The organism is Arthrobacter sp. HLT1-20 (assembly GCF_054510895.1).
Map to the genome: position 1 here is coordinate 1 of NZ_JBTNDR010000035.1, position 41540 is coordinate 41540.

Here is a 41540-nt window from a genome sequence, read left to right on the forward strand (position 1 = left end):
GGGGGGGGAGGGGCGGGGGGGGGGGTGGGAAAAAGGGGGGGGGACCAAGGCGTTTTTTGGGCTCCCCCTTTGTTTGGCACGCCCTCGGCGCGTCGGGGCCGGGGCGCTACTGTCCGTAGACAGCCTTGCGCGCCGCAACGTACCGCCCGCGCACCACGGCGCCCCAGTCGCCGTCGGGCGTGAACGACTCCTCGATCCGGCGGCCCCACACCGGAAGCTCCCCGGTCGCAGCCCAGGCAGCCTGCCGCGCGGCGCCAAGCGCCACATATTCCTGCGGCTCGGGCACCTCAACGGGCACCCCAAACACCGCGGCGGCCGCCTCCCGCAGGGCGCGCGACTTCGCGCCGCCGCCAATGAGCAGCACCCGCTCCACCGGCACCCCAAAGGAAGCCATCGAATCCAACGCGTCGGCCAGGGAGTTCAGCACGGCGAGCACGCAGGCCCGCGCCATGTTGTCGGGCGTCATGTTGGCCCGCGTCATCCCCACCAGGGTGCCGGTGGCGTCAGGCAGGTTGGGTGTGCGCTCGCCGTCGAGGTAGGGCAGCAGCACCAGCCCGCCGGCGTCGGGCGCGGCGGCCTGTGCCAGCCGGTCAAACTCCGCCAGGTCCACGTCCAGCATGGCCGCCCCGGCCACCATCACCCGGGCCGCATTGATCGTGGCCAGCAGCGGCAGGTGCCGGCCCGTCGCGTCGGCAAAACCTGCCAGCTGCCCGGAGACGTCGCGCACGGGCGCCTCGGTCACGGCAAACACCGTCCCGGAGGTGCCGATCGAGACAACAATGTCCCCCGGCGCCAGTTCCAGTCCGAGCGCCGCCCCCGCGTTGTCCCCCATGCCGGCGCCGACGACGGCGGCACTTGCGCCCCAGCGCGGCAGCAGTTGTCCGGCACTTGCGTTGGGCGCAAGGACCTCCGGCAGGGCGGGCACGCTGCCAAAGAACTGCTCGAGCAGCTCCGGCCGGTACGCATCGGAGCGCGGATCAAAATACGCCGTGCCCGACGCGTCGCTGCGGTCCGTGCTCCAGGCGCCGCTGAGCTGGAGGTTCAGCCAGTCGTGCGGCAGCCCCACGGCCTTCAGCCGGGCAGCCGCGTCGGGCCGGTTCCGGGCCAGCCAGGCCAGCTTGGTCAGCGTGAAGGAAGCCACGGGGAGCACATTCACGGCGTCCACCCAGGCGTCGGCGCCGAGTTCGGCCACCATGGCCCCGGCCTCGCCTGCGCTGCGGACGTCGTTCCACAGCAGGGCGTCGTGGACTGGCTCATTGTTCGCGTCAACGGCCACCATGCCGTGCTGCTGGGCAGCAACGGCCACGGCGGCAACGCGGTCACCGAGTGCGTCTATCCCGGCCGCCCGCCAGGCGTCCTCCAACGCCGATGTCCAGCACCCGGGGTCGATCGACGTCCCGTCCGGGTGGGCTGCCGAGCCGGCAGACAGCTGCGCTCCCGTGGCCAGGTCAACGGCCACCACCTTGCATGACTGGGTGGAGGAATCGATGCCCACCACCACGTCGGCGCGAGCCAAGCCGCCGCTCATGCGCGCGTCTCCGTTCGGCCGGCGTGCGCCTGCAGTTCCACGGCCAGCTGTTCATCAGCCACCAGGGTGTGCACAATCCCGGCGGCAATGCAGGCCCTGACGGCGTCTGCGCGCACGGCGCCTTGCGCCACAGCCAACACTTTGGGGGTGCGCTGCAACTGGTCAACCGTGACGGAGAGGATTCTTGTGTCAAGTTCGGCCGGCACGGCTTTCCCGTGGGCGGAGATCAGCCGCCCGGAACATTCGGCAACAGCACCCTTGTCGATCCCGTCCTGGCGCACTGCGTTGTCCACCCGGTCCCAAACGGTGGACAGGTTGGGCGCCCAGGCGCCAATGGCCACAATGGCCAAGTCCAGTGAGTCCGCCATGCGCATGGCGTCGGCAATTTCCGGCTGGCGGCGCAGTCCCGAAGCCGTGGCGGCACTGTCCACCACCAACGGCGCCCACAGGGGCCACGTCCGGCCGCCACCCACGCGCCCCAGGCGCTGGATGAGGTCCAGGGGGTTGCCGCCGCCGGGCACGGGCAGGGCCCCGGCAAGCTGGACAATGTTGCACTTGGGCAGTCCGGTGACATGCCGGGCGGCGAGGTCCAGGGTTCGCGACCATGAGATGCCCACGGTCATCCCCGTTCGGGCTTCCCGCATGAGCTCGTTGGCGACCGCGTGGGCCTGCAGGTCGCGTTGCTCAAATTCGTCGTCAACAGTCTTGACCACCACAACCCGACGCAGCCCCAGGGCTGCTGCGAGCGCCTCGGCGTCGACTGCCACCTGGCCGCCGGGGCGGCGGATTTCGATGTGAACGATTCCTGCCGCCCGCGCTTCGTCAAGGAATCTGGCCACCTGAAACCGGGAAATGCCGTGTTCCGTGGCAATTTCAACCTTTGACTGATTGTCCAGGTAATAGGCCTGCCCAATGCGGGCAAGCAGCTCCTCATGCGAAATCTCCGGCACTGTGCGCCTTCCTAAACAGAAACATTTGAGCGTCAGCTCTTGCTCAAATGAGTATATATGACTAGAGTCACTTAACAAATGAGCAAGATCATTTTCTCAAACGAGCAACCAGATTGAGAGTGACCAATGAAGTTCCCCCCATTCCGTGCCTCGAAGGCACGCCGGAGCCGAGGCGCAACGCGCGGCGCCAGTTGGCTGGCTGTTGCCGCCACGGCCGCGCTTGCCCTTAGCGGTTGCGCACCCGCCGGCCCCGCCAAGGAAACCCTTGTGGTGGCCATCGTGGCCAACCCCCAGATGAAGGACGCAATCTCCCTTCAGGACGACTTCACCGCCAAACACCCCAACGTCAACGTCAAGTTCGTGACACTGCCCGAGAATGAGGCCCGCGCCAAGATCACGGCCTCGGTGGCCACCGGCGGCGGCGAGTTCGACGTCGTCATGATTTCCAACTACGAGACCGAAATGTGGGCCAAGAATGGTTGGATCGAGAATCTCCAGCCTCTCGCGGACGCCACGGCCGGCTACGACACCGACGATTTCATCCCCACCATCAAGGATGCCCTGAGCTACCAGGACAACATGTACTCGGTGCCCTTCTACGGTGAATCCTCCTTCCTGGTGTACCGCGAAGACTTGTTCAAACAGGCCGGGATCACCATGCCGGAGAACCCCACGTGGGAAGAAATCGGCGCCATCGCCCGCAAGCTCAATGACCCGGCCAAGGATTTTGCCGGCATCTGCCTGCGCGGGCTGGCCGGCTGGGGCGAGGTCATGGCCCCGCTCAGCACGGTCATCAACACCTACGGCGGCCAATGGTTCGACACGGACTGGAACGCCAAGCTGGACACCCCGGAGGTCAAGTCGGCGGTCACCGACTACGTTGACCTGCTCAACGACGCCGGCCAGCCGGGCGCCGCAACCAGCGGCTACGGCGACTGCATCACCCGCTACAGCCAGGGCCAGGCTGCCATGTGGTACGACGCCACAGCCATGGTTTCCAGCATTGAAGACCCCGCGTCCTCACTGGTTGCCGGCAAGTCCAAGTACGCCCCGGCACCCGTGAAGAACACGAAGTCGGCCGGCTGGCTGTACAGCTGGTCATTGGCCATCCCGACCACGAGCGAACACAAGGACGCCGCCTGGGACTTCGTTTCCTGGATGACCAACAAGGACTACATCAAGCTCGTCGGCGAGAAGATCGGCTGGGAACGGGTGCCGCCGGGCAGCCGCAAATCCACCTACGAAATCCCCGAATACGCCGCCGTCGCCAAGGCCTATGCCAAGCCAACCCTTGACGCCATGTACAGCGCCAAGCAGGAGACGTCCATGGTCAACCCGGTCCCCTACCCGGGACTGCAGTTTGTGGCCATCCCCGAATTCCAGGACCTGGGCACCCGGGTCAGCCAGCAGATCTCGGCAGCCATTGCCGGGCAAAAAACTGTTGACGAAGCTTTGAAGCAGTCCCAGCAGTACGCCGAACCCGTCGCAAAGTCATACCAAGAAGGAGGCAAATAGTGGCTACCACCATGGTTGACCGTCACAACCTCAAGCAGCACAAACGCAAGTCCACCCAGGACGGCCCGGGCATGTCCAAGGCCGAAGCCTGGCGCCGCCGCGGCCCGCTGCTGCCGGCCTTGATTTTCACCATTGTCATTACGCAGCTGCCGTTCCTTGTCACCATCTGGTACTCGCTGCGGAACTGGAACCTGCTCCGTCCCGACGGCAACCAGTTCAACGGCCTGCAAAACTATGTGGACATCTTCATGGACTCCACGTTCCGCAGTTCCGCCCTGAACAGCATTGTCATCACCCTGGGCTGCGTGTTCTTTGCCATGGTTTTGGGCATCATCTTTGCCCTGCTGCTGGACCGCAAGTTCCGCGGCCAGGGCGTTGTGCGCACCATGCTCATCACGCCGTTTTTGATCATGCCCGTTGCCGGCGCCACGCTGTGGAGCATCTCCATGCTGAACCCGAGCTTCGGCCTGGTGAACTGGGTCATCTCCCTGGTGGGCATCCCGCCCGTGGACTGGACGGCCCAGCACCCCATCGTCTCCATCCTCATGGCGCTGGTGTGGCAGTGGACCCCGTTCACCATGCTGCTGGTGCTGGCCGGGCTGCAGTCCCAACCCAAGGACGTGCTGGAGGCCGCGCAGATCGACGGCGCCGGCTGGACCAAGACGTTCTTCTGGGTCACGCTGCCCCAATTGCGCCGCTACATTGAGCTGGGCGTGCTGCTGGGCACCATTTATGTGGTCAACACCTTCGACCAGATCTACCTCATGACTGCCGGCGGGCCTGGCACCGCCAGCGCCAACCTGCCGTTTTACATCTACCAGCGGGCCTTCCTGGGCTTCGACATTGGCCAGGCGGCCGCGATGGGGGTTGTGGTTGTCATCGCCACCATTGTCATTGCCACCTTCGCCCTGCGCCTGATCTTCCGCAGCTTTGACGCAAAGGACTAAGCCGTGACCACAACCATCACTCCCCCCGCCCCCCTGTCCCCGGCCAAGAAATCCGCCGAGCGGAAATCCCGTGAAGCACGACGGCGTTTCTCCGGTTCCGCCCTCACCACAGTCACGTGGCTGCTCGCCTTTGTGTTCTTTGCACCGGTGATCTGGCTTGTCATGACGGCGTTCAAGCCCGAATCCGCCGCGGCGTCCAACCCGCCCGTGTTCTTCTTCACCCCCACGTTTGAACAGTTCGAGGCGGTGCTCAGCAACGGCGCCGGCGCCTACTTCCTCAATTCGCTCATCGCCACGGGCGTCTCCACCGTTCTTGTGGTGCTGCTGGCCGTGCCGGCGGCCTATGCCGTGAGCATCCGGCCGGTGAAGAAGACCCAGGACGTGCTGTTCTTCTTCATCTCCACCAAAATGCTTCCCGTGGTTGCCGTCATCATGCCCATCTATGTGATCGCCGGGCAGCTGAAGGTTCTTGACAACATTGGAACGCTGATTGTCCTGTACACGGCCATGAACCTGCCCATCGCGGTATGGATGATGCGCTCCTTCTTCCAGGAAGTCCCCGGCGAGGTCCTCGAGGCTGCCGCCATGGACGGTGCCGGGCTGATCAAGACCCTGCGCACCATCCTGATTCCCATGGTCACCCCCGGCCTGGCCGCAACGGCGCTGATCTGCGTGATCTTTGCCTGGAACGAGTTCTTCTTCGCCCTGAACCTCACGGCCGCCAACGCAGCCACCGTGCCTGTCTTCCTTGTCTCGCAGATGACCAGCGAGGGCCTGTTCCTGGCCAAGCTGTCGGCGGCCTCCGTGCTGGCTTCGCTGCCGGTTGTCATTGCCGGCTGGGTGGCACAGAAGCAGCTGGTTCGCGGACTTTCGATGGGTGCGGTGAAATAAACAATGGCTGGTCAACTTTCATCAGCAGACCGCTCCCTGCCTGATTCCATGAACGTTTCGGTGCTGGTCCGCCGGGGCGAGCTGCGCACCGAGCAACGGTCGGTTCCCGCCCCGGGCCCGGGCGAGGTCCTGGTGCGGATCACCTCGGTGGGGGTGTGCGGCTCGGACACCCACTACTTCAAGGAAGGCCGCATCGGCCCCTACGTGGTGGACGCGCCACTGGTTCTTGGCCACGAACCTGCCGGAGTCATTGTGGCCCTGGGCGCCGGTGTCACGGACCGCTCCGTGGGACAGCGTGTTTCACTGGAGCCGGGCATCCCCGATCCGCTGTCCACACAGGCATTGGCCGGCTGTTACAACCTGGATCCCGGGGTGAGGTTCTTTGCAACACCTCCCATTGACGGCGTGTTTTCCGAGTACGCGGTCCACCCCGGCGCGTTTTGCCATCCGGTCCCGGACTCCGTTTCCGACAACGCCGCTGCCCTGCTTGAACCGTTGAGCGTGGCGCTGGCGGCCCGTTCGGCCGGCAAGATCCAGCTTGGCGATGCCGTACTGGTTGCCGGTGCCGGCCCCATTGGCCTGCTCATCGCCAAGGTGGCGCAATTGGCCGGCGCCACGGTTACCTTGACGGATGTGCGGGCGGAGCGCCTGGCCCCGGCCAAAACATACGGCGCTGCGCATACTTTCACGGCTGGCGAGCAGCCGCCCGTGGAGCCCGTCTTTGACGTGTTCATTGACGCAACGGGCGCCGAACAGGCCATCCTGGGCGGCTTGGCCCGGCTGGCTCCGCGCGGGCGCTGCGTCCTGGTCGGCATGGGCGCCGACACCATCGCCCTGCCGGTGCCATTGGTGCAGGGCCGCGAGCTCGTCATCACGGGAACATTCCGTTATGCGAATACATGGCCCACGGCCATTGCCCTGGCCGCCTCCGGGCAGATCGACCTTGACGGCCTTGTCACCTCAACCCATGGCCTGCAGGACGTGGAATCCGCCCTGACGGCAGGGTCCAATCCAGGGGCACTGAAGGCAGTGGTCCACCCCTAACAACGCCGCTCAGCCGCCGGCCACCGACTGAATAACCATCAGTTCCTGGCCGGCGGCTGCCTGCGTTTGCAGCCCGGAAAGCCGCCGAATGTCCTCACCGTCCAGGTAAATGTTGACGTACCTGCGCTGCGCCCCCGTCTCGTCCCGCAGCCTCCTGGTGAACTTGGGAAATTGCGCGCCAATGACGTCCAGCAGCTGCGCCACGGTAGCGCCGTCGCCAACGTCCAGGCTCAGCGTCTCGTGTCCACCCACCATGGTTTGCAGCAGGCGTGGCACCAGCACCGTCACTTCACCGGCCATGATGGCGGCCCTAAAGTTCGACGGCGGCGGCACGGACACACAGGACGTCCGGCAGGTGCGTGAGGACTTCGGCAAAGTGTTCGCCCTCGTTGGCACTGGCGTATACCGAACCGCCGCGGGTGCCAAAGTACATGCCCGCCGGCTCCACATTGTCCACGGCAGCAGCATCCCTGAGCACCACGTTGTAGTCGGGCTCCGCAATGCCCTGCGCCAAACGCTGCCAGGACGCCCCGCCGTCGTCCGTCTTGTGGACGGCCAGCCGGCCACCCGGCGGAATCCGCTCCCCGTCCGCCATGATGGGCACAACCCAGGCAGTCCCGGAACGGCTGGGATGGGTCAGCATGGTGAAGCCAAAGTCCGTGGGCAGGCCCTCGGCAATGGAATTCCAGGTGTCCCCGGCGTCGTCGCTGCGGTAGACCCCGTGATGGTTTTGCGCGTACAAAGTGTCCGGAGTGTTGGGGTCGCGGGCAATCTTGTGCACGCACTGGCCGAATTCGGGCTGCGGATCGGGCATGAAGTACGCCGAAATTCCCTTGTTCCGCGCCACCCAGGTCTCCCCCGCGTCGGTGCTCCGGTAGACACCGCCGGTGCTCATGGCCACATGGATCGTGTTGGGATCGCCGGGGCTGGGCAGGACAGTATGCGCCGCGGCCCCGCCAAATCCGGCACCCCATTCGGTGCGGTGCGGATGGTCCCAGAGGCCCCGGTTGAGCTCAAAATGCTCCCCGCCGTCGGTGGATTTCCACACTGAAATGGGTTCACACCCGGCCCACACCACACCGGGCCTGTCCTCGCTGTCCGGCTGGATCTGCCAGACACGCTCCAACGCGGATTCGGTGTCAGCCGGGAAGGTGATGGCGCCGTGGTCCGGCTCCTGCCAGGTGGCGCCAAAATCGTCGGAATGAGCGACCGTTGGCCCCCAATGTTCACTGCGCAGGCCCACCATGATTCTGGTCTTGCCGCCACGGGTGTCAATTCCGATGCTGGGAATCTCCTGCATCAGAAAATGCGGACCGGTAAAGGTGAAGTTTGACCTGTCCGCACTGGTGCCCAGCCACAACCCTTTCTTGGTCCCCACGGCCAGCAACATGGTGATTGGCTGGTCCTGAGGTTGTGCATCCTGCGAATTCGACTGCGCTCCATTGCTCGTCATGGGTTAAATTCGACCACCCCTGCACCCGGGCAACAAGAGTTACTCATTAGTAACTTAGGATTCCGCACACCCAATCACGCATCCGCCCCGCCCCTGCCCGCAGCACCCTTGCCCCGAAAGAACCCGCAGCCGGGCGGTCCCAATACCCCCTGGGGGTACTTGACACATACCCTATGGGGGTATAAATTGAAGTCATGACAACCACCGAAACAGAACACGCCGGCCCGCACGGCTACAGCGAGGAAAAACAGGCCTATCTGCGCCGCCTCAAGCGCGCGGAGGGCCAGGTCCGTGGCATCGCGCGCATGGTTGAGGAGGACAAATACTGCATTGACATCCTCACCCAGATGGCCGCCGTCAACAAGGCACTGCACGCCGTGAGCATCGGCCTCCTCGAGGACCACATTGCCCATTGCGTGGTCAATGCCGCCAATGAATCCCAGGAATCGGGCAACCCGGAGATCGTCTCCGAAAAGGTTGCAGAGGCCACCGCCGCCATTTCACGCCTACTCAGGAGCTAACTGCCATGAACACCACAACCATCAACGTTTCAGGCATGACCTGCGGGCACTGCGTCAGCTCCGTCACGGAAGAACTCACCGAACTCAAGGGCGTGGAGACCGTGTCCGTGGACCTCAACGAAGGCGGCATCTCGGAAGTCACCATCACCTCCACCCTGACCCTTGACCCCGCAGAAATCAGTGAAGCAATTGCCGAGGCCGGCTACCTCATGGTCGCCAACAACGCCTAACCCACCACCAAGTTAAGGAGCGCCATGAGCGCCTCAGATCTTTTGTCCCAAACCGCCACACCCGGCCCCCGCATGGTCGAGCTCGACATCGAAGGCATGACCTGTGCCTCGTGCGTCAGCCGGGTTGAACGCAAGTTGGGCAAACTCGAAGGCGTCAGCGCTTCCGTGAACCTCCCGCTGGAAACAGCCCAGGTCACGGTCCCCGCCGGCATTTCCAACCAGCAAATCATCGACACCGTTAACGCCACCGGCTATAAAGCCCGGCTAAAGAATGTCCCCGTCACCCGGCACGACGCCGGGACTCACGGCACGCACGACCCCCACCAGGGTATGGATCACGGCACCGGGCACCAGGGCATGGATCACGGCACCGGGCATGACGGTGCGGCTCACGACCATATGGCGCACGGCGGCACCGCCGCAACGCTGCGTCCCCGCCTGATCCTGGCCGCCGTTCTCACCATCCCGGTGTTCCTGATCTCCATGTTCCCGGCCCTGCAATTCCCGCACTGGGGCTGGGTGGTGGGCGCCCTGACCCTGCCGGTGGTCACGTGGTCGGCCTGGCCCTTCCACCGTGCCGCGGTCATCAATGCCCGGCATTTTGCCTCCACCATGGACACCCTGGTCTCCATTGGCGTCAGCGCGGCGTTCCTGTTCTCCGCTGTCACCATGATCATGGATCCCCTGCTCACGGCACACGGCGCACACATGGCCGGGCACGCACCCCTGTACTTTGAGGTCTCGGCCGTGGTGGTGACGTTCCTGCTCTTGGGCCGCTACCTGGAAGCCAAGGCGAAGGCCAAGGCCGGCGATGCCCTCAAAGCGTTGCTGAGCTTGGGTGCCAAGGAAGCCACTGTCCTGCGCGACGGCGTCGAGGTCAAGATCCCCGCGGCAGACCTCGCTGTGGATGAGATCTTCGTAGTCCGCCCCGGCGAAAAGATCGCCACGGACGGCGTCATCACTGCTGGCAGCTCGGCCGTGGACACCTCGCTCATCACGGGCGAGTCGCTGCCCGTAGACGTCACAGTGGATGACGCCGTCACGGGCGCCACCATCAACACCTCCGGCCGGCTGTTGGTGCGGGCCACCCGCGTTGGCGCCGAGACAACGCTGGCCCAGATGGGCAAGCTGGTCAGCGCCGCACAGGCCGGGAAGGCTCCCATCGCCCGCTTGGCGGACAGGATCAGCGCCGTGTTCGTGCCGATCGTGCTGGTCATCGCAGTGCTCACCTTTGCCTTGTGGCTCATCCTCAGCGGTGACATCCAGGCCGCCTTCACCGCCGCCGTCGCTGTTTTGATCATCGCCTGCCCCTGCGCCCTGGGGCTGGCCACACCCGTTGGCTTGCTGACCGGAACCGGCCGGGCCGCCCAGCTGGGCATCCTCATCAAGGGCCCGCAGGTCCTGGAAGACACCCGCACGGTGGACACCATCTTGTTGGATAAGACCGGCACCGTCACCGAGGGCAAGTTGAGCGTGGTCGACGTCGTGCCCCTCACCCAGGTGCCGCCAGCCGACGTTCTCCGCCTGGCCGGGGCCGTGGAGTCGCACAGCGAACACCCCATTGCCCTCGCCATTGCCGAGCGTGCCCGCACCAAGGGCGGCTTGCCCGACGTGGAAGATTTCACCTCCGCCCCCGGCGGCGGCGTGCGTGCGGTAATCGAAGGCCGCACGGTGTTGGCCGGCAGGGCAGGATGGCTGGAGGAAAACGGCGTCGAACTATCCGAACCCGACAAGGCAGCCCTGGTGACGCAGCAACAGCGCGGCACCACCGCCATCTGGGTGGCCGTGGATGGTAAGGCCGCAGGCTTGATTGCCCTGCAGGACACCATCAAGGCCGGTTCGGCTGAGGCCATTGCCAGGCTCAAGGAACTGGGCTTGCGGCCCATCCTGCTCACCGGCGACAACGCCGCCGTTGCAGCCCAGGTGGCGGCAGCGGTGGGGATTGCGCCCGAGGATGTGTTTGCCGATGTCCTGCCCCAGGGCAAGGTGGATGCTGTCAAGAGGTTGCAGGCCGCCGGGGCCACGGTGGCCATGGCGGGCGACGGCGTCAATGACGCAGCTGCCCTGGCGCAGGCCGATCTTGGCATCGCGATGGGCTCGGGTACCGATGTTGCCATTGAGGCGGCGGACCTGACAGTCATGGGCAATGATCTGGGCCAGGTGGCCACGGCCATTGCCCTGTCACGGAAGACGCTCGGAACCATCAAGACGAACCTGTTCTGGGCATTCTTCTACAACGCGATTGGCATCCCCGTGGCAGCGCTGGGCTTGCTGAACCCCATGATCGCCGGCGCCGCCATGGCTGCCAGCTCGGTGCTGGTGGTGGCGAACTCACTGCGGTTGCGCCGCTTTGGCAAGTAGGCCGTACGCAGGTAGCTAGGCACAAAAGGAGGTCCGGCGGGCAACCCGCCGGACCTCCTTTTGTGCCAGGGGTCAGCTAGTCCCGCGTAGTCCCCGCTCCGGCATCCGCCGGTTCAAGGTCCACAGCGTAGCCGCCGCCGCGCTTGAACGGCCCGCGCAACTCGTCAAGGCGCACCATGACCACACCGAACATGATGAACAACCCGCCCATCAACTGGATCACCCGGGGCAGCTCGCCCAGCAGGATCCACGCCCAAATGACGGCAAAGAGCACCTCGAACAGTGCCACAAAGGAGGCTACCTTGGAGCCCAACCCGCGCGTGGCAATAATTCCCACCACATAGGCAAACACGGTTGTCACCAGCACCAGGCCCAGAACCGGCACAAACCAGGGCACCTGATTGCCCGCGAACACCACGTCACTGGTGGTGTAGGCCAGCGGCATCACACCCACCAACCCCATACCAATGATCGCTGCGGCACCCACGGCCATGCCGCCACCGGCCATCAGGATGGGGGGCACATTGTCATCGGCGCGGGCTGACATGACAAAGTAAAACGCCGAACATACGGCCGCGGCAAGGCCCCAGAGGATGCCTTCAACGCTGACCTGCTGACTGCCGGCAAGATCGAGCACCAAGACCAGGCCGCCCATGGCACTCGCGGCACCCACAATGGTGAGAATGCGTGGACGCTGGCGGGTCATGAGCCAAGCCCAGCCCACCAAGAGCACCGGAGAAAGGTATTCCAGCAGCAGGGCCACGCCCACGGAAAGGTGCGCCACGGCGTTGAAGAAGAACAGTTGGCACAAGGCTATGGGGACTATGCCGTAGATGGCTATGCGCAGCAGCGATCCTTTCACCGCATGCCAGTGCCGCACCAGGGTGATGATGACGGGAATGAGCAGGACAGCGGCGGCCCCGCCAATCCGGATGGCTACGGCCGCGCCCGGGGACCAGCCGGCGTCGAACAGGGACTTGGCAAAGGAGCCGGACAGGGCAAACGCCGCGGCCGACACAAAGGCCAGCGCCAGCGCCGGTGAGGCCACGTGCGTTCTGGCTGCGGTGGCGGGCAGAACGGCTGTGTTCTTGGAAGTAGGCATGGGAGCATCCGTATGTCAGGAGTGTAAGGCGTTAGACTAATGACATTACGCCCACCAATTGTCAGGAGTCAACATGGTCTTTACTAATGACACGGAAGTGGCTTTGCAGTCGGCCGCCAATCTGATCAACACGGCACCCGCAACGGTCGGCTCCGACGGCATCGTCACGGGGGACGACACCCTCGTGAGCGTGGATGATTTGGACGCCTTTGTTGCGGCGGAGCAATTTACGGGTTCGCGCGAGCATTCGGCCGCCGAGGTCACGGCGGTGCGTGCCATGCGCAGCGAACTGCGGGTCATCTTTACCGCAGATGAGGACACGGCCGTGGCCATGGCCAACGCACTCCTGGCCCGCGCCCAGGCACTGCCGCAACTGGTCAAGCACGACCAATGGGATTGGCACCTACACGCAACAGCACCGGCGGCTCCCCTAGCCCAACGCATGGGGGTTGAAGCGGCCATGGCCCTAGTGGATGTAATCCGCGCCAAGGAGTTGGGCCGGCTGAAAGTCTGCGCCGCCCCGGACTGCCAGGCCGTGCTAATCGACCTGTCAAAGAACAGGTCCCGGCGATATTGCGATACCGGCAACTGCGGCAACCGCGCCCACGTGGCCGCCTACCGGCGTCGCAAATCAGCTCAAAAATAGAGCGAACGTACAGTTGATGCCGATGTTCCTGGGGAACATCGGCATCAACTGTACGTTCGAGCTGCGGGGCGGGGCAGCTTACTTCATGGTTCCTGCAGACACCGAGCCCTGGAGCTGGCGCTGGAAGAGGATGTACATGATCAAAACGGGAACAACCACAATGATGGCTGCTGCGAACAGTGAACCAAAGTCCACCGCGTAACCCTGCTGGCCGGCGAAGGCCGCAATACCCTGGGACAGAACGTAGTTCTTTGGATTGGTATTGATGGCCACGGGGATCAGGTACTGGTTCCACAAACCCAGGAAGTTGAAGATGGCGACCGACGCCATGCCCGGCTTGGCCATAGGCAACATGATCTGGAAGAACGTGCGCCATTCGCCGGCACCGTCGATCTGTGCAGCTTCGGCAATTTCGCTCGGCAGAGCCTTGAAGAAGGAGAACAGGAAGAACACGGTGAACGGAAGTGCGAACGCAACGTAGACAATGATCAAACCCGGCAAGGTGTTCAGCAGGCCCAGGTTCTTCAAGATGAAGAACAAGGGCACAATCGCCAGGAAGATCGGGAACGTCAGGCCTGCGAGCATCAGGTAGTAGATGGCACGCGAACCCGGGAACACAAAACGGGCCAAAACATAGGCGCACATGGCACCCAGCACCATCACAATGACGAGCGCAGCGCCCACCACAATCACAGTGTTGAAGAAGTACGATCCGATTCCGGCAGTGTTCCATGCGTTGACGTAGTTCTGGAACTGCCAGTCCGCGGGCAGGGAGAACGGTGAGGCAAAGATCTCCGACGTTGTCTTGAACGAGGAAAGCAGGGTCCAACCCAGGGGCACCAGCACCAGCAGGGACCACAGGGCCAGCATGGTGTGCGAAACACCCGCTACAACCTTGTCGCCCTTGGTCTCCTGGGACTTGCGCTCAACATGCCCGTGGGCTGTCCGCTTGTTCTTAGCAATATTCAAAGCCATTATTCAGACACATCCTTGCTGCCACCGGTCCAACGGTTCACCAGGAATACCAGTGCCGAGAAGATCAAAGTAATTACTGCCAAAACAACACCCATGGCACAGGCCAGGCCAAACTGGCCCTTGGAGAATGCCGTGGTGAACAGCTTCTGGGACATGACCAAGGTGGAATTCTCAGGCCCACCAGTGGAGTTCAAGATGGACATGTACACAAATGCGTCCAACGCCAGGATGCCCATGTAAACGTAGGCCGTCTGGATGTTGTCACGGATCAGTGGGATGGTGATGTTCATGGCTGTGCGGAAGCGGCCGGCGCCGTCGATGCGGGCGGCTTCAAAGGTTTCGGCAGGAATGCCCTTGATGGCTGCGATGAACAAGATCATGTAGAAGCCAACAAAGCCCCACACAATCACAACCATGGAGGCGATCATGGCCGTCCGGGAGTCGCCAAGCCAGGGGTAGTCTTTAAAACCATCCAGGCCAATACCCGTCAGGATGCCGTTCAACAAACCGTTATCCGGGTTGAAGATCTGCGACCAGATAATGCCAATGACGACGGCGGGGATCACGTAGGGGAAGAAGGAGACAATGCGGTAGAAACCGGCACCCTTCAGGCCCTTGATCTGTCCGCGACTGCTGCCGCCAATGGTGACCAACGTTGCCAGCACCAAGGCCAGGATCACTGTGATGACGGGCAGGAAGATGGACAGGACAATGCTGTTTCGCACAGACAACATGAAGATGTCGTCATTGAAAAGCTTGACATAGTTGCCTAGTCCTACGAACGGCATGTTGTTGTCGAAGCCGCTCCAGCTGGTCATCGAGTAGTACACCGCCTGGACAAACGGCGAGATCACGAAGACCAGATAGATCACCAGCGGCAGTCCCAAAAAGACTGCCATGAAGCTGACCTTATCGAATGTCAATTTTTTCCGGCGCCGCCGGGCGGTGGCGACAACGCCACCGCCTGACTGCACGTCGTTTGTTACTTGTGTCACTTCACTTCAATCTTCTTGACCGAATCGTCCTTGGCAACCTTGTCGGTGATGGACTGCAGTGCCTTGGTGAGGCCGGCAACATCAAGTTTACCGTCCAGGAAGGAGTTCCACGGGACCAGCATGTCGGCGTTCATGCCGTACAGGTCGATGAAGTTCCAGGTGAAGATGTCCTTGCCAGCAGCATCCAGCAACGTGGTCTGGGAGACCAGCGCGGTGGAGCCGAAGCCGTCGGCGGGAACGGTGCCCTTGACAACTGTCGGAGCCAACTTGGTCTTGGCGAAGTTGGTTGCAGCTTCCTTGGAGAGCATGGTGCGCAGCAATTCCTTGCCTGCGGCAGCATTGGCACCCTTGGTGGGAACAATGAAGGGCTCGCCGGCTGCGGAGTGCAGACCCGTCTGAGCAATCTTCGGGCTGGCGGAAACAACAGGAACAGCGGCACCTGTCATCTTGAAGTCAGCCTTGGTCTGGTCCTTCATTTCGTTCTCGATCCAAGAACCTGAAGGGTAGAGCAGCGCATCCTGGTTGTTGCTCCACTGTGCCTGGGCGGCGGTGAAGACGGTGCCGGAGCCGCCGGGCTTGATGTAGCCAGCCTTGACAACCTTCTCCATTGCGGTGAAAACGGCCTGAACTGCGGGCTGTGACCAGGCGTCGGGCTTCAGGTTTTCAAGGTTCAAGCGAACTTCATCGCCGCCTTCCTTGATGGCTGATGCGATAGCCATTTCCTGGTAGTACGTGGCAGCTTCCTTGCCCCATACAAACAGGTACTTGCCCTTTTCCTTGGCCTTTGCGCCGAGCTCAAGAGCCTCGTCCCACGTGGTGGGAACCTTCCAGCTGTTGGCGTCGAACAGTGACTTGGAGTACCACATTGCGTAAACGGTGAGTACGTAGTTGATGGCGGCAACCTTGCCATCGAACGTACCCGGAGCCAAAACGCCGTCGTACAGGGTGTCAGCAATCTTGGTGCCCTCGAGGTTGTTCGACTCGGTGACGCTCTTGAGGTCTTCGAGCTGATCCAAGATGGTGCTAAAGCCGATGGCCTTGGCGCCGGAGTTGTCAATCAAGTCCGGAGGCGTGCCACCGACGAAGCGGGGCTGCAGTTCCTGGGCGATGTCAGTGGACGGGCTGATCTTGACTTCCATGTTCGGGAAGTTCTTCTTGACGATCGCGCCAGCGAACTCGACGTAGTCGATGCCGTAGCCACCCTTGAAGATGACGGCGTCAAGAATGCCCTTGTCGGCAACGCCGAACGGGTTCTTGGCGTCGACGGTGCCGCCGGGGGCGGCGGACGTTGCGGCCGGGGTGCCGCCACCTGCACAGGAAGCCAAGGCTCCGCCCAAGGGCAAGAGCACGGCGGTGGCCAGGGCGCCGCGGAGGAATCCACGACGCTGCAGCGGCTTATTCTGAATACTCATTCTATGTACTGCCTTCCATTGATGGTACGAACGCTAAATCGGTACTGCTTTGTACTTTTTTAGTACTGGCACTGCATTTCAAACGGCTGACTTCACGCGCTGTAGCGATCTTCTTCTACGTAGCTATTGGAATCACGCCTCACGCCTGAGCCGGCCAACGTACTGGCCCACCAGTGCGGTATTGTGCTCGTCCCCGCCCGGGATATTTGCCGAAACATAGATGGGCGGTTTCTTCCCCGCACGGACCAGGCATTGCACCGTCTCGATGGTCAGCAGCTGCGCAATATATGCAGCCGTGATCGATGAGACGGCACCAACACCTCCTCCGCCGGAAACTTCTAGGGTTGTATCGCCGTACGGCGCCCTGTTATCGATAACAATATCTGCAATCTCACTGAGACGCATCCCACTTGGGTGTTTTGTGTCGACGGCATTTGTGTGTTCCAGGCTCGTGACGGCAATCACCTTGTGGCCCCGCGCCTTGGCAGCCAAGGCCAAGCCCACAATGGAGCCGTTCACGCCGGAGTTGGATGCAATGATGAATATGTCACGGGGGTCAACCAGTGAAAGGTTGAACAGCTCCTCCGCAACGCCCGTGTCACGTTCCAGCACCGAACCTTCCAGCGAGTCCAACACGGCAACGTCACGGTCACCATGGAGCACCAGGTCGCGCAGAGCAATCTTGCTTGTGGGGATCAGACCACCGGCGCGGCCGGCAATTTCCATGGCGAACGCCTCGGAGTGCCCCGTGCCAAAGGCCTGGATCACCCCACCATTGGCCAGCGTGCTGGCCAATGCCTGGGCAGCTTCGCTAACACCGCCAGCAAGCGCCCATGCCGTAATGACCTCAAGCCGCGAAGAAACTTCCAAGCTAAAACTTGTAATGGGATCAGTAATGATCCTCACCCCTTCCGGTGTTGCGCTGGCTCCTGTGCGTGCCCAGTTCAAGTCGCGCAGCCCTGGTGGGGCGGCGGTGCGGGGACACGGCCATGGCGGAGGCCGCCAGCTTCGAGGTGGTCTGGGCAAAATTCACCTGGGCCACCAGTAAGTAGATCAAATCAAGGACCAGCAGCTGCACGTGCTTGGCGGAGAGGTCATCCGGCTGCAGGAATTGCTCGTGCACCGAGGTGATAATGGAGGCATCTGCACTCTCAGCCAGGGGAGACCCGGGGTTGTTGCTCAATGCCACCGTCAGCGCACCAGCTTCACCAGCTTCACGCAGCATTTGCAGCGTCTCTTCGGTGCGACCGGTGTTGGAAATGCCAATGGCCACGGAGTTGGTGTCCTGGATGGCTGCGCTGGTCAGACCGGCATGAACCTCTGACCAGTGATGGGCGTTAATCCCAATCCGGTACAGGCGCGACTGCAACTCCTTGGCCATGACAGCGCTGCCGCCAATGCCGTAAATGTCCACATGGTTACTCATCGCAATGCGCCGGGCAATCTTGTTCATCAACGCCAAATCCATGACGGCCGCGGTCTCCTCGAGCGAACGCGTATGGGCGTTCACCAGGGTACTGAGGACATCACGCGGAGAATCATCGGGGCCAAAGGCCCGGCCAATATCCGCTTTCCAGGATTCCCTCGCGTCGCTGCGGCCCAAATCCGAGGCAATGCTGACCCGGAACGGGACGTAGCCGGCGTAGCCAAGCAAGCGGCAAAACCGCGTCACGGTGGCCGGGGACGTTTTTGTTTGCTCCGCAAGTTCCATGATGGACAGTTCCAACGGCGCCTGCGGGTGCTCCAAAAGATACGTTCCGATTTTTGCCATGGCGGCCGGCATGTCAGGTAGTTTTGCCTGAATGCGGTTCACGACGCCGGCAGCTGTTACTGCTGCGGGAGTTGGCGTGAAGGCTGACATGTGAAAATCCGTTTCTTTTAGGTGATTACATAATGAAAACTATTATCACCGTGGATGTAAGTCAAGTCACACCTAGACACAGAATGGTAACGATGCATAATTTCCTCGCAATTGACGCCGGCGGAACCTCCACGAGGGCCGTCTTTCTTGACGCCACAGGGCGGTGCCTGGGGTACGGCACGGCGGGGGGAGGAAACCCGGTATCACGCGGATTTGAGCCTGCTTTGGACGCACTCACCGGCGCCTCCGAGAAGGCGCTTGGCGGTGACCCTTCACCCCTTGCCAAGGCACTGGTGGCAATGGCTGGCGCATCCCTTGAACTACCGACACATTTGTTCCGGGAACGGTTTATTACGCTAGGACTGGCCGGAGAGGTAGTGATTGAATCTGATCTATTAGCGGCGTTTTACTCTGGAAGCTATCAGGACAATGGCTGCGCTTTGATAGCTGGTACCGGAGCCGTGGCCGCCCGCATCGCGGACTCCCGCCTTGCCGCGGTGGCCGACGGCACTGGCTGGCTATTGGGTGATGAGGGGTCCGGTTTTTGGCTGGGGCGCCAGGTGGCGCGGGCAGTGGCGGCAGCCCTTGACGGTCGAGGTGCGCCCACAGCCCTGACGGAACTGGTTTTAGCGGACCTGGGCATCACCCTTGATCCCAGCCAGCGCACCCAGGGCCGGCTACGCGCCCAGCAACAACTGATTTTCAAGGTCTACGAGAGCAGTGCGATCGAGCTTTCCCGGTTTGCCCCGCTGGTATTTGCCGTGGGGGCGGACCCCGTGGCCACTGACATCATAGAGCGGGCGGCCGACGCCTTGGCCCGGACCCTTTTGGCGGTTGCCCCGGGCGCGGCCGAACCCCTGGTTTTTGGCGGCAGCGTGCTGACCAAGGGTGGCACCGTGGCTGCAGCCGTGGCCGCTCGATTGGTGCAGCCAAAACCACCAATTTTGGTCCAGGACGGCGTGGTGGGGGCCGCAGTCCTAGTACTCAAGCGCCATGGCGTTGTGGTTGATGCGGCAGTGTTCGCGCGCATTCAGGAAAGCCTGGCTGCCCTGCGGAGCTAGCGACGCCGGAGCTAGCGGGGCGCCGGAGCTAGCGGGGCGCCGGAGGGGCTAGTGTGCTGTGGTGTCGCCGTCGTCGGTGGAATCGGTGGGCCCGCCAGCGTCGGTGTCGCGCGCCTCGGCGGCACGGGCTGCGGTTTCGGCACGCGCCTGCTTGAGCCTGTCGGAGGACTTGCGGTTCACACCCAGGCCTTCGCTGAGGTAGTCGTCATTTTCCTTGTGACCCATGACCAGCAGGGAGGCGATCAGCAGTGTTGCAATGAACGCGATGCCAAAGGCAATGCCGCCCAGATCCCAACGGAGGCCGTTCTTTGTGCCGCCAGCCGAAACCACCAGTGTCACGATTCCCGCCACAGCCCCCATCGCGAAGGAGAAGCTGAGGGGAAACTTGATGGAGTTGCCCGAGTTTGGGTTCGCCGGCTCTGAACTGCCCACAATTGATCCTTTGGCTTGGTTGGTGTTGCGCGCACCACGCGTTTCTACGCAAAGTAGAACATTTGACTTCTAGTTTACTGGCCTTTTGCCGTATGGCCGTCATGGCGCAAAGTGAGGGCCGACAAGGCCCACAGGGCACCCGTCATCAGGGCACCGCCACCGGCAACACCCAACAGCGCATGGGGCCCCGCCACGGCAAAGAACGGAAGCAGGATTCCGGTGCCCAGGCCCAAGGCTCCGGAAATGAGCCAGTCGTTGCCCAGGGCCGGTTTGACTCGAGCCGGTCCGGCCGGCCGGAAGAGGGCAGCGAAAAGTTCGGCACCACCCATGACCGCGAGCGCAGCACCGCCCAGTACGGCCGCCACTAGGGCGCTGGCCGAGATGGCCACCACCACGCCGCTGACTGCCAGCAGACCCGCAGCACCAAGGAGCACAAGCCTGCGGGCGTCATTGCGGGGCAAGGAAAGAGTGCGCACGCTCAAGTACTGAGCGGCGGCTGCGGCGAGGAAATAGGCGCCCAGGGCCAGGCACAGGCCCAAGGTGCCCGGTGCGCCCCAAAACACTGTTGTGAGGCCAAAGGCCAGGGTGACAAGGGCGCGCAGTAGTACCGCTCGCCAGAGGAGGGGCGCGTTGGCCACGCCTATGTTGGCGCTGGCAGATTGGGGAAGGGCAGTTTCACTCACCCACCAATTCTAGCCGCGGCGAGCGGGCACACCGACCTGCATCCAACGTCCGGTCCTGGCGCGCAAGCCAAGGGTCAGGCCCCGGGCCCCCATGTAGCCAAGACTAAATGCCATCCATACCCAGAGCAGCCCCGGAACTGTGTCTCCTTGGCCCAGTTGGGCCACCCAGGACAACAAGGGAAGGTAGACCACCAGATTCGCCATGCCTGCCAGTGCTAGGTAGCGGGCATCGCCAGCCCCAATGAGAACACCGTCAAGCACAAACACATAGCCTGCCAGGGGCTGCCCCACGGCCATGACCAGAAGTGCGGCGGCCAGGGCAGCATGGACGTTGGTGTCAGTGGTGAATATCCATCCCACAAATCCGGAGACCGCCCACAGTGCCAAGCCTGTAAGCACCCCGAATCCCACACCCCACCGGGTCATGGTCCGCGTCAAGACGCGCACCTGCGCAATGTTGCCGGCGCCAAGTTCCTTGCCGATGAGCGCCTGGGCAGCAATGGCCAGTGCATCCAGGGCAAAGGCGAGAAAAGCGAAAATAGTCATGGCCAGCTGAAGCGCGGCCAGGTTGTTGGGCCCCTGCGCCGTCACCACCACCACTGTGGCCAGAATGGCCACCCGCAGTGACACGGTGCGCAGCATGAGCCAACTGCCCACCCGGGAGACGGCTTTCACCCCAGCCCAGTCGGGGCGCAGCCCCACATGGTGGCGGCGTGCGGCCCGGACCACAATGACCAGATACACCGCTGCCATGCCCCACTGTGCAATGACAGTGCCGGCGGCGGCTCCGCCCACTGACAATTCGAACCCGTAGACCAAAACAAAGTTCATGACGATGTTGACGGCGAAGCCGGCCGTGGCCACCAGCAAGGGGGTCTTGGTGTCCTGCAGCCCTCTCAGGACACCCATCGCCGCCATGACCAGAAGCATGGCGGGGATCCCGGCCAGGCTGACCATGAGGTATTGCTGTGCGTACACAAACACCTCCCCGCGGGCTCCCATGGCGTCCAGCAGTCCGCCGCCGGCGAATATGCCAACCGCGGCAAGAACCACCCCCAGAATGGCGGCCAGCCACAGTCCGTCCCGGCCCACCGCGAGGGCTTGGGCGTGCTTTCCGGCCCCCAGAAGGCGAGCCACGGCAGGGGTGGTGGAGTATGCCAGGAACACCATAAGTCCCACGGCAGTCTGCAGAACTGTGGCAGCCAACCCCACACCGGCCAATTGCGCAACACCCAGATGCCCCACAATGGCTGAATCGGCCAAAAGGAACAGTGGCTCGGCAATGAGCGCACCGAAGGCCGGAATGGCCAGCCCTCGAATGGCCCTTGCGGTGGAACGGCGGTTCGCTGTGGGATCCACCGGCGGGGTCACGGTATTAGGCATCCTTCAACAGTATCGGCCCGGCGGGTCCTTGCAGTTCCGCCATGAGGACCTGCAAGGTCGTGATGACCTGCGCAACACCCGCCCGCTCCATGGCCTCGGGCCTAGTCAAAATGTCTATCCGCCGTCCCAGCCGCGGCTCACGCAGTGGAACCACCACAAGGTGGGGAAAATGTTTGCGTTTGATGGTGTATCGGGGCATCAGGCTCACGCAATCGCCGCGTTCCACCAGGGAGGCCGCCACAAAGAATTCATTGATGCGGTGGGCCACAACTGCCTCCTCCCCCGCCAGGGTGCCTATCATTTCGATGGCTCCTGCCAGGGGGAACCCCTTGTGAACTGATACCCACCGTTCCCCGCGCAGGTCTGTGGGCTGCACCTCCGTCAGCGAGGCCAGCCTGTGACCGGCACTGACGGCTATGTCTAATGGTTCATAGGCCAAGGGCGTCACCTGGACCCACCCGGGCCATGGCTCACTATTAGGCATCCTGTGGGCGATCACCACGTCATGCTCAGCCGTCAAGGCGGCAAAATCCTGCTGGGCCACGTCCGCATCAAAAAGGTGCAGCTGTGGCCCACCGTTGGCCAGCAGGGTCTGTTCCAGGTCGCCAAAGAAGGCCAGCCCCGCGCTATGGAACGCTGCAACGGTGAGCGATTCCGCCGTATTCTCCCTAAAGACGTCCACGGCGGCATCGGCCCTAGCCAGGGCAATTTCCACGTCAACGCCGGCCCTGCACAGGGCCAGGCCGGCCGGGGTGAGGGCGGTGCGCCTGCCCGCCTTGTAGGTCAGTGCCGTGCCCGCCGCTCGTTGCAGCGCGCTGAGCTGCTGGGACACGGACGACGCCGTGACGTGCAGTGCCAGCGCAGCGGCGGCAATGCTTCCCCTCGCCTGAACTTCACGCAGAGCCCGCAGCTGTCCCAATTCCATAAGTTCAAACTAATGCATTGGGGGCCAAAATTCCTCTTGCTGTTATGGTTTCCGGCTTTGAGTATTGAATATGTGGAAATAATCTGGAACCGCCTGCGCGTGGACGTGTCACTGCTCGCCGTCGCCATGGTGTGGGGCAGCAGCTATCTGGTGACTAAGGATCTCAGCAGCACAGCAAGCGTCCCTGCACTGTTGGGTTGGCGTTTCCTGGTGGCAGCGGCGGCCCTGGGCCTGCTGTGGCTGTGGCGTGTGCGGCGCATTCCCGGCCGTGCCGAGGCCGGGACGGGTGTGCTGCTCGGGTTCACCCAGGCGGCTGTGCTGTTCCTGGAAACTTTTGGTGTGGCCCGGACGCAGGCCAGCACGGCCGGGTTGATCATTTCCCTGACGGTGATTTTCACGCCGTTGCTTGATGCCGCGGCGGCGCGGCGATGGCTGCCGCCGCGGTACTTTGCAGCCGCCGCTGTCTCCATCGTGGGTGTTGCCCTGCTGACAACAGATGCCGGCTTTCGCAGCCCCCAACTGGGTGATCTGCTGATGCTGGCCGCCGCCTTGGTCCGCGCAATCCATGTGAGCCTGCTGGGAACATTGACGGCTAACAAGCCATACAGTTCCATCACGGTGACCCTCATCCAGTCAGCGGTGTGCGCCCTCCTCGGCATTGCGCTGGATCCGGGCGGAATGGTCACCTCAGCTATTAACTTCTCCCCCACCGCCTGGCTGAGCGTCTTCTACCTGGGGCTGGCGTGCAGCGTCTTTGCGTTCCTCATACAGCTCTGGGCCGTGCGGCACACCTCAGCGTCCCGCGCGAGCCTGCTGATGGGCACCGAACCGCTCTGGGCCCTCTTGCTGGGAGTAGTGGTCGCAGGGGAGTCGCTCGGCTGGCTGGGCGCTTGCGGATGCGTGCTGATCGTCGGGGCATGCTATGCCGGACAAAGGATCGAGGCCCGCTTCCGTGCGGCTGTTGTTGTGGAACCCGGAACCGCCGGGCATCCACAACAACAGCTCAAAACTCCCTGTGGCTAGTAGCCCCCGCCGTTGTCACTGGCCATGTTGGCAAATCGCGAATAATGACCTTGGAAACCCACCACAATGGTTTTGGTGGGTCCGTTACGGTGCTTGGCCACGATCACATCGGCTTCACCGGCGCGGGCAGATTCCTTGTCGTAAATGTCTTCACGGTGCAGCAGAATAACCATGTCCGCATCCTGCTCGATCGAGCCCGATTCACGAAGATCCGAAACCATGGGCTTCTTGTCCGTGCGTTGTTCGGAACCACGGTTTAGCTGCGAGAGGGCCACCACGGGAACTTGGAGTTCCTTGGCCAGCAGCTTCAAGGCACGGGAGAACTCGGAAACTTCCTGCTGGCGGGATTCCACGCGCTTGCCCGAGGACATGAGCTGCAGGTAGTCCAAAATGACCAGCTTCAAGTCATGCTGCTGCTTGAGTCGGCGGCACTTGGCCCGGATCTCCATGAGGGACATGTTGGGTGAATCGTCAATGAAGAGCGGCGCCTCATTCATCTTGCCCATGGTGGTGGCAATCTTGGACCACTGATCGTCCTTGACGGTCCCCTTGCGCAGATCCTGCAGGCTGATGGTGGCCTCGGCGGAGAGCAGGCGCATGGCAATTTCGTTGCGACCCATTTCCAGGGAGAACACCACGGTGGCCATATTGTGGTCAATGGCTGCCGAACGCGCCCAGTCAAGTGCGAACGTAGATTTACCAACGGCCGGCCTCGCGGCAATAACAATCATCTGACCCGGGTGAAGGCCGTTGGTCAGTTCATCAAATTCGTAGAAGCCTGTGGGCACACCCGTCATACCCTCACCCTTGTGCCCGGACGCCTCAATCTCATCCACAGTGGATTCCATGACGTCCTTGAGCAGCACGTAGTCCTCCGTGCTGCGGCGTTCGGCCACAGCAAAGATCTCCGCCTGAGCGGCGTTGACGACGTCCTCAACCTCACCGTCCTGGGCGTAACCCATCTGGACGATCTTGGTGCCCGCCGTGACCAGCCGGCGCAGCACAGCGCGTTCGGCAACAATCTCGGCGTAGAAGCCTGCGTTGGCGGCCGTGGGAACCGACTGGATGAGCTGGTGAAGATAGGCGGCGCCGCCAACTTTGGTAATCTCGGTGCGCTTGGTCAGCTCATCCGAGACGGTGACGGCGTCGGCGGGTTCGCCGCGACCGTAGAGGTCAAGGATGGCCTCATAAATGCTCTCGTGGGCCGGGCGGTAAAAGTCGTTGCCCCGCAATACTTCAACCACGTCGGCAATGGCGTCCTTGGAGAGCATCATGCCACCCAAAACGCTTTGTTCGGCCACCAGATCCTGCGGCGGTGTCCTGGCGAAGTCCGGTTCGCGCGAGGAAGTCTCTGCTTCTCGACTTGCAGCTGACATAACTTGGTGCCCACTTTCTGCCCTGCTGGCCGGGCCTTTCCACCGCGAATTGGCGATGCATTCTTTGGTACTACTCCTCCTTACCAGCTGATACCGACAAAGTTGTCGTTGCAGAGGGGTCATGGGCAACGTTAGACGCAAGAACAGCAACTACCAACCCCGTTGTCCACTGCCCCTGTGGATAACTGGTGCATTAAGTGCCTCTGCTTGTGCACAGGATGGGGACAAGCATGTGGACAAGTATGGGTTCAGCACTAAAACACGGTCCTGACCTGCACAAACGTTCCCCACGGCCTGTGGATGAATAGTTTTTTGCCACAATTTTCTTGGCGGCGCCGGCTCCTGGTACAAAGCGAAAGCACAAATGCCGCGGGGGATATCCACAGACATATGTCAGTCTGTGGATATCCCCCGCGGCATTGCTACGACGCGCCAGTTTTCTCTATGCGCGCTTGGGCATGTGCTTCCTTCTGGACCTTGCAACGAGGACCACACCGGCGGCAACAACCAACAACCCGAACGCCATCACCAGGGCCAGTCCGCTGGCTCCGGTGTTGGGCAGTTCGTTCTGTCCGGGCACCGCCACCGCCGTCGCCATTGCAGCAATGGTCACAGGGACCACCACCGAACGCTTGGAGGTCTGGCCCGTCAAGGTCACTGTGTGCTCGCCCAGGGCGAAGTCAACGGGGACCTTCCAGCTGACACTGACATTGCCCTTCGCGTCGGCGGTGAAGGTTCCCATCTCCACGGGCGTGGAGCGGATGACAGCGGATACCGGCTCGTTGGGAGTGAATCCGCTTCCCTTGACCAGCAGCGAGCCACCTTGGGCGGCGGTCACCGTGACACCAGCTGTTCTCGACGACGTCGGCACGGCAGTTCCTGTGGCACTTGCCGTGGCAGTGGGAGAGACTGACGGAGTCACGGAGGCTGACGCGCTCGGTGAGACAGACGCAGTTGCCGAGGGAGACGCGCTCGGTGACGCTGACGGTGTTGCCGAGGGTGTTGCCGACGCACTCGGTGTTGCCGTGGGCGTGGGATCGGCAATACGCTCGCTGGCCACGAACTCGCCACAAGCAATCCACTTTTGTTCAAAGGAGCTTACGCCCGTCATACGAACATAGCGTGCCGGCGAACCATTCAAGGTGACGCTTTGAATGGCTGTGGAGTTGGCCCAGGTGGCAGCTACGGGAGCGGCCCATGTGGTTCCGTCAAGGCTGGTCTCGACGGTGACATCCTTGATGCGACCATTGGCCGCAGCGCGTCCCTGGCACCCGGCGGCAACCAGGTTGCGCGCCTTGCCCAGATCGATGATGACCCAGTGCGGGGGCGGTGTGGATGCGGCGCTCCACGCCGTGCTCCAGCCCGGCTCCTGGTTGCAGTCAACCACGTTGCTGGCGGGACGCTGTTCAGCAGCGGTTTCTTGGCTGCTGAATCCGGTGACAGTCATTTCCGAGCAGAGCACGGGGGAAATGGTTCCGCTGGCAGGGCCCGTGGGCGTGGTTGTCGCCGTGGGCGTGGCCGAAGGAGTTGGGGTCGGCGTGGTGCCGCCGTCAACAGCCTTCTTGGCGTTGAATTCTCCACAGGTGACCCACTTGTTGGCGTTGGCGCCGTCGCCGAGGGTTTCCATGCCTGTGAACTTCACGTAGCGGGCCTGAACCCCATTGAGCTGGATCCACTTGGCGTCGGTGTTGTTGGCCCACGTGGCCACCGTGGGCGCACTCCAGGTGACACCGTCAAGGCTTGTTGCCATGCTGGCCTTGGTGATGCGGCCGTTCAAGGCCGGGCGCGGGCTGCAGCCTGCCGCCGTGAGCTTCACGGTTGAACCCAAATCAATGACAGCCCAGTGTGGCGGCGGCGTGGAATTTGCGCTCCATGCCGTGTGCCACATGGTGGTGGTGTCGCAGTCGGTCATGTTGGTGCCGCGGCCGTTCTCGCCCCCGGTTTCCTCACTGCTGACGCTTGTCACTGTCATGGCGGTGCAGGGCACCACTGTGGGGTCGGTGACAACAATGGCGTGATCGGTGGTCAGGGTGCTGCCGCCGCTGGTCAGCGTGGCCACCACCTTGGCCGAGCCCAGGGGAGCAAGGGAGGGCTTGATCTTGAACTTTGTCTGGGCGCTGGTGCCCTGAGCAACGGCGGGGGTGGACGCCGTCGCCGGTTCCACGGTCCAGCCGGCCGGGGCGGCGATTGTCAGCGAACCGGCAGCCAAGGCTGTACCCGGTGCGTTGAGGTTCACGGTGAGGTCAAACTCCGTACCGCCGGCAATGGTGGCCGGTGCGTCAATGGTGACATTGGCGGTGGATGTGATGACGTACTTCGCACCGGCAACGCCGTCGAACTTCACAATGCCATCGGCACCCTTGACGGCCGCAATGGTGGCGCCAGTGGTTTCATTCTTGACACTGAACTTGCCGTCAAACATGGCCGAACGGACAGCGAGCGGGCCTGACTTGCCCGGCTGAAGCACCGCACCGGTGGGTGCGCCGTTGGCCCAGGACATGCCAACTTCAACGTTGCCGCGGGCCTTCAAGCCGGAGACAGCGCCCGTGGCCCAGTTGGCCGGCAACGCTGGCAGCAGGTCAATGGCGTTGGACTGGGACTGCAGCAGCATTTCAGCAACGCCTGAGGTGGCGCCAAAGTTGCCGTCAATCTGGAACGGCGGGTGGGCGTCCCAGAGGTTCTCGTAGACGTTGTTCTTGAGCAGCGCTGAGAGCATCTTCTGTGAACCGTCGCCGTCCAGCAGGCGGGCCAAGAAGTTGATCTTCCAGGCCTTGGACCAGCCGGTGGCGCCGTCACCGCGGGCGTCGAGTGACTTGCGGGCAGCAGCCGCAAGCACCGGATCGTTGCGCACGTCAATGGCATCGCCCGGGTAGAGGGCAAAGAGGTTTGAGGCGTGGCGGTGTTGGTTGGTGGGTGTGTCGATCGAGGTGTTCTCGATCTTCCACTCCTTGATCTGGCCCCAGGAACCAACGGCCAGTCCCGGATCCAACTTGTTCAAGGTGGCCGTCAACGACGCCTGGAAAGCTGCATCCGTGTTCAAAACCTTGGCAGCTTCCAGGGTGTCCTTGAGCAGGTTGACAACAATCTGCTGGGACATGGCGGCACCCGCAGTGAACGGGCCCTGCTCCGGCGAGTAGCTCGGGGTGACAACAAGTCTGTTGTTATCCCGCGGGTCCGGCTGCAGGTTATGAATCCAGAACTCGGCAGCACCCTTCATCATGGGGTACGCCTTGGTCTGCAGGTAGGCAACATCGCCGGTGAAGGCGTAGTGCTCGTAAACGGGCTGCATCATCCAGGCTGCCGCTTCAGGCATCCAGAAGGACTCGGCCCAGTCATGAACACCCGTGAAGCCAAAGACGTTGGTGTTCTGATTGACAATCCAACCGGGTGAATCCGCACCAAAGATGGACTTGGAAGTGACCTTGCCGGGCTCAACCAACGCTTCCATGAAGTCGTTGAGCGGCTCGGCCGTTTCGGAAAGGTTTGTCACCTCGGAGAGCCAGTAGTTCATCTGCAAGTTGATGTTGGTGTGGTAGTCCGCCTGCCACGGCGGGGTGTTCCTGTCATTCCACAGACCCTGCAAGTTCGCCGGCAGGGTGCCCGGGCGCGAGCTGGCAATCATCATGTAGCGGCCGTAGTTGAAGAACAGCGTCTCCAGGGCCTTGTCCCCTTCGGAACCATTGCCCTTGTACGCGGAACGCAGGGTGTTCGTGGGAACATTAGCGGGCAGGTGGCCGCCAATGTTCAGGCTCATGTTGTCGTAGAGGCCCTTGTAGTCGGCAATGTGCGCCGCCTTGACGGCGTCATGACCCTTGGCAACGGCACCGTCGACGGCGGCCGTCACGGCCGCGTGCGGGTCAACGCCACGGTAGGTGGGGTAGTTGTCCTTGTAGTCGGTGCCCATGGACATGAACATGGTGGCGCTCGTGGCGCCCGTAACCTTCAGGTTGTTGCCCTCAACCGTGACGGTTCCGCCATCTGTGACTACGTGGGCGGCCATCTCGTACTTCAAACCATTGTCGGCAACAACGCCCTTGACCGTGATGCGGTTGCCGGCAGCCGTCTGCACGGCACCGTTGGGGGAGGTGAAACGCGTGGTGAAGTTGATTTCACCGGCACGGTCGGCGGCGAAGCGAGAAACCAAAACGTTGTCCGGGTAAGAGGAGAAGTAGGAGCGCTGCACCTTGGCGCCATTGCTCTTGGTGTAGCTGACCCCGGCCACGGCGTTGCCCAGGTTCAGGTCGCGGCGGTAGTTGGTGGTTCCGGCAGCGTCCGGGACGTCAAAGTAGAACTGGCCAAAATTGAGGTAGGAGCCAAAGCCCGGGATAACCCCGCCCGGCAGGCTGTAGGAGGGGATGCCCAGCTTGCTGGCAACGGCGCCAGGGGACATGGAGCCGTTGGCTGTGATCTCATCGCGCACCTCCTTAAGTTTTCCGTTCTTGGAACCGTCCGAGGGCCAGTTGCCGCCCGTCCAGCCTTCCTTGGACCCGGGGCCGCCGGACCAGAGGGAGTCAACGTTGAGGCTCAGCCGTTCGCTGGCCAGGCCGCCGAAGACGTTGGCGCCCTGGTGTCCGCCACCGATGGGCAGCGACTGGGTTTCCCAGTTGGTGGCCGGGGACGTGTACCAGAGCATCTGGTCCGTCTCGGGAATCTGTGATCCCGCGAGGATGCTGGCCGAGGTAATCGGGGCAACGGGAGTTTCAGCTGCGTTGGCACCAGCAATCGTGGTGAAGCCCAGACCGGCTACCACAGCCAAGGCGCACACGGCGGCTATTGGCTTGGTAAATGATTTTCGTATGTTTGGCAGAACCATAATCCCTCAGCAAAGAAGCAGGCGGACCCATGGACTAGCAAACCCTGGACGCGCAGCATGGTATGGATAACAAAGTGACAGGTCCCACAGTAATACATCCGATGTATCGCGGTCTATACGTGAAGCAATATGGACTCGAGCGGGCCCCTGCGCCATGGCCCGGTGTGAACAAAAGCGCCCGGCGCTAAACTACTAGCAACCAAAGGAGCGCGATCATGGGTGCCAACGATGTTTCAGCCAAGACCAGCAACGGGACCAACAAAACTCATCCCACAGCCGTGGATCCACTGGAGTTCATTGCCACCGTGGACACCACGGAAACACGCCGCAAGGACGCCGTCGTCCTGCTGGACATGATGGCGGAGATTACGGGGCAGCCGCCGCGCATGTGGGGGCCAAGCATCATTGGCTTTGGCGAGTACCACTACAAGTACGCCTCGGGGCGCGAGGGTGACGCCGCCGCCGCAGGATTCTCACCCAGGAAAGCGAATCTGGTGATCTATGGGCTCCAAGACTCGCCAGAGGCCGGACCTTTGCTGGAAAAGTTGGGCAAGTTCAAGTCCAGCGTGGCGTGCGTCTACATCAACAAGCTCGCCGACATTGACCTGGACGTGCTCCGTGAACTCATTGGCATGAGCTACCGGCACATCACCACCACGGACATGCAATCTCTGCAGTCGCAAAAGAAGTAGTTAAAGCAAGAGGCCCGGCTCCCGAAAACGGGGGCCGGGCCTCTCTTGAAGCTATAAGCGGGCTATTAGCCTGCTACAACGTTCAATACAATAACAGCTGAAACGTCGTCGTGAAGACGAAGTGTTGCAGTGTGCTTGCCGGTGTTCTTGATGTGCGCAGGCAGTTCAACCTTGCGCTTGTCAATGGTTCCCAGACCTGCAGCGGCAACAGCCTTTGCAACGTCTTCAGCCTTGACGGTACCGAACAAGCGGCCTGAGGCGCCTGCCTTAACCTTCAAAACAACAGCGTTGGCCTGCAGAGCGGAGGCCTGCTCCTGAGCAGCTTCGATGGAAGCGTGCACGTGGGCCAAGCGAGCAGCCTTGATGGTTTCCACCTGCTTCTCGCCACCCTTGGACCAGGTGAGGGCGAAGCCGCGGGGCAGAAGGAAGTTACGTGCGTAACCGTTCTTTACCTCAACGATGTCGCCAGCGGCACCGAGGCCGCTTACTTCATGAGTCAAAATGAGCTTTGCCATGTTTATTTATCTCCCTTAACCGCGGCCAGCGCCGGAGTAGGGCAGCAATGCAACTTCGCGGGCATTCTTGATTGCCTGGGCGATTTTGCGCTGCTCCTGAACGGTAACACCCGTGACACGACGTGCACGGATCTTTCCACGGTCAGAGATGAATTTGCGCAGCAATGCTACGTCCTTGTAGTCGATGACAGTGATGTCAGCGGCCTTCAAGGGGTTGGACTTTGGTTTGGGCTTACGGAGTTCAGCCTTAGCCATCGTGGAGCTCCTTAGTATTCGTGGAGCCCGTGGATATTAATCCGCGGGATGGAGTGCGTACGGCGGTTGCCGCACTATTTGTAAAACGTGTAAGTGTGGTGCACTAGGGTCCGAAGCGTGGCGGCGGAGCCGACACGAAAGGGTGTGCACCGCATGTTAGAAGGGAGGCTCGGAGTTATCCGGGCCAGCGCCCCAGCCACCGGAGGAACCGCCACCGGGCGTGGCCCAGGGATCGGCTGCCGGTGCGGGCTGCTGCTGCGCGCCGCCGCCACCCCAGGGAGCGTTGCCGCCACCGGGATTGGCGCCGAAGCCACCTTGGCCTCCGCCAGCGTTGCCGCCGCCGAAGTTGCCGCCTTGGCCACCGTTGCCGCCACCGAAGTTGCCCCCACCCTGACCGCCGGAGCGCTGGGTACGGTTGACCTTGGCATTGGCGTAACGCAGCGAGGGGCCGATCTCGTCGACCTCAAGCTCCATGACGGTGCGCTTTTCGCCTTCTTTTGTGTCGTAGGTCCGCGACTTCAGCCGGCCTGAAACAATCACGCGGGTACCCTTTGTCAGGGACTCGGCAACGTTTTCGGCCGCTTCGCGCCAGATCGACGCGCGGAGGAACAGCGTTTCGCCGTCCTTCCACTCGTTGGACTGGCGGTCAAAGGTCCGCGGAGTCGACGCAATGGTGAAGTTCGCTACTGCTGAACCGCTCGGGGTAAACCGAAGTTCGGGGTCACCGGTGAGATTACCAATGACCGTGATAGTGGTTTCGCCTGCCATCTGCTCCTGCTTCCTGCTTGTGTTTTCCTACGGAGAAAGAATTTAAAGAAAGTAAACCGAAATTACTCGGCTACTACTTTCTGCTCTTCCGGACGGGTGATCTTGGTGCGCAGGATGGTCTCGTTGAGGCCAAGAACGCGGTCAAGTTCCTGAGCGGTAGCAGGCTCAGCGGTGAAGTTCACCACTGCGTAGATACCTTCAGACTTCTTCTGGATGTCGTAAGCCAGGCGACGACGGCCCCAGATGTCAACCTTTTCGATGGTTCCACCATCGTTGGTGATGACATTCAGGAACTTCTGAAGCGACGGCTCAACGGTACGCTCATCAACATCGGGGTCGATGATTACCATCAGTTCGTAAGGACGCATATGTGAACCCACCTCCTTTGGGCTAGGCGGTTACGGCATTTCCGTAACAGGAGGTTCATTTGCGGTGTCCGGCGGCCCCCAAGCACACAGATTGAGTGGCCTTGGCGCCAGCACAGACTTATCCATCCTACCGTAATTACGACGCCGGACACCCCCGTCCGCGCGTAACTCTCGCCACACACCAGGTCCCGCCGTCTTTCTCGGCACCGGCATGGCTTAAAATGAAGTGACCCCTCCCCTGCCAGAAGGCCAACGCCATGCGCACCACTGATAACGCCGTTGCACAGTGGCACGCGCAAAAACAATTGCGCCAAAGCCCTGCCTGGAAATTGCTGCAGGGGGCGCCGTGGGCGGCGGCGTTTCTGCGCGCCGAGTTCACCGCCACCACGCAACGTGTTCCGTTGGAGGAGTTCCACGCCGATCTGGCTGACTTCATGAAGGAACTGCGCCAGGACAACCTCAGCCTCAACGAGGCCTGGCAGGCGTCGCACTACGCCGATTCTTGGGTGCGCAGCCAGTTTCTGGCCCGCCCCATGGCGGACGGCAAGTTCTTCTACGAACCCACAGCAAGCACTGCCCGTGTGCTGGCCTTCATGGACACCCTGACGGGCCAGCGGACCAATCTCAACAGTTCCCGGTTGAGCACCCTGCTCACCAGCATTGAAACGCTGTCCTTTCAAAGCGACCCCAACCCGGACTCCCGGATCGCAGCCCTCGAGGCGGAAATCGCCGAGCGCCACAAGGAAATTGTGGCGCTGCGCAACGGTGAGAGCCCCGCGGTTCTGTCGCCCGACTCCGCCGTGGCTGCCACCCGCAGCGTGCTGGACCTGGCCGCCAGCTTGCCGGCGGATTTCAAGCGCATGCGCGACGGCGTGGACCTCATGTTGCACACCATCCGCCAGGAGATCATGGAATCCTCCGTGACGAAGGGTGTTGCCGTGGGCCAGGTGCTGGCCGGTGACAAGGCATTGCGCGGCACCGCCGAGGGCGAGACCTTTCAGGGTTTCACCGAATTCCTCAACGACCCCATCCAACAGGCCCGCTTCAGGCAGTCGATCAACGAGGTCCTTGAACGGGACTTCACTGACCAACTCAGTTCCGAGGAACGGGCAAACCTGGCCTCACTGCTGCGCGAAATGCGCCGCGAGGCGGCCGCTGTGCACGCTATTTATGGGCGCCTTTCAGAGAGCCTGCACGCCTACGTGCAGTCGGCGGAATTCAGGGAATCCGTGCTGCTGCGCCGGTCCATTCATGCCGCCGAGCAGGCAGTGGCCAAGGCTGCGCTGGGATCGCGCACAGCAGTGGTCCAGCCCCTGCTCCACTCCCCCACGTTTGAAACACTGGCCGGCCTGGGCATCTTCAACCCCGAGGACCATGTTCCCCCGCCAAAGCTTGCGGCACCCCCGCGGCTCAGCGATGCTGACATCCACAGGACCCCCGTCACGCCGGCGCCGGACATGCCAACCCTGCACGCCGCCGTCGAACACGCCAGGATGACACGCAATGGCAGCGCAACGTTGGCTGATGTTTATGCCAGCCTGCCGCCGGAGTTGCACCACATCAACACCATCCGGGGCTTGATTCTGGCTGCCAGGAGCTCGGCCAACTCCATGGATTCCACCGGCACACAAATTTTGACGTTCACTCAGATCGACGGCACCGCACGAACTGCCCGCATCCCGTTGTTCACCTTCACGAAGGACTCCGCGCCATGAGCATCAGTTCCCACTCCACACCGCAGGGGCACAGCGATTCCGCCGCCAACACGGAGCGGGCATTGTTTCCCGGCGACACAGGCTCGTTCCCGCTGGACCTGCGGCAGGCACTGGTGCGCCTGCTGCGAGGGCCGTACATTGACGGCACGGCCGATCCGGCCCTGTGGACAACCATCCTGCGTCACGCCGTGTCCCTGCAGCAGTACTTGAGCGAGATTTTCCTGCTGCTGAGCATTGATGCGGACCGCAAGATTGCGTTGCTGACGCCCGTCCCCATGGAGGCCGTGCACACGCAGCCCATTGTTGCGCGCAAGCCGCTGCGCCGCGAGGAAACCCTCCTGGCGCTCCGCTTGCGCGTGCTGCTGGACCGGCATGCGGGCAGCGGCACGGATGTGAGCGTCTCGCGCAGCAGCGCCCGAGAAATTTTGGCCGAACACCGCCAGCCCGGCACTGTTGACGACAAACGCCTCGATGAACAAACTGACGCCGCACTGGCCCGGCTCATGGGTTTGAAACTGATTCTGCCCACAGAGTTGGAGGGCGAATACCGGGTGAGCAACGCCTTGGCACTTGCACTGCCGTTTGATTCGATCGAGCAAATTCCGGCCTATCTGGCAGCCCTGGACAAGAGCGCGCCCAACGATTCCTTTGATCTCGACTCCCCCGACGACGCAACGCAGGAGACCCTCTAAATGAGCATTGCCACCACACTGCCCATTGGCGAAGACATCAACCCCGGCCAGTTCAGGCTCAGCCAAATCCAGATCATCAACTGGGGCACCTTTCACGGCCGCCACTCCATGTATGTTGACCGGGCCGGAACGTTGTTGACGGGCCATCCCGGCGTGGGCAAATCCACCCTCTTTGACGGCATCCAGCACATCTTCTATGCCGCACCCCGCCTGAATGAATCCGCCCATGAGGCATCCAACAGGAAGGACCGGCGCACCACGTTCAGCTACATGCGCGGCCGCAAAATCAAGACGGCCAGCGGCATTGAATACCAACGCCCCAGCGCCACCTGGTCCGCCGCAGCCCTGGTGTTTGAGGACGGCCTGGGCCGGGCAGTCACCATTGCCGCGCTCTTTGACCTGCCAGCCAATGGTCTGGAAGGGCAGGTGGGCAAGCACTATGTGATCCACGACGCCGCACTGGACACCCAGGCGTTGGAGAACCACGGCAGCCGGCGTTTTTCACCGTCATCCCTGCACGCTGCACTCCCCGGGGCTGAAACCTTTGACGTCCACAAGACATTTGCCGAGCGGTTCCGCCGCAAGCTGGGCATCCACAATGACAAGGCGTTCAGCCTGCTGCGCACCCTGCAAAACGGCAAAGGCCTGGACAAGGGCGTCAACCGCTTCTTCCGCTACGAGGTGCTGGACAAGCCGGCGACCCTGGCCGCCGCGGCCGCAGCCGTGGAGGACTTCAGCCACCTGGCCGGGATCTACCGCCAACTGGAGGACGCCCGCGGGCAGCGTGATGTGCTGGCGCCCGTGCCGGAGTTGCACCAAAAACTGCAGGAATTCAATCAAAATCATTCCCGCACAGTTGAGCTAAAAAACGCCCAGCTTCCCCTGCTGCGCCAGCAGTTCCAGGCGGAACTACTCACCGCCAAGGCGGTTGCCCTGACCGAGGCGCAGGCGGACAAGCGGCAACAGATTGAGGCCGCCACGCTGGCCAAGGACGCCCTCTCTGAATCGGTGTCCGCCTTGGCCCAGCAGCATGCCAACCACGGTGGACGGGCCATCGAAGGCCTGGAAAAGGACATCCGCACCGGCAAGCGGGAACTGGCGGAACGGTTGCGTTTGGAGGCAGACGTTCGCGAGGACCTGGATGCCGCCGGGCTGGCGCATGACTGGACCCCGGCCGGCCTGGACGCCGCACGCGCCCTGGCAGCCGCCGGCGTCCAGGCGCAACAAAGCGAGACCGAGTCAGCGCGCAACCGCGAATACCAGGCCGTGGCGGCCAGCGTGAACCTCAAGGACCAAGCGAAGGCGCTGCGGGCTGAGATTGAGTCCTACGAGCGCCGGGGCAGCAACATCGACCCCCGGAGTGCTGCAGCCCGGCGGGCCATTTGCACCGCCACGGGTCTTGCACCGGAGGACATGCCCTTCGCGGGTGAACTCGTGGACATGGGCGCAGGCCACAGCGTGTGGCGACCCGCCGCGGAGAAGGTCCTGCGGTCCCTGGCCACCACCTTGCTCATCAGGGGCCAGGACATAGAGGCTGTCACTGCAGCCATCAACACCTTGGACGGGCACGGCAAGCTGCGCTGGATCGACATCAGCCTCCCCACCCGGACAGGGACTGTTGCCGGCACGGACGAGTTGGTGACCAAGCTGGACTTCCACGCCTCCGACGCCGGCGACTGGGTCCGGGCGAAAATCACCGGCGACTTTGCCTTCATCTGCGTTGAGCACGATGCGGCGTTGCACCAGCACACCAGGGCCATTTCACAAGCCGGCACCGTGAAACTGAACTCGGCAGTTTTCGAGCGCGACACCCGCTCCATCAATCCCGGCGACTACCTGCTCGGCTTCAACAATGTGGCCAAGATCGCCCAGCTCGAGGAGCAGGCGCAGGCCCTGGCGGCAGAACATGAGGCCTCCGCCGCCGCAGCCACCCGGAGCAGCCTGGCCAAGGAGGAATCGACGCAGCGGCTGGCTTCACTGCAGCGCATTTCCGGCGACCAGCGGACCTTTGCGCAGCTGGATTCCGCCGCACTTGCCGCGCAGCTGGAGGCCTTGCATGCCACGCTGGAGGCAACCATTGCCGGCAGCGCCACCCTGGCCCAGCTGCGTGAATCGCTGGCCTCCGCCAATGCAGAACTGGAGGCCGCCGTGGGCAGGGTCGCCGTGCTGCACCACGATTTGGCCGCGATTGGCAAGGACCTTGCCAGCGTACAGTCAGCCCTGCACGCCGCCAGCGGGCTCAAGGAAGCCGCCCCGGACTGGGCTGTGGCTGCCTTTGCGCCGTATCTGAGCGATGGTGAGCCCACCTCGCTGGATGAACTCGAGGTGCTGCTGGCCCGTGTTGCCGTGGACCTGGGCGAACGTGCCGCAGCCTTAAAGGAACGCCAGTTCCGCACGGAAGGGGCCCTGAGCGAAATCTTCAAGGCCTTTGCCCGCCAGTTCGGCCCCACCATGAGTGCCAGCTACGGCACGGGTGCCGATGCCACCGTGCACTATGAAGAGCTGTATGAGCGCATCATTTCCGACGGCCTGCCGCAGCGGCAGGACGAGTTCCGGGAGTACTTCAACAACCGCTCCTACGAGCGTTTCTCCGATCTTTTGCAATTGTTGGAAGAGGAGCGGCGCACCATTGAGGAACGCATTTTGCCCCTCAACCAAATCTTGGCAGATGTCCCCTTCGAAAAGGGCAGCCGGCTGCGGCTGGAAGTGAAAACCACTATCCCCGATGAAGCTAGGGCTTTCCGCAATGACCTCAAGGAAGCCTTGGGGAACGCCTATACCCAGGCCACTGAGGAGAAAATGGCATCCAGCTACCAGCAGCTCGAACGGCTGGTCAAGGCCCTTGCCGATCCGGCCATGGCCCACTGGGCGGATACGGTTCTGGACGTGCGCCAGCATGTGACTATCAGCTGCAACGAGCACCGCCCCCATGGGGAGGTGGAAATGGGCCTGGAGCCCGGCACCCTGTCAGGTGGTGAGGGCCAGCGGTTCACCTCATTCATCATGGGCGCCGCCCTGGCCTACCAGCTGGGGATCGATGTTCAGGGCTACAGCACCTACGGCACTGTGATGATTGACGAGGCCTTCATCCAGGCGAACTCCGAGTACGCCGGAGCCGGCATCAACGCCCTGCAGGAATTTGGCTTCCAGCTTCTGCTGGCCGCTCCAGAGGACAAGGTGGACCTGTCCAAGCACCTCGGCTCGGTCACGGACATCATCAAGCACCCGCAGGCCAACGTCTCTGGTTTTGTCTCCACCGGCCAGTCCCCCGCCACGGCCACCGACATCATTCTGCGTTAGGCTGCGGCGGGCGCCCCAGCGACCCTAGCCCAGTTGCAGTGCGGCAATCCCAGCGACGGCCGCCACGGTCAAGCCCAGCCTGGTCTTGGAGAATTTTTCACCAAAGAACACGACGCCAATGAGCCCTGCCAGCAGCACCGAAGACTCCCGCAGGGCCGAGACCAGCGCGAGCGGAGCCACGCTCTGGGCCACAACCACCATGCCGTAGGCCATCATGGACAGCACGCCGCCCAGTGAACCGATCCGCCAATGCGTACCAACCGCCCTCAGGTACGCTCGGCGCTCGGTGGCCACGAGCCAGCAGACGACTGGCAGAATCACGCCCTGAAGCAGAAACAGCCACGAGATGTACCCCAACGGGTTGCCCGATTCGCGCACGCCCAAGCCGTCCACCAGCGTGTAGGCGGAAATGCACACACCTGTCAGCAGGGCGAAGATGACACCCTTTCTGTTGCCAGCCTTGCCCACAAGGGCCAGTCCCAGCAAGGCTCCTCCGACGACGGCGACCCCCAGTAGTTGCAGTGCGCTCAAGTGCTCGGCCAGGAAGGTCACGGAAACGGCGGCCACGAGCAAAACCGCCAGGCCACGTGCCAGCGGGTAGATCTGGCTGAAATCGCCGTGCTTGTAGGAGGTGGTCAACAGGATCAGGTAGGCCGTCTGCAAACATCCCGAGGCAAGGATGAAGGGCCACGCAGCGGGGTCTGGCGGGCCGAAGAGGAGGGCGCCTACCGCACCTGCCAGCAGGTAGACCAAGGCAATCAGTGTCGCAGAGGCAAGCCGGTGCGGGATGGACTTGGCAATGGCGTTCCAGCTGCTGTGAAACAACGCGGCCAGGAGTACCAGCAGCGTGACGCCTAAGGTCATTTAGCGTTGTCCGAACGGCACGCCGCTCAGGGCGTCTGCTGAAACGCCAAACGTGCCAAGGACTTGAACGGCGATGTCCGCATGATCCAAGGCAGTGATCCCGCCGGGGATGCCCTCGCCTGAGGCCAGCATCCAGGCCGTGCGTTCCTCGTCCGAATCGCCGCCGTGGCCACCCTCGTCCAGGTGGCCGTGATCGGTGACCACAATGATGCTCCAGTCCTCTTCTTCACGCGTGGTCCTGTCCGCAATGGCTTGGAGCAGCAGGCCAAGCCGTGCGTCACAGCGTTCAATGCAGGCCGTATAGTCGGGCCCCGTGCCGTGGTTGTGCGCGTTGACATCGCCCTCGCCGAAGTACACAAAGCTGACCGCCAGGTCCTCGGTGCGCAGGCGCGCCGACGCATACTGGGCGATCTCGTCGTCGGCCTTCAACCAACTGTCATTGTTGTTTTGGTCCTCGGGATCAACGGGGTTGACCCATCCGCCGGACGAAAAGAGTGGGCCGCAGGCCGTGGCCATGGACATCGGGAACCAGCTCGTGGCAATCATGGTCGCCAGTTCGGGACGTTGCCGCCGGACAAGGGCGGTGAAGTCCTCGAAGGCAGCCAGCTGCGGCGGGTGAACCTCATTGTCCTCAACCCCGTGTTGATCCATGTAGACGCCGGTGGCCACTGTGGCCCAGACGGGCCCTGAGATGGTCAGGTTCTTCTCGTGGACACGGACGGGCAGCAATACTCCTGCCGCGGCCAGGCCATCAATGACCGGAGTATGTGCCGCCAGAAGGGAATCGTGGCGAATGCCATCAATTCCCACAACCAATACATGAGGGGTGCGCAATGTTGAAGTCTTCACGTGTACAACGCTATCGATGTTCTGACAGTATCGAGGGGATCCTCCATTTTTTCCTATGTTGATAATAGGTAGTCTCTATGAACTTCAATCACTTGCGCGCCTTCCATCTAGTGGCCACCCACGGGAGCTACACAGCGGCAGCCGCAGCTGCCGGCCTCAGCCAACCAACGTTGTCTGAACAGGTACGGCTTCTGCAGGAATCCTATGGCGTGAGCCTGCTTCGCAGAACAGCTGCCGGCATGGAAGCCACCAGCAAGGGTGAGGAGCTGATGGAGCTCGCTGAGAGCATTTTCACCACGGCGCGCCAGGCGGAACAGCTGCTCTCCGGCAACCGGGCCTCGACGCAGGGCCGCCTCCGCTTTGGTGCGGACGCGCCCATCCATGCCGTTCCCACCCTCACCAAGGTGCACGCTGAGCATCCAGGGCTCCGGATTACTTTGAGCAGTGGAAACTCTGCCATCATCAAGAACCAAGTTGCCAACGGTTTAGTGGACGTGGGCATTGTTGCCGACCCCATGCCCCACCCGCTGCTGACCATCGCCCTACTGTCCACCCAGGACCTTGTGGCCGTGGTCCTGCGGGGCTCAGAGCTTGCCGCCAAGAACCTCAGCATTGCCCGCCTGCAGGGCCGGCCACTGGTCATCCGCGAAAGGGGTTCCGTTACCCGCAGTGCCAGCGAGGCGGCCATGGCGGCATGGCAGGTGACGCCCTCTCAACTGATCGAAGCAGACAGCAGGGAGGCCGTGGAGGCTGCGGTCCTTGCCGGCCTGGGGGTGGGCCTGATGGGAGAAGGGGAGTTTAGCCATGATCCCCGCTTGACGCTGGTGGACTTTGCGGAGCCACTCGAGCCACTGAGTGAATTCATCATCCACCGCACCGACAGGCGGGACGATCCCGTGGTGGCTGCTGCGGTGGCAGCAGCCCTGCGTTAGCCACCTTAAGCAACTAACCCGCAGTAAACGGCGAAAAGCACGTCAAAAGCATGAATTTTCGTTGTTTTCTGCGGGTTAGTTTGGTTGTTAAATGAGGGAGGCCCCACATGTTGTGTGGGGCCTCTACCTTTTTTACGTGTTGTCCGGCGGTGTCCTACTCTCCCACATCCTCACGAATGCAGTACCATCGGCGCTGTGGGTCTTAGCTTCCGGGTTCGGAATGGGACCGGGCGTTTCCCCCACGCTATGACCACCGTAACTCGTTCCCCAAACCATGGCTTGCGCTGTGGTTGGGTGGCTTGTTGGGTGCTCTTGGAGCAACAGTATTTTATTATACAGGGTCCTGGTGGTCGCCCTTCACCACTGGTGTGGTGGGGGTTCTCACAGGGGTAACCTGTTTTTTTGGTTTCAACTAACAAAGCTGGGTTTGTTGGTTGGGAACCACATAGTGAACGCGAGCAAT

The 41540-nt window shown here is 62.4% G+C and carries 37 protein-coding genes and 1 rRNA gene; 15 read left to right on the forward strand and 23 right to left on the reverse strand.

The features are described from left to right. Window positions 1-106: 106 nt before the first annotated feature. Both xylB and ACX80Q_RS15355 read right to left on the reverse strand, forming a co-directional pair. Window positions 107-1528, reverse strand: a complete 1422-nt coding sequence (gene xylB, locus ACX80Q_RS15350; protein WP_459331402.1) for a xylulokinase — start codon at window positions 1526-1528, stop codon at window positions 107-109. After that, on the reverse strand, window positions 1525-2478 hold the full coding sequence (locus ACX80Q_RS15355; protein ID WP_459331403.1) for a sugar-binding transcriptional regulator: 954 nt from the start codon (window positions 2476-2478) through the stop codon (window positions 1525-1527). Before ACX80Q_RS15355 ends, xylB begins: the two co-directional genes overlap by 4 nt. Window positions 2479-2604: 126 nt before the next feature. On the opposite strand from ACX80Q_RS15355, the gene ACX80Q_RS15360 reads away from it, so the two are divergent. The 4 genes from ACX80Q_RS15360 to ACX80Q_RS15375 all read left to right on the forward strand — a co-directional run bounded on the left by ACX80Q_RS15360 (window position 2605) and on the right by ACX80Q_RS15375 (window position 6875). Next, window positions 2605-3993 carry an ABC transporter substrate-binding protein gene (locus ACX80Q_RS15360; protein WP_459331404.1) on the forward strand — a complete coding sequence of 463 codons (1389 nt, stop codon included), beginning with the start codon at window positions 2605-2607 and terminating at the stop codon, window positions 3991-3993. Window positions 3994-4064: 71 nt separating this feature from the next. Next, window positions 4065-4940, forward strand: coding sequence for a carbohydrate ABC transporter permease (locus ACX80Q_RS15365; RefSeq protein WP_459331433.1), 876 nt, complete (start codon window positions 4065-4067; stop codon window positions 4938-4940). A 33-nt stretch (window positions 4941-4973) separates the two neighbouring features. Next, entirely contained in the window at window positions 4974-5831 is an 858-nt protein-coding gene (locus ACX80Q_RS15370; protein WP_459331434.1) for a carbohydrate ABC transporter permease, read from the forward strand. 3 nt (window positions 5832-5834) lie between these two features. Beyond that, window positions 5835-6875 (forward strand): NAD(P)-dependent alcohol dehydrogenase, encoded by a 1041-nt coding sequence (locus tag ACX80Q_RS15375; RefSeq protein ID WP_459331405.1) that lies wholly within the window; start codon window positions 5835-5837, stop codon window positions 6873-6875. 9 nt (window positions 6876-6884) lie between these two features. On the opposite strand, the gene ACX80Q_RS15380 is transcribed toward ACX80Q_RS15375, so the two are convergent. Together ACX80Q_RS15380 and ACX80Q_RS15385 are read right to left on the reverse strand one after the other, a co-directional pair. Continuing rightward, entirely contained in the window at window positions 6885-7175 is a 291-nt protein-coding gene (locus ACX80Q_RS15380) for a MoaD/ThiS family protein (RefSeq protein ID WP_459331406.1), read from the reverse strand. A 10-nt stretch (window positions 7176-7185) separates the two neighbouring features. Further along, a complete protein-coding gene (locus ACX80Q_RS15385; RefSeq protein ID WP_459331435.1) occupies window positions 7186-8265 on the reverse strand; it encodes a WD40/YVTN/BNR-like repeat-containing protein in 1080 nt (359 codons plus the stop codon). A 257-nt stretch (window positions 8266-8522) separates the two neighbouring features. Between ACX80Q_RS15385 and ACX80Q_RS15390 the strand changes: the two genes are divergently transcribed. The 3 genes from ACX80Q_RS15390 to ACX80Q_RS15400 are packed head-to-tail and all read left to right on the forward strand — an operon-like array spanning window position 8523 to window position 11440. After that, window positions 8523-8849, forward strand: coding sequence for a metal-sensitive transcriptional regulator (locus ACX80Q_RS15390; RefSeq protein WP_459331407.1), 327 nt, complete (start codon window positions 8523-8525; stop codon window positions 8847-8849). A gap of 5 nt (window positions 8850-8854) precedes the next feature. Beyond that, window positions 8855-9079 carry a heavy-metal-associated domain-containing protein gene (locus ACX80Q_RS15395; protein WP_459331408.1) on the forward strand — a complete coding sequence of 75 codons (225 nt, stop codon included), beginning with the start codon at window positions 8855-8857 and terminating at the stop codon, window positions 9077-9079. Between the two features lie 24 nt (window positions 9080-9103). Next, entirely contained in the window at window positions 9104-11440 is a 2337-nt protein-coding gene (locus ACX80Q_RS15400) for a heavy metal translocating P-type ATPase (RefSeq protein WP_459331409.1), read from the forward strand. Window positions 11441-11516: 76 nt separating this feature from the next. Here the strand turns inward: ACX80Q_RS15400 and ACX80Q_RS15405 are convergent, their stop codons facing one another. Continuing rightward, complete coding sequence (locus ACX80Q_RS15405; protein WP_459331410.1) at window positions 11517-12542, reverse strand: EamA family transporter; 1026 nt, start codon at window positions 12540-12542, stop codon at window positions 11517-11519. A gap of 73 nt (window positions 12543-12615) precedes the next feature. Here ACX80Q_RS15405 and ACX80Q_RS15410 point away from each other — a divergent pair, with 73 nt between their 5' ends. Then, a complete protein-coding gene (locus ACX80Q_RS15410) occupies window positions 12616-13188 on the forward strand; it encodes a CGNR zinc finger domain-containing protein (protein WP_459331411.1) in 573 nt (190 codons plus the stop codon). Window positions 13189-13266: 78 nt separating this feature from the next. On the opposite strand, the gene ACX80Q_RS15415 is transcribed toward ACX80Q_RS15410, so the two are convergent. From ACX80Q_RS15415 to ACX80Q_RS15435, 5 genes are all read right to left on the reverse strand, one after another. Further along, on the reverse strand, window positions 13267-14058 hold the full coding sequence (locus ACX80Q_RS15415) for a carbohydrate ABC transporter permease (protein ID WP_459331436.1): 792 nt from the start codon (window positions 14056-14058) through the stop codon (window positions 13267-13269). A gap of 104 nt (window positions 14059-14162) precedes the next feature. Then, a complete protein-coding gene (locus tag ACX80Q_RS15420) occupies window positions 14163-15062 on the reverse strand; it encodes a carbohydrate ABC transporter permease (RefSeq protein WP_459331412.1) in 900 nt (299 codons plus the stop codon). Between the two features lie 92 nt (window positions 15063-15154). After that, window positions 15155-16570, reverse strand: coding sequence for an N-acetylglucosamine/diacetylchitobiose ABC transporter substrate-binding protein (gene ngcE, locus ACX80Q_RS15425; RefSeq protein WP_459331413.1), 1416 nt, complete (start codon window positions 16568-16570; stop codon window positions 15155-15157). 132 nt (window positions 16571-16702) lie between these two features. Further along, entirely contained in the window at window positions 16703-17440 is a 738-nt protein-coding gene (locus ACX80Q_RS15430) for a sugar isomerase domain-containing protein (protein WP_459331414.1), read from the reverse strand. A 19-nt stretch (window positions 17441-17459) separates the two neighbouring features. After that, window positions 17460-18431: a MurR/RpiR family transcriptional regulator gene (locus ACX80Q_RS15435; RefSeq protein WP_459331415.1), complete on the reverse strand. Its 972-nt coding sequence runs from the start codon at window positions 18429-18431 to the stop codon at window positions 17460-17462. Window positions 18432-18523: 92 nt separating this feature from the next. Between ACX80Q_RS15435 and ACX80Q_RS15440 the strand changes: the two genes are divergently transcribed. Beyond that, window positions 18524-19492, forward strand: a complete 969-nt coding sequence (locus ACX80Q_RS15440) for an N-acetylglucosamine kinase (RefSeq protein WP_459331416.1) — start codon at window positions 18524-18526, stop codon at window positions 19490-19492. Between the two features lie 48 nt (window positions 19493-19540). Here ACX80Q_RS15440 and ACX80Q_RS15445 read toward each other — a convergent pair whose 3' ends face one another. The 4 genes from ACX80Q_RS15445 to ACX80Q_RS15460 all read right to left on the reverse strand — a co-directional run bounded on the left by ACX80Q_RS15445 (window position 19541) and on the right by ACX80Q_RS15460 (window position 22915). Then, complete coding sequence (locus ACX80Q_RS15445) at window positions 19541-19924, reverse strand: hypothetical protein (protein ID WP_459331417.1); 384 nt, start codon at window positions 19922-19924, stop codon at window positions 19541-19543. Between the two features lie 74 nt (window positions 19925-19998). Continuing rightward, the gene (locus ACX80Q_RS15450; protein WP_459331418.1) at window positions 19999-20607 is read right to left on the reverse strand and encodes a hypothetical protein; all 609 of its coding nucleotides are present in this window, start codon (window positions 20605-20607) and stop codon (window positions 19999-20001) included. A gap of 9 nt (window positions 20608-20616) precedes the next feature. Further along, on the reverse strand, window positions 20617-21990 hold the full coding sequence (locus ACX80Q_RS15455; RefSeq protein ID WP_459331419.1) for an MATE family efflux transporter: 1374 nt from the start codon (window positions 21988-21990) through the stop codon (window positions 20617-20619). Next, the gene (locus ACX80Q_RS15460) at window positions 21983-22915 is read right to left on the reverse strand and encodes a LysR family transcriptional regulator (RefSeq protein WP_459331420.1); all 933 of its coding nucleotides are present in this window, start codon (window positions 22913-22915) and stop codon (window positions 21983-21985) included. Before ACX80Q_RS15460 ends, ACX80Q_RS15455 begins: the two co-directional genes overlap by 8 nt. Before the next feature lie 57 nt (window positions 22916-22972). Between ACX80Q_RS15460 and ACX80Q_RS15465 the strand changes: the two genes are divergently transcribed. Then, on the forward strand, window positions 22973-23938 hold the full coding sequence (locus ACX80Q_RS15465; RefSeq protein WP_459331421.1) for a DMT family transporter: 966 nt from the start codon (window positions 22973-22975) through the stop codon (window positions 23936-23938). On the opposite strand, the gene dnaB is transcribed toward ACX80Q_RS15465, so the two are convergent. After that, on the reverse strand, window positions 23935-25314 hold the full coding sequence (dnaB, locus tag ACX80Q_RS15470; RefSeq protein WP_459331422.1) for a replicative DNA helicase: 1380 nt from the start codon (window positions 25312-25314) through the stop codon (window positions 23935-23937). The two genes, ACX80Q_RS15465 and dnaB, sit on opposite strands and share 4 nt — an antisense overlap. A 442-nt stretch (window positions 25315-25756) precedes the next feature. Next, on the reverse strand, window positions 25757-30127 hold the full coding sequence (locus tag ACX80Q_RS15475) for a glycosyl hydrolase family 95 catalytic domain-containing protein (protein ID WP_459331423.1): 4371 nt from the start codon (window positions 30125-30127) through the stop codon (window positions 25757-25759). A 215-nt stretch (window positions 30128-30342) separates the two neighbouring features. Here ACX80Q_RS15475 and ACX80Q_RS15480 point away from each other — a divergent pair, with 215 nt between their 5' ends. Then, the gene (locus tag ACX80Q_RS15480) at window positions 30343-30819 is read left to right on the forward strand and encodes a DUF1801 domain-containing protein (protein ID WP_459331424.1); all 477 of its coding nucleotides are present in this window, start codon (window positions 30343-30345) and stop codon (window positions 30817-30819) included. Window positions 30820-30884: 65 nt separating this feature from the next. Here the strand turns inward: ACX80Q_RS15480 and rplI are convergent, their stop codons facing one another. The 4 genes from rplI to rpsF all read right to left on the reverse strand — a co-directional run bounded on the left by rplI (window position 30885) and on the right by rpsF (window position 32725). Beyond that, a complete protein-coding gene (gene rplI / locus ACX80Q_RS15485) occupies window positions 30885-31334 on the reverse strand; it encodes a 50S ribosomal protein L9 (RefSeq protein ID WP_459331425.1) in 450 nt (149 codons plus the stop codon). Window positions 31335-31349: 15 nt separating this feature from the next. After that, a complete protein-coding gene (gene rpsR, locus ACX80Q_RS15490) occupies window positions 31350-31589 on the reverse strand; it encodes a 30S ribosomal protein S18 (protein WP_003800144.1) in 240 nt (79 codons plus the stop codon). A gap of 156 nt (window positions 31590-31745) precedes the next feature. Beyond that, complete coding sequence (locus ACX80Q_RS15495; protein WP_459331426.1) at window positions 31746-32357, reverse strand: single-stranded DNA-binding protein; 612 nt, start codon at window positions 32355-32357, stop codon at window positions 31746-31748. A 62-nt stretch (window positions 32358-32419) separates the two neighbouring features. Then, on the reverse strand, window positions 32420-32725 hold the full coding sequence (gene rpsF, locus ACX80Q_RS15500; RefSeq protein ID WP_103467154.1) for a 30S ribosomal protein S6: 306 nt from the start codon (window positions 32723-32725) through the stop codon (window positions 32420-32422). Between the two features lie 257 nt (window positions 32726-32982). Between rpsF and ACX80Q_RS15505 the strand changes: the two genes are divergently transcribed. From ACX80Q_RS15505 to ACX80Q_RS15515, 3 genes are read left to right on the forward strand one after another with little or no spacing between them, the layout of a single operon-like run. Then, window positions 32983-34440, forward strand: coding sequence for a DUF3375 domain-containing protein (locus ACX80Q_RS15505; RefSeq protein ID WP_459331427.1), 1458 nt, complete (start codon window positions 32983-32985; stop codon window positions 34438-34440). Then, window positions 34437-35132, forward strand: coding sequence for a DUF4194 domain-containing protein (locus tag ACX80Q_RS15510; RefSeq protein ID WP_459331428.1), 696 nt, complete (start codon window positions 34437-34439; stop codon window positions 35130-35132). Before ACX80Q_RS15505 ends, ACX80Q_RS15510 begins: the two co-directional genes overlap by 4 nt. Continuing rightward, the gene (locus ACX80Q_RS15515; protein ID WP_459331429.1) at window positions 35133-38432 is read left to right on the forward strand and encodes an ATP-binding protein; all 3300 of its coding nucleotides are present in this window, start codon (window positions 35133-35135) and stop codon (window positions 38430-38432) included. A gap of 24 nt (window positions 38433-38456) precedes the next feature. Here ACX80Q_RS15515 and ACX80Q_RS15520 read toward each other — a convergent pair whose 3' ends face one another. Both ACX80Q_RS15520 and ACX80Q_RS15525 read right to left on the reverse strand, forming a co-directional pair. Continuing rightward, on the reverse strand, window positions 38457-39296 hold the full coding sequence (locus ACX80Q_RS15520; protein WP_459331430.1) for an EamA family transporter: 840 nt from the start codon (window positions 39294-39296) through the stop codon (window positions 38457-38459). Beyond that, a complete protein-coding gene (locus tag ACX80Q_RS15525; protein WP_459331431.1) occupies window positions 39297-40145 on the reverse strand; it encodes an alkaline phosphatase family protein in 849 nt (282 codons plus the stop codon). It lies immediately after the preceding gene. A gap of 77 nt (window positions 40146-40222) precedes the next feature. Here ACX80Q_RS15525 and ACX80Q_RS15530 point away from each other — a divergent pair, with 77 nt between their 5' ends. Continuing rightward, window positions 40223-41077 (forward strand): LysR substrate-binding domain-containing protein, encoded by an 855-nt coding sequence (locus ACX80Q_RS15530; RefSeq protein WP_459331432.1) that lies wholly within the window; start codon window positions 40223-40225, stop codon window positions 41075-41077. Between the two features lie 141 nt (window positions 41078-41218). Here ACX80Q_RS15530 and rrf read toward each other — a convergent pair. Then, a 5S ribosomal RNA gene (gene rrf, locus ACX80Q_RS15535) occupies window positions 41219-41335 on the reverse strand. Between the last annotated feature and the right edge of the window lie 205 nt (window positions 41336-41540).

Coding starts and splice junctions, on each gene's coding strand:
- xylB (WP_459331402.1), bottom strand. CDS start 1,528: ATGAGCGGCGGCTTGGCTCGCGCCGACGTGGTGGTGGGCATCGATTCC.
- ACX80Q_RS15360 (WP_459331404.1), top strand. CDS start 2,605: ATGAAGTTCCCCCCATTCCGTGCCTCGAAGGCACGCCGGAGCCGAGGC.
- ACX80Q_RS15365 (WP_459331433.1), top strand. CDS start 4,065: ATGTCCAAGGCCGAAGCCTGGCGCCGCCGCGGCCCGCTGCTGCCGGCC.
- ACX80Q_RS15375 (WP_459331405.1), top strand. CDS start 5,835: ATGGCTGGTCAACTTTCATCAGCAGACCGCTCCCTGCCTGATTCCATG.
- ACX80Q_RS15380 (WP_459331406.1), bottom strand. CDS start 7,175: ATGGCCGGTGAAGTGACGGTGCTGGTGCCACGCCTGCTGCAAACCATG.
- ACX80Q_RS15385 (WP_459331435.1), bottom strand. CDS start 8,265: ATGTTGCTGGCCGTGGGGACCAAGAAAGGGTTGTGGCTGGGCACCAGT.
- ACX80Q_RS15390 (WP_459331407.1), top strand. CDS start 8,523: ATGACAACCACCGAAACAGAACACGCCGGCCCGCACGGCTACAGCGAG.
- ACX80Q_RS15395 (WP_459331408.1), top strand. CDS start 8,855: ATGAACACCACAACCATCAACGTTTCAGGCATGACCTGCGGGCACTGC.
- ACX80Q_RS15400 (WP_459331409.1), top strand. CDS start 9,104: ATGAGCGCCTCAGATCTTTTGTCCCAAACCGCCACACCCGGCCCCCGC.
- ACX80Q_RS15405 (WP_459331410.1), bottom strand. CDS start 12,542: ATGCCTACTTCCAAGAACACAGCCGTTCTGCCCGCCACCGCAGCCAGA.
- ACX80Q_RS15410 (WP_459331411.1), top strand. CDS start 12,616: ATGGTCTTTACTAATGACACGGAAGTGGCTTTGCAGTCGGCCGCCAAT.
- ACX80Q_RS15415 (WP_459331436.1), bottom strand. CDS start 14,058: ATGCTGGCCCTGTGGTCCCTGCTGGTGCTGGTGCCCCTGGGTTGGACC.
- ACX80Q_RS15420 (WP_459331412.1), bottom strand. CDS start 15,062: ATGGCAGTCTTTTTGGGACTGCCGCTGGTGATCTATCTGGTCTTCGTG.
- ngcE (WP_459331413.1), bottom strand. CDS start 16,570: ATGAGTATTCAGAATAAGCCGCTGCAGCGTCGTGGATTCCTCCGCGGC.
- ACX80Q_RS15435 (WP_459331415.1), bottom strand. CDS start 18,431: ATGTCAGCCTTCACGCCAACTCCCGCAGCAGTAACAGCTGCCGGCGTC.
- ACX80Q_RS15440 (WP_459331416.1), top strand. CDS start 18,524: ATGCATAATTTCCTCGCAATTGACGCCGGCGGAACCTCCACGAGGGCC.
- ACX80Q_RS15455 (WP_459331419.1), bottom strand. CDS start 21,990: ATGCCTAATACCGTGACCCCGCCGGTGGATCCCACAGCGAACCGCCGT.
- ACX80Q_RS15460 (WP_459331420.1), bottom strand. CDS start 22,915: ATGGAATTGGGACAGCTGCGGGCTCTGCGTGAAGTTCAGGCGAGGGGA.
- dnaB (WP_459331422.1), bottom strand. CDS start 25,314: ATGTCAGCTGCAAGTCGAGAAGCAGAGACTTCCTCGCGCGAACCGGAC.
- ACX80Q_RS15475 (WP_459331423.1), bottom strand. CDS start 30,127: ATGGTTCTGCCAAACATACGAAAATCATTTACCAAGCCAATAGCCGCC.
- ACX80Q_RS15480 (WP_459331424.1), top strand. CDS start 30,343: ATGGGTGCCAACGATGTTTCAGCCAAGACCAGCAACGGGACCAACAAA.
- rplI (WP_459331425.1), bottom strand. CDS start 31,334: ATGGCAAAGCTCATTTTGACTCATGAAGTAAGCGGCCTCGGTGCCGCT.
- rpsR (WP_003800144.1), bottom strand. CDS start 31,589: ATGGCTAAGGCTGAACTCCGTAAGCCCAAACCAAAGTCCAACCCCTTG.
- ACX80Q_RS15495 (WP_459331426.1), bottom strand. CDS start 32,357: ATGGCAGGCGAAACCACTATCACGGTCATTGGTAATCTCACCGGTGAC.
- rpsF (WP_103467154.1), bottom strand. CDS start 32,725: ATGCGTCCTTACGAACTGATGGTAATCATCGACCCCGATGTTGATGAG.
- ACX80Q_RS15505 (WP_459331427.1), top strand. CDS start 32,983: ATGCGCACCACTGATAACGCCGTTGCACAGTGGCACGCGCAAAAACAA.
- ACX80Q_RS15510 (WP_459331428.1), top strand. CDS start 34,437: ATGAGCATCAGTTCCCACTCCACACCGCAGGGGCACAGCGATTCCGCC.
- ACX80Q_RS15515 (WP_459331429.1), top strand. CDS start 35,133: ATGAGCATTGCCACCACACTGCCCATTGGCGAAGACATCAACCCCGGC.
- ACX80Q_RS15520 (WP_459331430.1), bottom strand. CDS start 39,296: ATGACCTTAGGCGTCACGCTGCTGGTACTCCTGGCCGCGTTGTTTCAC.
- ACX80Q_RS15530 (WP_459331432.1), top strand. CDS start 40,223: ATGAACTTCAATCACTTGCGCGCCTTCCATCTAGTGGCCACCCACGGG.